Source organism: Rhizobium sp. WCS2018Hpa-16, assembly GCF_031843705.1.
Lineage (GTDB): Bacteria > Pseudomonadota > Alphaproteobacteria > Rhizobiales > Rhizobiaceae > Agrobacterium > Agrobacterium tumefaciens_C.
Window position 1 is genome coordinate 1 of sequence record NZ_JAVTIX010000015.1, and the last position, 57,671, is coordinate 57,671.

Sequence of the window (57,671 nt, forward strand, 5' to 3'; positions counted from 1 at the left end):
CATCGTCGCTAGCAGCGCCGCCGCCCTCGTCAGTGAGCGGACTTATAGAGGACACCTCCCAAACAAGTCAACAGCAGGTCGGAGAGAAAATACAGAAAAACAGTAAGTCACTGGTTCTGTTGGGGTATTTTCGGTTTTCGGAAACGTGTATGCTTTTGCGGTTAGAATGCCCGGCTTTCATTCAGTTGTTGGTTAAGGTCTCGGGTTTCTAAAGTGGCTTTAGGCGGCCTGTTTTTGCATAACCATTTTCATTGAGGACTCACCTGTGCCGATGTAGTGCCATTCTACCTTGGTATCTTTGGACTATATGTGAATGGCATATTCGGGCCGTTGTCTGAGACGGTCCTGTTCGGCTTCCCTGTCTGGCAATGCGACGATCCAGTTCGCGAGACAGCCGCAGCACACTACAGCGATGATCCGTCGGTAAAGACACCGCGGATGAAGATCAGACTGGGGCGCTCGCCCGGACACGACGCAAGAGCCAGCGTAGGCCTTCGCCCACGCCCCTCTTTCGGCTGCCACCCATGCCGACAGGCAGATAACCTTGCAATAGAAACTTCGAGGCGTCTTCAGGTTCATGAGTAGCCCCTGCCGGTAGTGCATTCCGTGGATACGGCGATAGCCGAAGCGGCGGCGCTCGGATCCAACCCGCTTCATCGCCCCGCGGGTTGAAGCATAGCCAGCCAGTAAGCCACCACATCGACCTGACGTCAGCAAATTTACAAGTATTTTGATTGTTGGGGCATAAGCACAATGAGACTTGCAAATTTGGCGATCTTGAAGGGAATAGAACCGCCTGCACGCATTACGGCCTCGCTTCACCTTTTGTAACTAACGTCATTCTCGAACAAGCGTTTCGCCCAACTTAATGGCTTTTACGGAAAATGTAAGCTCCCAGCCAATAGCACTCTCCCCTTATAAATTTGTCGAGCTTGCAAGATGATCATCGACCACAAGCTTCCACTGGCGAACTGTTGCTACCTTTGCATCCTAAGCAATGAAAATATAATTTCCTGCTAGTCTAAAAGACAACCTTATACCTAAGGGGCGCATGGGAAGTCGGACCGGAAGACGTAGATGCTCTGGCGTCTCGTCGCGATGACGTTGTTACGATACGCGAGCTCCCGTTCGAGCTTGGAGCCGTCATCATCCTTAGTGGTCGAAGCGTTAGAAGCAAGTCAGCGCTCTTGAGCGTCATCGACTAATGCTGTGGATCGCAAATCTTCGACGGCCCGCTGGTTTTAGCTCCAGCGCCGTGTCTTAGTTCACCGTAAAGCTGACCATTTGGACAGAATTGTGTTCGTCGCCAGGCGCGGCCTGAAAACCGGAAAGGCAGCCAGCATACACCTCTACTAGGTATATCTAGCGGGAGTTGAGGCCAGCCTTCCGCGAGATGGACTACAACGTCAAGCGAGAGGAAGTGATTAACCGTATCGGGGGTCGGCTCGGGGTTGGCGAGACCTTACTGCTATGCAGCCGATGGTATGCGGAAATCAATGACAGCGTTCGGTGAATTCTAGCCCTACATCGCTACCGACAATACCAGCCCGATCAATTACTGGCGAGTACTGCCGTCCGGCGAGCGGATTTCGTAGAGGCCACTGTCAACGTTGTCGTCAGCTAGCCGCCCGCCAAAAAGCAGCGGATGCGATAGAGCAGGACAGGCGCGCATCTACTGTTGCGGACCCTAACGCAAGCACTCGTTGGCTCGTTGCGGGAGACATTCGAGAAATGGTATCCGAGGATGGCGAACGACAATCAGGATCAACTCAGAGAAAATGACCGCGACGTGATTGCCACATTATTCCTCATCCTGCCCAGGGGGGCGCAGTCCCACTGCTTCATTTAATGTCGGAGGATCAAGCTGCAGTTATAAAAAACGGGAAGTAAGATGTGTGCGATAATCGACGACGGAAGTGATTGTCACGCCGTTGTTCGGAACTTCGGATCCCAGGCCGCAGATCATGCGTTTCCGCGCCAGCAGTTTGCAGCCTAGCGTCCGCAGCGAGCTACCCAAATAGTGGCAAATACATGCTAGAATTTTCCACTTCCTCGGCGTGAAAGTTCCAGAAGGCCTCAAAAAGATGATCTAGCAAGGTGGTGGCGGGACGGTTCAAAGGTCTAATCTCCAAAAAACCGGCTAGAATTGACGGGCGAAACGGGCGTATAATCGCGTCTCACACGCTGACTTCGCATGTTGATGTCGGATCGATGATTGCGATCCCTGATACCTCTCGGACTAAGGTCAAAGACGTGTACGAGAGACGAACTTCGATCACTGTCGATCGAGGGATGCCTGCAAGGGCAAGATAGATCCGCATCGAAAACAGTGAGCCAGATTCCAACGCAATCATGCGCTGGCCTATCAGATCATACGGTTCAAGAAATCCTTTGCGATAACAGATGGTCAATGGGTAAAGCCGCGACGGCGTCCGACGGGCAGTTGCGGATAATGAGACCCGACCTATCCAGCGGGCCCTCCGCATAGCCAATATCGGCCTGCCCCGGCATCACTGCTTCCATCACCATCGCCGATGGCACGCTTTGCAGAGAGGCCTGTACATCTACCCTATCACTTATAAAGCACTGCGATGCTATCCGAAAAGACGGACATGCGACATTTGGTTCATTCTGGAGATGTTGCGCTCAACAGCGTCGTCAACGGGCGCATTCTCCAGGAAGGACATGCACGTTATGCCGGGAGCGGTGATAGCGGCACATCTATCGGCGGCGCAGTCTTTGTCTACAAGCAGGTTCTGAAGCAGCCAGGCAAGATACACCACGCCGATCCTTTCATTGCTGATGCCTATTCCAATCAAGAGATCGAAGAACTGCTGAAAACGGGCAAAGATTGGCTATGCCACAGTTCCGATGTTTGCGCCGAGGCTGCCAGAGCCCTCCATAAGGAAGATGTTATCGGCTTGTTCCAGGGCAAAATGGCGTTAGGCCCTCTTCCCCTCGGCGGCAGAAGTATCCTCGTCGACCCGACCAAAGCCGGAGTGAAGGATAAGATCAACGCAGAGGTGAAGCACCGGTAGGCATTCCAACCCTTCGCCTCGTCGCTGCTGGAGGAGTACACCACAGACTACTTAGACTCGACTGTGGCAGTTCCGTTCATGCTGACCGTTTTCCCGGTCATTGAAACAGCACGAAGAGTTATCCCTGCTGTTGTACAGGGCGACAACACGGCGCGACTCCACACGGTAAGGAAAAGAGTAATCCCCTCTATCACCGTTTGATCAATGAGTTCTCCAAATCGTCAGGCCATCCGGTCGTGCTCAACACCAGCTTCAACGTGATGGATGGACCGAGAGTGGCAAGCCCCTAAGATGCCATAAGGTGTTTCTATTCGACACGCATTGACACATTGTTCATCGGGGATTTAGTTGTCGAGAAAGCTCCTTTGAAAGAGCGAGCGACCACCAACATCAGCCAACTGGCGAGTAGAGAGTAGCGAGCATTTCGTCTGATATTTCAGGGTTACGGTTGAACCACCGTCGACCGAACCAATCCTCAAATTTATTTCAGCCGCTGCTGAGGCTTCTCTATCTTTAACGTTGCCTCTGGGAGAGAAATTCGCTTGTTTGATTCGATTTGAGCCGGCCACTGCGGTTGCGGTTGCGGTTGCGGTTGCGCGGATGATACGTTTTCTCGTGGCTTGGAAACCCCAATCTACGCCCATCCGGACAATTCACGGAATGTCCATGACTTGGCGCAACAAGGCTACGTAAGCTCACCCATGGAGATCGAAGGCCGATATAAACTAAGGCTGACGCAGAGCATCGCGGAAGCTGTGAAGCTCTTGGGAAGCATATCCTGCGTTAGCAAAACGATCACGCGCCAAGAACTCGAAGAGCGCGTCCTCAACTGCCTTCCGGTCGCATTCTATTCCAACGATATCTTCGACCGGATTTCGCAAAAGATGATCGCTCATGAGGTGACCAAGCTGAAGAGCGTCCCCTCCCGCAAAGATCAGATTGCTACAGAGCTTGCCTATTTTTAAAAATACTTGCAGGTTCTGGTTCCACCCCAGCCGCTCTTGATGAGTTGCCTTTCGCTCTTGCAAAAAGGTACGAGGTCAAGTCAACCATGTTTGCGCAAAACGTTACCACATCTGCGTTGGGAAATGCTTATCGTGCAGGCCAACTCCATGCAGGTGAATTGATCCCTTCAGCCACCGTTTCGCCGAGTACCTTGGAGAGCCGCACCATCAAAGCCTTTCCCTCAGCGTCAAGTTGCGAAACCAGCTCCTCCGCATGGGACACGACGAGCAGTTGAGACCGGTCACACGCCCGGATGATCAAACGAGACAGGGGCGCAAGGAGGCTGGGATGCAGACTGGTTTCAGGCTCGTTGAGCACCATCAGGGATGGAGGGCGCGGCGTGGTGAGAGCTGCCACCAAAAGCAGATAACGCAAAGTGCCATCGGAGAGTTCTGGCGTCGAAAGCGGCCGCAGCAAACCCTTCTGGCGCATCAGCAGTTCGAAGCGCCCTCGCTCCGTCTTGATCTCGATTGTGCTGCCGGGAAAAGCATCTTCGATAGCGGCATCAAAGCCCGCCGCATCGCCAATCTCCCGGATCGTCGCGATAGCTGCAGCCAGATCGGCGCCGTCGGATGACAGGGCCAATGTTCGGGTTCCAATCTGCATCTGTCGCACAGGCGAAGAGGGATCAGTTCGAAAGTGATCGTAAAAACGCCACCCACTCATTTGAGCACGCAAATACAGAAGTTCAGGTAAATTCTTGGGGTCCGCGGACTGCGTCATCATGCTTTCGAATGATGCGAGATCGTGCAGCAACACCTGACGTTGACCGCTTTCGGAAAGAGCGGTCACAACTGGCCCTGCACGTTCTGCGAACACATTTCGGCGGCTCAACGCTTCACCTGCCCACACCGCTTCTGCCTTGATGACGGGATCAAGCGCAAAATAGCTCGGCTGGGGTGGAGCCACAGGCAATCCCAGATCGATCGCGTAGCCGTAGTCATCCGATGCGAACCCAAGCTTGAGTGCGACCGGATGTTTCCGCACCGTCCCCTGCACCGGCACTGTGCCGTCTTTCATGCTGCGCGAAAAAGCCTCCGGTCCAGCCCATATCGTTGATTGCAGGCCACCCTCTGCCGCCAATGATGCAATAGCCCGTCCCTGCGCGACATCTGCGAGAAGTCGTAGCGCGCGATAGAAACTCGATTTTCCTGCCCCGTTCCCACCGGTGACGACGGTAAGGTGTTCAAGCGGCAGGACGAGGTTACGAAGGGACCGATAACCCGAAATGGCGACCGTCAGGATCATGCGCTATCCTTGTTTCTCTCTTCTCTCACCAGATCAACGAACGCTCTGAGGGGTGCCGACATGAGCCTGCTCGAGAAGTATAGCCGGGGGCCATCGAACGTGCTCCACCATTGTGGCAAGACTGGCTTGAGATCGCTGGTCTTCAAGGCTGGATCAAGCCAATTCTCAAAAGTACAGATGATGCCATGTCCACCGCGCGCCAGCTCAATTGCAGCAGGTGCCGCATCGACACCGATGATGACACGACTTGGAGGATCGACTATCAAGGACTGGTCCCCGCACTCCAACTCCCAGGCCGTGAGTGCGCCGCTCGAGAACCGTAGCCGGATGCAGTCGTGAGCGAAAAGATCGCTTGGATGCGAAGGCGCCCCCCGCGCATCAAGGTAGCCAGGTGATGCTGCGAGAGCCAAACGCTGAAACTTCGGGCCGATGGGAACAGCGATCATGTCCCGCGCCAGATGCTCACCGTAGCGGATACCAGCGTCGCATCCCGCCGCCGTGATGTCGACAAGTCTGTCTTCAACGACGATCTCAATTCGTACATCTGGAAAACGGATCAGGAAACGATCAATGAGCGGAGGCAGTATATCGACCATGACGGCCCCGGTGACATTCAGCTTGAGTTGACCCCTCACCTCGTCCTGAGAGCTCATGGCATCCTGAAGTGCCGCTCGCGTTTCGCGCATAAGCGGCGACAGACGTTCCGCAAGCGTCCGCCCTACCTCCGTCAGGCTTACACTCCGCGTGGTTCTTATGAGGAGAGGAGCCCCCAAACGGGTCTCCAGCAAAGCAACCTTCTCGCTGACCGTTGATGGCGATAACCCAAGGCGCTTAGCGGTTTTACGAAAACCACCGGTCTCGCACACCGAAAGAAAGATGGACAGATCGTCCATAGGAAGTTGATCGCTGTTCGCCATGGCGATCAGACTAGCCGGTTTCGGGTATCTTATCAAACAATCGATCAATGCTAGATTTGACTGCATCGGCTTCAGGCCGATTGTTGAAAGTCAAAACCTTCAACCACATTCAAACCAGGAGAATGACATGACGGCTAAGTCTGTATTGATTACGGGCGCTAACAAGAGCATCGGCTACGAGACGGCCCGGCAGCTTGGCCGGCTCGGTTATCGCGTATGGCTAGGTAGCCGAGACGCAGCGCGGGGTGCAAGTGCGGCCCAAAAGCTTTCCTCAGAGGGTCTTAACGTGCGAGTGATTGCTATCGATGTAGCGGATGACGATAGCGTCAAGAACGCAGCGGCAACCGTGTCCGCTACCGATGGGAAGCTCGACGTGTTAATCAACAATGCTGGTATTCCAGGCAGTTATATCGCTCCGGGGGCACAGGAAATCAGTGAAATCGAAACTGTGTACCAGACCAACGTTTTCGGCCCGATCCGAACGATGCAGGCGTTTTTGCCTGTGCTTCGTATGTCTGGCCAAGCCAATGTCATCATGGTCAGCAGTGGTCTTGGATCGCTGACATGGCTTTCTGATCCCACACACCCCTACCACGCCGTGAACATTCTGGCGTATAACAGCTCCAAGACGGCGCTGAATGCGATCACCCTGTCTTTGGCCAAGGACCTTGCGAAGGACGGGATCAAGGTCAATGCCGCCGACCCTGGCTACACGAAGACGGATTTCAACAACCACACCGGATATCGGACAGTCGAGCAGGCCGCAGATACAATTGTCTGGCTGGCGTGCCAAGATGCCTCCGGGCCAACGGGCGGGTTCTTCTTCGAAAGAAGCCAAGCGCCATGGTAATGGTGCGGTCGCTCACTCGCACCAACTGTGCGCGGGTTAGCTCTAAACATTGACGCAGAGAGTAGCCAGTTTTGTACTGAGCCTGTGCGCCATGGTTGCGGTGACCAATTCTGAGATCGCGAGCAGACATCCATAACCGGTTGATCATTTTAAGCGCAAGATGGACCGTAAATGCCAACCTCAAGCTGATCGACAATTAAAAGAAATCCACGGACCGAACAAAGTCTCAGCCCGTGGCGTCTTTTCAAAGCGGAATGGTCTGGACTACGACTGATCGCTTCCTGCCATTGTATTATGAATGTCGAAAAGCTCGTCATAGGCGGTTGGGTTGCAGGCGAGGACAGGGCTGCCGAGCGTCAGATTTTCACTGTCGCAAGGAAACGGCATGTATCTTCCACCGGCTTGTTTGACGAGGCAGAACCCCGCCATACAATCCCAGGCCCGCATGTGCGGTTCGTAATAACCGACCAGGCGCCCAGCCGCCACGTAGGCCAGCATCAGTGCGCCGGAGCCGTTTCGGATGAAGTTTCCGCCGATGGACAGCAGGGATGAGATGATGCCGCCGACCCGATCTGGTGTGACGTAATTGTTGCTGCCGATGCCCGTCAGCGCATTTTGGATCGTGCGAGCGGGATCGAGCCGGAGCACCTTGCCGTTGAGCGTCGCGCCTAAACCCTCGGCCGATGCATAAAGTTCGTCCTCACAGGGTACTTTGATGACGCCGACAACCGGAATGCCGTCATAAACCACAGCGATGGAAACGCACCATGTCGGCATGCCGTTGACGAAGGGGGCAGTACCGTCAATCGGATCCACGACCCAAGTGAAGCCGGATTTACCCTCGGTGTAACCGAATTCCTCACCCAGAAATCCGTCTTCCGGCAACGCTTCGGCAACGTGTTCGCGCAGAAGAGTTTCGACGTTGCGGTCTGCGATGGAAACCACATCGTGAAGATCGCGTTTGGTCTCGATCACCAGTGTTTCACGCCTGTTGAAATAATCCAGGGCCAGAGCGCCAGCTTTTTCGGCCATTGTCTTGGCCAGCGAAAAGCGCAGTTCGATAGCGCTTTCATGTGTCATCATTGTCATGTCCTTTGATTGCAGTTCCAACGTTTCAGCCGTTGATCAGCGCAATACCACGGCTTTTAAACCCGAGCGTGACATCGCTTGTAGTCGGCATGCTTGCCTCCATGGCGTGGTCTATGATGAAGAGCGTGCCGACATCCGTCTCGACTTCATATTCGATGTGGCCGCCAAGATAGGCGCTATGGAGCACGCGCCCTGCCAGCCCATTGCCACCCCCCGCACCGATGATGATAGAGCCGGGTCTGACGGCGAGCTTAGCGGAGCCCGGCTTCGCGCCACGGCCTTTCACGGAATAATCGACACCTGCCAAGCGGATGACCGCCTGCTCGCCTTCGACGCGGATAACCTCGCAGGGAATCACATTCGCTTCGCCCATGAAGTCAGCTATGAAGGGGGATGCGGGGGCCTCGTAAAGCTCACGCGGCGCACCTGATTGGGCAATCTCGCCATCCTTCATCACGATGATGCGGTCCGAGACAGCCAGAGCTTCGTCCTGATCATGGGTTACGTAGACGGCTGTAAAGCCGAGACGCTGCTGCAACTCCCTGATTTCGGTGCGCACGCGGCGCCGCAGGCGCGCATCGAGGTTGGACAGGGGTTCGTCCAGCAACAGAACCTGCGGCTCGAGAACCAGCGCGCGGGCGACCGCCACACGCTGCTGCTGCCCACCGGAAAGTTCTGCTGGAAGACGTTGGCCCATGCCCGCGAGACCGACGAGTTTCAGGCCTTCCTCAGCCTTTTCCCGCGCGTCGTTTTTGCGAAGGCCGGAGGATTGCAAACCGTAGGCAACATTGTCGAGGGCCGTCATATGCGGGAAAAGTGCATAGGATTGAAATACCATCGAGACGTCACGCTCGTTTGCTGGCAGCATCGTCACATCCGTATCGCCGATCAGAATGCGGCCGGAAGTTGGATGCTCTAGCCCTGCCAGCATTCGAAGCGTCGTGGTTTTGCCGCAGCCTGAAGGCCCAAGCAATGTTACCAGTGTTCCCGGCTCGATAGTCAGGGAGAGGTCGGGGATGGCTGTGAATGCACCGAAAGTCTTGCGAACATTTTGAAAGGTGACGGAGCCGGGTTTTACCTTGATCATGCGGCTTTCTCCTGAGCGAGAGGAACGGTGGGATCGGTCGTGACACCGGCGACGCGGTTCTCGCGTCTGAGGCGTCGTTCGCCGACAATGAGCTGGAAGCCCGTAATAACGGTGATCATCACGACGATGAGCATGGATGAGTAAGCAATCGCCACGCCATATTCTCCGTTTTCAACGAGGCCGACGATGTAGGAGGTGGCCATGTTGTATTCTGCACTGACGAGAAAAATGACGGCGCTGATCGACGTGATGGCCCTTACGAAGGAATAGACGAGAGCAGCGGTGATCGCTGGACGCAGCAGCGGCAGGATCACCTTGCGAATGGTACGGAAACTGTCCGCCCGTAATGTTAGCGATGCCTCGTCGAGACTTTTGTCCAACTGGCTCATGGCCGCGATACCACCGCGCACGCCGACGGGCATGTTGCGGAAAACGAAACAGGCGATCAGGATGAGAGCAGACCCCGTCATTTCGATGGGCGGAAGATTGAACGCCATGATATAGCTGACACCAATGACCGTTCCGGGAATGGCAAAACTCATCATCAGCGCGAATTCGAATACGTTCTTCCCGGTAAACTTCTGGCGGACGATGATATAGGCCGTCAAAAGCCCGACAGCAGCCGTCAGAGGAGCAGAAATCAGAGCGATTTCCATGGTCGTCCAGAACGAATTCCAGGCGACGCCCGTCCAGGCAATGCTGCCATTTTTGAAGCCGACGGAGAAGGCTCTGATATAATGGTCCAGTGTCAGCGAATTATCGAGACCCCAGGTTTTGACGAAGCCGCCGATCAGGATCATGCCGTAGACGACTATCGTGAACAGCATCCACGGCACGACGACGGCATGCACACCGATGGACAGTCCGCGAGGAAGAGCAATATGTGCTCCGCTATCGCCCTTGCCGGTTACCGTCGCAAAATTCTTGCCCGACAACCAGAAACGCTGTGCCATAAAGGCGGAAAGCGTGAAGCAGAGCAAAACCATGGCAAGTACCGCCGCACGGGATGGGTCGTTCTGCGAGCCGACGACGGCAAAGAAGATTTCCGTCGAGAGCACGCCGTGGCTACCGCCCAGTACGAGCGGGTTGCCGAAGTCAGCCATGCTTTCGATGAAGCCGATCAGGAACGCGTTGGCGAGGCCGGGTTTCATCAAGGGCAGCGAGACACGCCAGAAGGTGCGCCAGCGATCTGCACGCAAGGTCTGCGATGCCTCTTCCATCGAGGGGCTGACACCTTCCACGACGCCGATGAGAACGAGGAAGGAAATGGGCGTGAACGACAGGACTTGCGCAATCCAGATGCCGGTCAGGCCATAAAGCCAGCGTCCCGGCTCAATGCCAAACAGGTTCGAAAGGCCTTCGGTAACAACGCCCGCCCGGCCGAACAGTAAAGTGAGTGCAAGGCCAATGACGAAAGGCGGCGTGATGATCGGCAGGACAGTCAGCAGGCGCAGGCCTTTTTTGAAGGGAAAGCGTGTACGTGTCGCGACCAGCGCGAAACCGAGGCCGAGCAGGGTGGACGCAGAGGCCGTCATCAGCGCAAGTGCAAGGGTGCGCCACGCCACGCCGCAACGCTCTTCGCCGAAAACACAGCCGAGGCTCCAGATGCCCGGGTCCTGCAGGTTGCGAATGAAGCCATCAGGATTGAAGGAGCCATCGAAGTCCTGCACCGACGCCGTAAACATGCTGCCAATGGGGTAAAAGACGAAGATCGCGACCAAAAATATCAGCAGTGATATCGAGGCGACGATGAATGCATCGCCCTTCATGACGCCCCGTTCTGCAAGGCCGAATGCAAAGAGCAGGACGCAAACCACGGCCATTACCACCGCACCCGCGCCCATGGCGGGTTGACCGTTTGCGAGCTGCCCGAACAGCGTTTCACTGATGGTCCAAGTCCAGCCCGTAAAGCCGATGGCAAATCCTTGAAGCGAGAGAAACAGCAGGCCGAGGATGCCTGTGAGGGACAAGAGCCCCCCGCGCTTCATCGGGTCGTTGATCGGTCTGACCAGACACGCCGTCAGAAACATCACGAGGACGCCGATCAGCCAGAGCTTGCCATGGGAGGCGATCTGTAAAAGTGCCGGTGCAGAGGTGTCGGAAGAAAAGAAGTCCGAGATCCAGCCGAAGCCGAAAAAGCCCCGTTCAATTCTGTACCAGGGAAGAAGAAGGAGGGCCGCTGCCCCAAGCGCCAGAACGATGTCCAGCCTGCGATTGCCACGTTTCATGGCCTACCTCGCTCGTTTTACGATAGGAAATGGGAGTGCATCAGCGGCACCGGAGAAGTTGGCCGGGTGTTGTCTACCCGGCCCAGACGCGTTGGATCAGTTGGCGACAGCGCCAACCTCACGGTCCCAGCGCTCTAGCAGAGCCTTGCGCTTGACCGGATCGCCATATGTCTTGAAGTCGTAGTCGATCAGCTTGATGTCTTCAAACTTTGGTGCTTCCTTCGGCACTTCAGCCTTTTTGTTGGATGGCAGTTGGAAGGACTTAGCATCCTTCATTCGCGACTGCACTTCCGGCGTCAACGCCCAGTCATACCAGACTTTGGCATCGTCCAGATTGCGCGCGCCCTTGATGATCGACATGGAGCCGATTTCGTAGCCAGTGCCTTCGCAGGGGGCGATAGATTTTATTGGGAAGCCTTCGGCAGTCTGGGCAACGGCGTCATGCATGAAGACAATGCCCAGCGCCGTCTCACCGCGTGCGGCAGCCTTCACCGGTGCCGAGCCCGATTTGGTGTATTGAGAAATATTGGCGTTCAGTTTCTTGAGATAGTCGATCGCTTGATCTTCACCCATGATCTGCGCGAGGGAGGCCAGTGCGGTATATGCCGTACCGGAGGAGTTGGGGTTGGCAATCTGAATTTCACCCTTTAATTCCGGGGCAAGCAGATCAGCCCAGCACAATGGCTCCTTGTAACCCTTGTCCTTGAAGATCGTCGTGTTGTAGCCCCAGCCGAGTGCGCCCGCGTAGACACCAACCGTGCGGTAGCCTGTGCTTTCGGCCTGCTTCTGGGCCCAGTCCTGTAACTGGTCCAGCATGGGTGATTTGTATTCCATCGTCAGGTTTTCGGATGCCGCTTGCACATGGGGGTCACCAGTGCCTGCCCACCATAGATCGGTTTTTGGATTTCGGGCTTCGGCCCGAATTTTCGCGTAGGTTTCGCCGGATGACAGGCGCACCATATTCACCTTTATGTCGTGGGACTTTTCGAAGTCGCCCTTCATCTGTTCGCAAATCACCACATCTGCAGAACAAATGACGTTGAGTTCACCGGCGGCCTGTGCCGAAACCGCCCCGAGGGATACCCCGGAAAAAAGTAGAATGGAAAGTGCTGAAAGTCGCATGCGATATCCTCCTGTTGCTTGCGATAAAGTATGTCCAAAAGGCGCAGTTTCGCCTTCACGGCATTGACGTCCATGCCGCTTGATCTTGGGTAAGTGTCTGAAAAGTCGGGGTGCGGTTACTGCGTCGCTGTTATTTCCGCATCGAACCGCCTGAGAAGCCGACTTCGTTCGCCGGGTTGGCCGAAGGTCGCGAAGTCGTAGTCCACCATCTTGATCAGCGAGATATCCGGGGCTGCCGGGGGGAGCGCAGCTCTGGCATTCGAAGGTACCTGGTTCTGGCCTGCTGCTGCGCCTGTCGCTTGCCCCTCCGGGCTCAGGGCAAATTCGACAAAGCGTTGCGCTGCCTCGATGTGCGTGGTGCCTTTGACGATGCTGACCGCGCCGATTTCGTAGCCCGTGCCCTCGCAAGGTGCGACGATCACAAGCGGAAAGCCCTCTTCCTTCTGGGTCACAGCATCATGCATGAACGATATGCCGATCAAGGTCTCCCCTCTTGCCGCAGCTTTGACCGGTGCCGAGCCGGATTTTGTATATTCAACAACGTTGCGGTTCAGCGCGCCGATATCCCGAAAGGCCTCGTCTTCCCCGAAAAGCTGAATCAGTGTCGCGAGCATGGTAAAAGCAGTGCCGGATGAATTCGGGTTGCCAGCCTGAATGAGTCCCCTGTAAGCGTCGTTCGCCAGATCTTTCCAGCAGGTCGGGGCCGGAAGACCCTTTTGTGCCAAAACTTGCACGTTATAAGCAAAACCAAGGGCGCCTGCATAAATGCCAGAGGAGTGCTGCCCGGACATTTTGAAGAAATTTTGCGCCCACGGCAAAATGTCGACCTGATGTTTCGGCACGTAGATCTCAAGCAGGTCTTCGGATGCCGCCTGAAGATGGGTGTCGCCGGTGCCGCCCCACCAGACATCGACTGTCGGTGCGGATTTTTCCGACCTGATCTGGTCGAGTATTTCGCCGGTACTCTTCCGGGTTATGGAAATGGATATGCCCGACTGGGCCTCGAAGGATTGCTTCATTTGAGCACACCACGCCTCGTCGGTGCCACACAGCACGTTGAGACTGGTGTCGGCCAAGCCGGGGGCCACAGCGCAAAGCCATGCCGTCAATCCCGTTACTGTAGCCAGTCGTGCTTTCAACAGAGCCTCCCTCTTGGAACCTCCCCGTTCCAATCTCCGCAGTGAGCATGTCAGATTTGCGGGTCGGTGCAATCGAAGAATGATTACCAATTTTGCACCGCAGTGCCGAAGAATATTACATTCATTACATTTATGTCGAAGTGCATCATCAGCTAGTCTTTGAACATCGATGGCCAAAAACGTATGGTGTAATCGGGAGGACTACACATTGCTGAACCAGAAGGTGCGAATTCTGATCGTCGAGGACGATCCTGATATGGCGGAACTGATATCCGATCTCGTGGAGGCCGAGGATTGGATACCGATTTGTGCGGGGTCGGCGGAAGAAGCGACGGCGATATTGGCGCAGGTACAGGTTCATCTGGTTCTGGTCGATCATAATCTGCCCGGCACTTCAGGGCGAACATTCGCCCAGCGACTGCGGCTTCAATCCGATATCGGTATCGTCATGGTCACCGCCGCCGGTAGTGCTGCAGATCGTGTGCTGGGGCTGGAAACCGCAGCCGATGACTATGTGGTAAAACCTTTCGAGCCGATTGAGCTGACGGCGCGCATGAAGGCCGTACTGCGCCGGACGATCCCCGCATTGAAGCACGACAAGGAGATCGAAAAGGATCACACGCGGTCATCACTGCGGCTTGGCGATTGGGCTATCGATTTGGATGGGCGGCAGGCGACATGCCTGACGGACCGCAGCCGCACGCTGACAACGGCGGAGTTTGCGCTGCTCGAGATACTCGCGGGCACCCCCAACCAGCCAGTCAGTAGGGCTCAGATTCTAGATTGCCTTGGCACTGAGAGCGAGCGCTACATCGATCGCAACGTCGATGTGCTGGTTCTGCGCCTGCGCAGAAAGATAGAGCTCAATCCAGACTTGCCCCGCCACATCAAGACACGGCGCGGCAAAGGTTATGTGCTGCACACAGATGAGGCAGAGCTTTTACCGTGATCAGCCGTTCGTTTCTCTCATCGATTGCTTTCCGCCTGCCATTCGCAATCGTATTTATCTGCTGTCTGGTGTTCAGCCTGTCTGCAACGGCAATCTTCGGCTTGCAACGCGCGCGCAACGAGATGGCGGCCTATGGGCTGCAAGCCTTTTCCAGCCTGGCAAAAGCGTCTCTCATTTCGAGACAGGTTTCAGATTTGGTATCAAGCGCACCGTTTCTCATGAACGCCGCATCCCCCTACCGGGTATCCAGCGAAAGCCGCGCTGTCGTTGCGCAGGTCGATGGTTTGCTGAGCATGATCGATCGTGACGGTGAAGACTCCGTTATCCGAGGTTTTGCCAGTGGCCAGATCGTGGAACTGCTTAACCTCATTCACACCCAGACCAGAGAGTTGGCAAGGAATGCTGATGCCGCGCAGGATCATAAAGCGAAGGCCGCAGCGGCGCTGAGTGAAATCGCCACGGGTGACGGTGTCGAAGACGCCGCACTCAGACGCCAGTTGAACGGCATCGTGCAGGCGGCCGCAACGTCCGATAGCCTTTTTCAACTGGGTGAACTTCGCCGCCGCTATGTTGCCGAGACAGAGGCACGTCAGAACAGATCAGCGCCGGATGTCAGAGTTTCAGCCGAGCGGCTTCTACCCTATGAGCGTGTCTTCGAGGCGCAAACCAAGTACCTCCTCGGCATGCTAACCATCCGCGCGTCCGTATCGAAGCTACACGATGTGTCCCGCGATCTGTCGCATGCCACCGAAACCCAGAGCGATGCCGTGGCGCAGGGGCTGAACGACGACCTGCTTTCGACATCCAACGCGCTTTACCGGCTGTTGATCACCGTTGCCCTGGCTTCTTTGCTGGTGCTCGTCGTCGCTATTTTCTCGATCCACTCTGTCATGCGCGTGTCGCGCGGCATCGTTTCTCTGTCGAAGGGAATGAATGCGCTTGCAAAGGGTGACAAGAACGTCGGTCCTCCATCCTATAGCGGTAACGAGACGGAGCTCATCCGGCTTCTCGATGCTTTCAAGGCTTTCAACGACAGCGTAGAGCGCGTTACACGCCTGCGCCGCACCGCCGAGGCCGCCGCGCGCACAATCCGGTCCACATTTCGCAACATGAACGAAGGCATCGCCCTGTTTGACGCGGCAGGTGAACCGATCACGATGAACCGCCGCGTCATCGATCTTATCGGAAAGTCAGCAGCATCGCGCAAATCGCCGCTGCGAAAATTCGCGCAGGCCATTCCAGAAATTGATCCTGATCTTTTGCCGTGCAACGTGCATTCCGGGACATTGCAAGAGCGTGCTGTTGTTCGCCACCGCGCAGACGATCAGCAGGTCATCGAAATCTCGCTGTCGCGCCAGCCTGATAAAGGAATCGTGCTTCTGGCGCGTGACGTGACAGCAATGGACCGGCAGGAAGCAGAAGCGTCCAAGGCCCAGCGTCTCGATGGCATCATGCGCATGACACATCAGGTCAGTCATGAGGTCGGCAACATGATTGGCATCATCACCGGCAGCCTTGGCCTGCTGGATCGAGAAGCTGGCTTCAATGACCGTCAGAAGCGACACTTGGCACGCATTCGCAAGGCCGCAGACCGTGGGCGTGCGCTTGCCAGCAGCATGCTTTCAGTCGGTAGCCAGCATCCCATTCATCCGAGTGCAATGGACGTTTCAATCCTGTTGCGCGCAATGGCGGATATTCTGGAAATTGCTGTCGGGGCGAAATGCCAGGTCAGGCTCGATCTTGAGGAGGGCTTGCCTAAAATTCCTCTTGACCCAGCGCTGTTTGAACAATCGATCCTCAACCTGTGCCTCAACTCGGCAGCCGCGATGCCCGACGGTGGATTGATCGTTATCCGCGCTAGACGAACGGAAAATCTGTTGCTGGTGCAAGTGGATGACAACGGAACGGGCATGAGGCCGGATGCGGTGGACAAGGCTTTCGAACCCTACTTCACCACGCGAAGCGATCAGGGCGGAGCGGGCCTAGGTCTGGCGATGGTCTATGGTTTTGTCCGACAAAGCGGCGGCGAGGCGCAGATATTTTCGCGACAAGGCGAAGGAACAACTGTGCAATTATCTTTTCCGCTGAAAACCGATGCCAAGTGATGTCATCTCCTCCAGTTACAGTGCCAAGCAAAGAGAAACCCGCGCGGATGGCAGGTTTCAGCGACCGACAGACTGGCGAAGAACGCTTTGTATGCCGGCGCGGTTAGTGCCGAGGTCCTAAAGTTCCCGAGAGCTCCTCCAGCCAAGTTCGGAAACGGTCTGACGGTACTTGCGCCTCGAGACACTCTTGTCCGTCAACATTCTCTGGCTAAACACTTGGTAGCGGTTCAACGTCCACCGCCTTGAAGGGATGTGAACCAGCGACCCTGCTAATCAATTCTCCTCTGTTGGGAGATTGGCTTACCAAAGCAATTTCTTGTCACGATTTGAATAAGATCGACCAGTCTATTTGTCCCATGGCGTCACCTAGCATCACTGATTGAAGCGCAGTGCGGAGATTAAGAGCCATAAAATCCGCATAATTGCGGAGATTAAGCTTGCTATTCTCCGCATCTGGATCGTACTCTGAACTATGTTGTATATCTGGCAATCTCCTCAATGGCCGAAGTTCCGATGGAAGTTCGAATACTTAGCATCAAGGCTAGCAGCCGTACGCCTCGATCAGGGGCGCCTCATTGGTCGCGTCGAGAGTCTCGGGTTTCGCACACGCGAGGCAACGTTCCTGCAGGCGCTGACGGACGACGTCGTCAAATCGTCTGCGATCGAAGGGGAGCGCCTGGATGAACAGCAGGTCCGATCATCGTTAGCCCGACGGCTTGGTATCGACATCGATGGCTTCGTGACGCCGAACCGCTCTGTTGAGGGCATTGTCCATATCACTCTCGACGCCACGATCAATTGCTCACACCCACTGACGGCAGAGCGGCTATTTCAATGGCATGCAGCACTGTTTCCGACCGGACGAAACGAATGGGGACACAAGCTGCGTGTCGGAGATTGGCGTGACGACTCGGGCGGTCGTATGCAAATCGTGTCAGGCGCATTCGGATACGAGAAAGTTCACTATGTCGCGCCGCCGGCAGATCGCTTAGAATGTGAGATGTCGACCTTCCTCGAATGGTTCAACGAAACGCATGATCTCGATCCTCTCGTAAAAGCGGCTATCGCCCACCTTTGGTTCGTAGCCATCCATCCTTTCGGGGATGGCAACGGTCGCATTACCCGTGCAATCGCCGACATGACACTTGCACGGAGTGGTGGTGGGGCACAGAGACTTTACTCTATGTCCGCCGCTATCGAGAGGTCGCGCGCTGGCTATTACGAAGCCCTGCAATTAATCACCAGCAATGAATCTCTCGACATAACAAGCTGGGTTGAGTGGTTCTTGGATCGTTTGGGCAACGCTGTTGAAGGCGCGCTGGCAACTCTCGACAACGTCATGCTGAAAAATGACTTTTGGCAAAAGCATGCTGCGCATGATTTTAACCCGCGACAAGCCAAGGTCCTCAACAGGTTGCTAGAGGGCAACTTCGAAGGCAAGCTCACATCGACGAAGTGGGCGAAGCTGACGAACGCATCTCAAGATACGGCGTTCCGCGACATCTCAGACCTGTTGGAGAAAGGCATCCTGAAAAAGGGAGATGCTGGAGGCCGCAGCACAGCCTATGAGCTGATTGTCGAGTTTCCGGTGAACCAATTGTCCAGAGGAGCTTAATCAGGAGTCGTTAGAATTCGCGATGTCGCTTCGTCCGGAAAGCAAAACACACCTCTTCGGCGTAGTCGCATCAACTCAATCAGCGTATTAATGCTTCGTTAACCTCATTCCCTTAGCAAGCCGCCCCCGGGCTGGACTGTAATCTGCAAGGGAAACCTGAATGAGCATAGATCAATCGGCAATTGCCTTTCGGCGCAAAATATCCAGCTTCTGCGAAATGAAGTTAGCACCGCTCACAGACGCAAGACAGTTTCGCGCACTTTCAGAATACATGACCCGTCTCATTGACGACCGGATGCCTCCTCCAATGCTGGGCAGGCACGTCAACTGGGAAGAAATCTCGCTTGCGAGCGGTCTTGGGCAAACATCAGCAGAACTCAGAAGAGTTGCCCAATACGGTTTCGATTCGATCTCACGTTGGCTGACCGAACCGGGTTCCAGACATGGAACTACCTCGGCCACAGGCAAAGCAACAAAGACACGCAGCCGCGCAAAAAGCCTTTCGAATAAAAGCACGCCTGACGCGGCCAAAACCAGTTATCGATCAAAACCCGGTCCGAAGCCCAAGCCCATCGAAGAGTTCCCGGAGCCGCTCTTCGAGACTTACGACGAACCGGTTTCTTTTCAGGCGGCTCTCCAATTCCATATCGACCGCTTCGGTGAGAGCTATTACCATTTGCATCGCGCCATATTCCGCGACGGCGATGCTCTTGAAGCCACGACATTGGTGAGCTGGCTGAAGGGAACGAAAGTGCCACGTAGTGTGGCAAACTTGGAAATCCTCAATCGAATAGAACGTCGATAACGACTGCCACTCGGTTATTTCAAGGAAAAGCTTCCTCACCAGTCTCGTGCCGGGGTCGGATATGATGTCGGTGACGATGTATCTCCTGCAGAGCGTCGACGTCTGGCGTGGCATTTGCCGGATGATTTCAATTCATTGCCGGAGGAAAAGCGTGCGGAAATCCTCGAATGGGTCAGGCGCGTTATCTTAACCGGCGCGACGGACTACCGTCGTTATCAGGCGTTGGCGACGAAGCAACGTTATGCGATCCGCTTCCCTGGTGTGACCTACGGCGGCTCTCACCGACCGATGGCATCGCCCCGCAAAGTGGTCGAAGGATGTAAAGACGAACTGGAAGACCCAGATATGCTTTCCGGGGTAATCGACGCCCCTGCGCACTTGGGGCTTGAAATGGCCAATCTGATGTCGTTCAAGACCGCGACCCTGACTGCAGTCGGCTTCAAACGCAATGGAGTATGGGGCGAGGAGACGGCATCTCAGAAGCTCGAACATCTTGGCTTAATGTTCGGCGCTCTCGCCGCTTCACCTGAAGGCGAAGTCGCTGGGCGAGGCGTGCCACTCAGCGCGTTGACCTTCGGCCTCCTGGTTTTTCCTGGTGTCTGGGATTGGTACCTACAGTGGCGTGAGCGGCGACACGGCTTCTACACGGCCTGGGAAGCTGACATGCTGAGCATCGCATTGTCGCTCACCCGGGAGGAAACAGGGTGGATCAGGCAACATCCCGAACTCATCGATCGCGTAGTACCGGTGGACGGCCTGGTTCCGAAAGAGGAGATTACCTTCGCCCGGCGTGATTGGCATGCCTGTTGCGATGCGTTTCATTCCCACGCACGGAACCGCATCAGGGAAATCCAGCGAGTGATGCGGGTTCACCGAGACCCGTTCGAACCGATTATGCGCGTGCTGGAGGCACCGAGCCCTCTGGCCGAATATCGCAAGATTACGGACGAAATCCTTCTCTGTATGCCTGATAAAGACCGCTACCCAAGAGCTGCTGCAGAATCCGTGCGCTCGTTTCTCATGTTGAGGCTAGGACTTCATCTAGGCTTGCGACAAAAGAACCTGCGACAACTGCTGTTTTGCCCGCGTGGTCACTTCCCAACGTCTGAAAGGCGTCTGGAAGAAATGCGGCGCGGAGAAATTCGATGGAGTGACAGAGAGAATGGCTGGGAGGTGCTGATCCCATCGGTCGCATTTAAAAATGCCAACTCGTCGTTCTTCGGATCGAAGCCATTCAGGCTGATCCTGCCTGACCTGCTGGACCTCTATTACTACATCAATGCCTACATCGAGCGTCATCGAAAGGTTCTGCTCGGCAATGCAGATGATCCGGGTACGTTCTTCGTCAAGACAGTCAAGCTATCGAGCGCTGATGCGGCCTATAATCAGACAACGTTCTATGAAGCTTGGCGTCTCATCATCCAACGCTACGGCATCTATAACCCGTATACGGGTCGCGGAGCTATCAGTGGCTTGCTGCCACATGGTCCGCACAACGTTCGGGACGTGTTAGCCACGCACATCCTGAAACTTTCGGGCTCATATGAACAGGCGAGCTACGCCATTCAGGATACGCCTGAGATGGTTCAGCGGCACTACGGGCGTTTCCTTCCACAAGACAAGGCAGCTCTCGCGGCACAGATATTGAACCAAGTGTGGGAAGCGGCTTGAAGACAAGCATGCTGGCGATGCCACAAAAATCGCCAGCGTTTCAGTGATCAGATCACTGATCCAGCGAGAACTGCTTTGCCGCTGATTGCACTGCGAGCTATGGATTCGAAACAGGCATGCTCAAGGCTAGGTCTTGAAGGTATTCGAACCGTATACCCGGCTATTTTTCTCAGCCTAGTTCGCCCCTTGCTTTCAATATTACGTCCGCTGACGCTTCCAGAGAACCGTAAACAGTGTCTCCCGTGCACATTGACCAAACTCGATTGGGCATCCGTCATTGTTCCCGACAGAGATCCCTACACACCGCGATCGCCTTGTTGAAAATCGCGCTTGAGGTGCCAGAGGTTGCACTTTTTGCGAACGGATGCTTTTAACAGCGCGGAGCGAACTCATTGGTTCGTGTCGGTCAGCAACCTAGTCACCGTGAGAAGGAAGATTATATGAAAACAAAAGTTATCGGAATTGGCGCGGCTTTGATGCTCAGCGCTTGTGCATCGACATCATCGATTTCATACACGGGGAACTCTGTAGCTGACGGCACCCTGAAGGGCGATATCACAAAGTACGTCAGCTTGTTTTTTCTAAATGGAGTAGGCGCAGGCTGTAACCGTGTAGATGCTATCTCTATGAAAGCTCAAACAAAAGTGATGGCAGCGAACGGCCAGTTGGCGAATGCGCACGAAATTTGGACCGTGCATGGTTGCGGGAAGTCAGGTTCGTATAACATCAAAATGAATGCCGATGGTTCTGGTGGAACTCACTTCCGCGTCTCTGCTGTGTGATAACGATCAGCGTTGCCGTCTCCGAAGGACGGCCATGCAGCGCAGATATGCGAGAATGACACCCGGCTGACGAAGGTCATGTTAGCAAGACGTGCAGCGATAAGGGTGTTTGTGACTTTAATGAAGAGGCTGGTGCGGAGCCTCTTCTGGGATACGTCCAGCTGTTACGCGTTTCCTAACATAGTTGCTGCATAGCGCATCTAAAGACGAACTCTCGTCGGATAAGCGCCATAAGAAAAAAGCTCCTGCACCCTGTAGCACCCCGAGTGCAAACATCAGCTTCAGGGATAAATTTGAGGTGCAATTAGTGGCCGCACTATGACTCAAACGTTTAGTCTTCGCCTTGATGAGATTCGCACTTGCGATCAGTATGTAATAAATTCGGCGAAGTGGTTGTTTAGAAAGAATCTCCCGCCCAATCTTCATGGCCGTGCCGTATGCGGATGACGAATACGCTCCCGTCTTCAATGATGCGATACACGACAAGGTGAGCTTTGAAAGGATGGATCCTGACAGGAGGAGAAATCTCATGGCGTTCGCGTGCCATTCTTGGGTTGGTGGCGATGAGCTCGAGCAAGGCAAAAAGCTCATCGTGATATCGTTTGGCGACTAGTGCTCCGAAGATGCTGATGCCTTCTTCTGCAATGGAAATAATATCCTCTTCCGCTTGGACCGATAGGCTGAATGGCATTAATCGCGTCCGCGGCTGATGGCGGCTCGAGAGGTGGCTAAAGCAAACAACTCTTCCGTTGAACGGCCCCCAACTCCGCTTCTGATCCCGTCGTCGACAAATCGCTGCATCTCGGCAATCTTATCCGTACGGGCTTGGTCTCTGCGGATCAGGTCCCGGACATAATCGCTCGCATTCGAGTATCGACCTGTCTTCGCCTGTGCTTCAACCCAATCTTTCATGGGGTCTGGCAGAGATACGTTCATCGTCGCCATTCGAGTCTCCTTATGCCTCAACATACTTGACGATGGCAAAGTTTGTCAAACTACTGATGAGGTCGCAGTTACAGCTCTTGAAAGGCATCGGACTCGAGATCAGCGCTACAAAACGACCAAAGGGATTGCGAGTGCTATGCCTTGTTATGCGAACGGCTTACTGTAGCGCGACGTAACCGCTCGATATGTGAGGATAAAAAAATGGCCGAAGACGCAGGCGTGATAGCTGTGGACCATACGGGATTCTCGGTCGCCTCGTTGGAGGAGGCGATCCAGTTCTGGACTGAGGCGATGGGTTTCGACCTTGTTCGCCGAGGCGAGATGGGTGGAGAGTTCCTACGGGAGGCCACGGGTGTGGACGATCCGCGCTGCCGAATGGCGCTGGTGACTGCTCCAAATGGCTACCCTATCGAGCTTCTCGAGTGTTCGACAGGCCTTAGGTTGGGCCAGACACCTCTTAGCGCGGGTGCGATCGGCGCTGCTCATATTGCCTTCACGGTTACAGATATCCGCACCGCGATCGCGCGGGTTGAGAGGGCGGGGTGGGCAGTGAAGGACTCGCCGCAGCCGATACCAGCCGGCCCCCGATGCGGAACAATGGTCGCGTATATCTCTGGCCCGGATGGTATAACCATAGAGCTGATGCAGCCGCCTGTTCAACAATCTCTCGTCGTGTAAACGCCTCTTCGGTACGGGAAAGCTGGACCTTGTGTAGGTTTTTACGTTCCGTTGCTACTACCCCCTACGCCTACTGGGTCTTTTCCCGGAAAGATCAATCCTGGCGAAGGATACCATCAATACCGTCCTTGCGTTCAAAGCGACTATTACGGTTCGTCGGCATCTGGCTGGCGAACTTTTTTTCTCAGTGTTTCCTCATTCGCGATCAGAGTAACGATCTCGGAAGAAGGATTATACCGCCTTGAAGAGATTCAGAACCTCTGACCTGTTTGATATTCAGACCAACGCTTAACCTATTGGTTCTATCAAAAGGCGCCCGTTTTGGGCTCATGGAAACATTAGTCTCTCCCAGGCGCGGTATATTCGCAGCTCATGCCGTAGCCCTAGCTTTAGTGCCGGCTCTCAACAGCACGCTTAACACTACGCCAACCATATCGGCAATATGAGAGGCGACGTAAAGGATCTTATAAAAAACACCCTGTAGGCTTTGACGTAAGGCAGGCAGAGCAATGCAGATCGATTTACAAACCCTTTGGTACTTAACCGTCGGAACGCTACTGGTGTCAGCGTCGCTTCTCCTTTGGGAAAGGCAGGCTCATCCAGGTCGCGCACGCGTGCTCGGTGTTCTGGCCGCGGCACTCTTCGCGTTCGTTCTCGGTTGCATACTTGCAATGAACCGCAGCCACTTTCCGGTCGCGCTCGGCATGGGGGCGATCAACATCCTAATGATGTTGGGCTACATTCTGGTCCTTAACGCCGTCGCCGGTCTCGACGGTCACCGGTATCTCTGGTCGTCCGTCGCAGCGCTAAGCTTCCTAGCCATCGCCTGGGCGATCGCTGGCACGCACTTCCCGGCCGCCTTCTGGAACCATGTCTCGTCTATACCCATCGCGCTAACCTGCGGCCTGACAGCATGGTTACTTCTACGCAGTCGCACGGTTCTACGATTGCGCTCACGTCCGATCGCAGTATCGGTCTCGGCCTTCCATGCCGTGTTCTACTTTGGCCGAGCGTTCATTGCCCCTGTTCTCCTTGAACGGTACGGGCAAGATGTTATCTCCATCGTCGGGAAGGCGACGATGTACGAGGCCGTCTTGTACTCGGTAGCGATGCCGATGTCCTTTCTGATGATTATTCGAGAGGAGGAAAAGCTCCACCTGCTCCGGATGTCACAAACCGATCAGTTGACCGGGCTTGCAAACCGTCACGCCTTTTTTGAGCAGGCATCTCGGATTCTCCGGGAGCGGCATGGTGACCCCGTCTCACTGCTCGCCTTCGACCTCGACCACTTCAAGGCGATCAACGACCGTCATGGACATCCAACAGGAGATAAGGTTTTGCAGCTGTTCGCCGAAACCGCCCGCGAAGAAGCGGGCCCCGACGCGCTTATTGTCCGGCTAGGCGGTGAGGAATTCGCTGCGCTTCTGCCACGGTGCGACCATTCCCAAGCTCTCAGTCGCGGCTCGGCGATCGCAAGCCGGTTCGCCAAAGCAGCCGCGCGGGCAGAGGGCCTGAAAACCCAGGCCACCGTCAGTATCGGCCTTGCGGCACCAGACTGCCACGATGTCGCCGGGATGCTTGCAAGCGCCGATGGCGCGCTGTACCGCGCGAAAGCCCTTGGGCGGAATCGCGTTGAAACCGCAGGGCCAACGAATTGCTGCAGCCCCCCCCAGCCGATCCCTTGCATCATCAGTTGCGGGTAGTGGCGAGGGGCGCGCCCTGATCCGATGTAGCGCTTTTGAACGCGAGCGCCTTGAACGGAGTCGTAACAAAGGTCCTCGACACCATACCACTTAACTTGTTGAATCTTAACGGCGGCGTTACGCACAGTGATCCCTTCGGTCTTGGTCCATCCCGGCTTTGCGACGCTAGCCGTCATGCGGTTCGCTGATCGCGTTCACTAACCTGATCGGCCGATGGCTTCGGGAGCTCACTATGCACAAGCCGCGAGATGAAAAAGATCTAAAATGGGCAACTCTCGAAGATCAGGCCAAGTTTCCCGCATCCGATCAGTTGCCACCGTGGCTTAAATTTTGAATGTAACAGACGGCCTCCAGCCTGAAATCTCCCAGAACCCCCCTATGCGAAAAGATAAAAATAACTTTCGCATGGATGGATAAGATGAGTGTACGACCTTCTTTCAACGGGACCCTAAAAATCTGCGTAGCTGGCCCTGGGGCGATCGGGACCACTCTCGCCGCTTTGCTGGGTGCGGGAGGCCAACAGGTAACCGTGATTGCACGGGGGGATAGTTTGAAGGCGATTTCATCGTCTGGTGTAAGCTTGCGCCAGCCGCAAGGGGAGTCACGGGCGGATGTTATTGCCAGCGACGGAAACGACATCGATGTTCACGACGTCTTGCTTCTTTGTTCGAAGGCCCAGGATCTCGAGTCACTCGCGATCACTTCGAGGAAAGCCATAGGTCCCGACACTCTGATCCTCCCTGTCGTAAACGGCATCCCTTGGTGGTACTTCCACGGCATATCGGGACGGTTCGCAGGAAGAACCGTCCGATCAGTCGATCCCGACGGCGCTCTGGCAAGCCTCACGCCGCCAGAACAAAAGGTTGGAGTGATTGCCTCCTTTACCGTCGAGCGCGTGGGGCTGGGTAAGGCTGTGGCACTCAATCCGATCAGAATGGTGCTGGGCGAAATCGACGACCTCGAACGTGGCCGAACCCATTCGTTGGTAGAGATCTTTAACCACTGTGGTATCGCGACACGTCTGAGCTCAAGGATCCGGGACCCTCTGTGGACGAAGGTCACCGCCAATTTGATGTCCAATCCCCTTTCGGTGGTGGCAGGGGCACCTTTGAAGCATGTGTGCGGTCGGGACGATCTGTCTATGATTTCTCGCAAGCTGATTGATGAAGCAATGCTCGTCGCCGCGTCTTTTGCTGCGCGCTTGGAGGTAGACCCGGACGGCCTGTTAAAATTCGGAGCCGGAATGGGAGATGCCAAGACCTCGATGTTGCAGGACTACGAGAGCGGCAGGCAACTGGAACTCGCGGCGATCTGTGAAGCGGTACTCGAACTCGCGTCGATGCAAAATATCGACATGCCCTTGACCAGGTATATTTCCAGCCTTGCACGCTACAGGAGCGATGCTGCCCGCTCCATAGCTTCATGATTAGACCGACGACTATGGTTTTCTAACGGGACCCTAGCCCATCGACTTGGTTCGTACCTCAAGCGCGAAACGTAATTCGTACGCGCGTCGTTCCCCACTTTGATCGCTCGGCAGGATTTCGTTTTTGCTCGCTGGATGGCAGAAACCTTTTGTTTGCTTCCTCCTTAATTGGGAGCCTAGCCATAGGTGACTGGGTCATTAGTCGACGACCCGTTTCTTGCGCAAAAACAAATTGTTCGTCGCGCCGCGTTGGAGGTTATGAGCCCAGCCGGCTGGTCAGCCGTGCTCTTTATTAAAGTGGCCTACTTGCAGAAGCGCGATGATGTCGTCCCTAGCTATTGGGCGCGACATCAAAAACCCTTGGATGTTATCGCAGCCCAACGACTTCAGTGCATCTCTCTGCTCCTGGGTTTCGACCCCTTCAGCCGTTGTCTGTAGCCCTTGCGCCCGAGCCAGGTTGATGATCGCTGCGACAATCGCGCTTTTCTGGCCTTCTCCCATCCCCGCGATAAACGACTTGTCGATCTTGAGCCTATCGACAGTGACATTCTGAACCCTTGAGAAAGAAGAGTATCCGGTGCCAAAGTCGTCGATTGCAAACCTTACGCCGGCCGCTCTCAGCATGGTGACGTTTCGCTCAGTCTCCTCACCGCTGATGGCCAAGCTCTCTGTAATCTCGATTTCCAATCGTGCTGGTTCAATCCCCCATTTGGCCAGCGTGGTAAGAACCCGTAGCGGGTAGCCAGCGGAAGCGAGTTCGGACGCTGAAGCATTCACGGCGACACTTATGGAAGGCAACCCGGCGATCAGGCTGCACGCGTCTTCCAGAACATGCGCTCCAATCCTGTTAATGACGCCGATCTCTTCCGCGAGCGGGATGAACATATCTGGACCAATAGAGCCTAGCTCCGGGTGCTTCCACCGCGCCAAAGCCTCGAGCGAGCACGGGACCGCGCTGTCAGCAAAGTAGACCGGCTGGTAGACAACCTCGATCTGCGTCCCCGTTGCCAAGGCCTCGCGCAGGTCATGCTCTAGTTTCCGGCGGGTGCGGAGGAGTTCGTCCATGTGATTGCCAAACACCGCATATGCATTCCGTCCCGCAGCTTTTGCGTGATATAGGGCGATATCCGCCTGCCTCGTCAGTTCGACAGCATCTGCATTCGCACCTGATGCAATCGCCACACCGATGCTCGCACCAATAGCGCCATATGCCCCGTCAATCTCAAAAGGCTCGCGCAGGCCCAGGACGATTTTTTCTGCAATGGCGACGACGTCGTCCGGGTTCATCCTTTCAACCAAGACCGTAAACTCATCACCCCCGATACGCCCAATGAGAGCGTCCGGAAGAATGTCCCGCATCCGCGCAGCAACTAAGGCGATGAGTTTGTCCCCTGTTGGATGTCCATAGGTATCGTTGACACCCTTGAACCGGTCGAGGTCAATTAAAAGTACACTGAATAGATCCTCAGGCAATGCCTCCCTGAGCCGTGCCGCGAGCTCACTGTTAAAATGAGCCCTGTTAGCCAGACCCGTCAGACTGTCGCGCAGTGCCAGATGTTGAAGCTCCTGGCGATTGGAATTGAGCTTGACGGAGCGTTGCCAGATCGCATGCCCGGCCAAGCTTGCGGCGATGAATATGCCAATGATGGACAGTCCGACGACGGGGATTGTTGCGTGCAACACGCTCGTTCCCGGTTCGAACGGATGCCAATTTAGGTAACCAATTGTCTGTCCGGACTTCGAGGTAAGAGCGATATGGGAGTGGCGCTGGTCGCGAGGCATCTCAGTCGTGAACTGCATCTCGGCGAATTGGTATTCACTACCTATTTCGGCCGGAAAATCTTGATCTAGAAACCGTACCGCCACATGCTGATTTTCTTCTCCCGCCTGCTGCTCAATCTCGCCCGTGTCAGACATAATCGGTTTGACACTGACCACAGCAGGTCGTTTCCCTACATAGGTCAGATCACTCTCACCGATTGAGAGGACCTTGTCCGAGATGCCTTCCTGGTCTCCAGCGACAAGCCGTTCACGCAGACGTTTCGCAAGCGGACTATATGCCAGACGAAGGTCCTGAGGTGACACCCCGCTAGATGATTTTGCTAGAAACTGGTAAATCGGCAGTCCATCTGGCGATAAAACGACAGCGGCATCATGGCCGAAGTAGGTGTTCATCCAGCGGCCGAGGTTCACGTCAAGCCAATCGTGATCATCGTCCTTGGTTTTGGTGACCGCGTCATCCCACACGGTGGCGCTCTCTTGATCATGAGCAACGGATGATTGAATTTTGGCTACGATCAGGGTGGCGAGACCCTTCTGCCGCTCCGCGGCAACCTCGTCGGCTTTGGCTGCAGCCCAGTAAAGAGTACTGAGTAGCATCGCTCCAACCAGAGCCGCCACGCTTGCCGGAATGAGCCATTTCAAGAACCACTGTGACTGCCTAATCATGCGACATCTGCCTTTTCATCAGAGGGAACCTAGATCATCTGGGTTAAGCCTCAAGGAATGGAGACGGTTAAGTTTTGGTTGTTATCCTCATCAACTAACCCAAGCGTCTTGACCTGCAACCAACGTCGAGTCTGCGACGCGTCGAGAATTGGGCTTGAGGTTTGGAGAGAATCCGCGCCATCGATCACGGCCCTGGTATGATCTTTATCGGATGGCCAGCTCCAGATGTTGAAAAGTGTTCAATCAGATCCGTTACGAAGCCAACGGCTTGACGAATTAACTGAAGCACAGTTCCAGGAAATTGGTCTCTTGCACGACAGCCTGATAATCGGCTCTATAAGTTTCCAGTTTGAATGCCGTGCAGCTTAAAATCTGCCATGATAGAGCCTTGGTCCGAGCCCCCGCTCAGGCAGCAATCATTTTGGGAGATATAGAATGCCGGACCTCATCTCAAAGGAAGATGCACGCCTTTGCGCCAGCATTGTCACGGAGGTCGCACGTGCCCAGGGCTTCCTCCGGGAACCCGCCGCAATTGGGCGTCTAACAGTCTCAGTTGCCAAACTCTACAACAAAGGCCTGCGTGATCGCGACCAGCTTCTTGCGGCAGTAATGCAATTGTCGAAGTGATGTCGACTTCAACGCTCGCAGTCACAATTGCCCATTGCGCGCCATGGAGCATAGTAACAAGGGATCACGCTGGTCAGATCCTTTGTCAAGGTTAAGCCGCACAGCAAAATCTGGGCAAGCTGCACTGAACCGCTAACCTTCATTTCGAAAGATGTGTTGAAGTTTGCCTATCTCACGCCTGTAATTTTCGTTTTGCTTGCAGCGATGGCGGCCAACAGCAACCAGCGATTGTAAGACGTTAATCTTTTATAGAAGAATGATACCAATCGATAAGGGTGTTTCCGCCCTTATCTGCTACAATATTCGCGCAACACAAAGCCCCAATCGGCAAGCCAATCTGCATTCGATGCGACCAAGCCTTGAGCAAGGTCCATTGGCTATTATTATTGCACTACAGGAGCCGACCAATGTTACCCAATATAGAAAAAGCTCGATTGTTTGCCAGTCTTGCGAATGAGTTTCGGCTAGATATTCTCTCGATCATCATTGAACGGGAGGCTTCGGTAAATGAGTTGTCTGCTATCCTGGGAAAGAGCCAGTCATCCGTATCTCAACATCTGGGGAAACTCAGGCAAGAAAATCTTGTGACGACACGTCGTGATGCGCAGACCGTTTATTACTCCTGCCAGGATCCGCGTGTTTTCCGAACCTTGGCAGTGTTGGATAACATGCGAGGGAATGACCTTGTCAACGGGATGGCAGTGTCAGAGCTCTTGCGCTCGGCTTGAATTCGAATGCATACAAGCTGCGCGCGACCGGAAACGGCTTATTTTTTCCGATTTTCCAGCGTGAACTAGCTATCTTTTGTCTTTGCTTGAGAGGCAACGCCCGATAGTGTCGTATGAGCTGACGTAGTGCATCGGAAGATGCAGATCGACCGCTCAGCGGGTCAATATGCTTCCTCCGCTAAACATTTTCCCAGCAATAGCAAAAATCGTACGTTAGACTGTCACTAGAGTGACCGTTTGCTTGAGTTGTCCAACGCGGAGAATTCATCCCTCATATGTACCCGTTGACAGAGGATTAAAGTCGTTCAATGACCGAACTGTCGGCAATCTGTCGAGCACACATGGGGGGAAGTAGTGAGAAGACGACTTCTAGCCGTTGCCGCAACTGCGCTGCTTCCAGCTCTCGTACTTCTGGCTTACAATGAAGTTGTGAACCGGCAGCAACGAAGTGCTGAAGTCCATTTGCAGGTTTCTCAAATGGCACGTCTGATTTCTTCGGAAACACAACGCATTCTGGAAGGAGCGCGTAGTCTCCTTGTCGCCGTGTCTGCATTACCAGCTGTCGCCGATCTCGATGCCGAGGATTGCAGAGCCACCCTCAAGCGGCTGACGGGTAGCCTGACCATGACGGGTGCGATCCTTGTGATAGACATCAATGGAAGGCTTGTTTGTGACAGCGACGGAAACGCAGCTGGCATCGATTTTTCTGATCGTGGCTATATCAAAGAGGGACTCGCGGCCAAAGACATGGTGGTTGGGGAGTATACAATCAGCAAGCTCACAAACCGGCCGGTGCTGCCCGTCTCGATGCCGCTGGTGCGGGATGGCCGAACCATTGGTGTCGTTGCGACCGGCATACGGCTTGATTGGCTGCAGGCGCGCGTCACAGATCATGGTGTGGCGCATGGTAGCGCCGTCACAATCGCGGATCGGAAGGGCACCATACTCGCACGCCAACCTTTCTCGGAACGTTTTGTCGGCACCCCTATACCCGACCAATTCCGTTATCTTCTAACCTCACCGAGGCCGGGCGCTCTGGTTGTCCATAGCCAGGATGGAACGGAGAGAGTTATGGGCTATCAACCCATCACGCCAGACACCCCCCTTTATGTGAGTGCGGGGTACTCAAAGACCGAAGCTTTCGCAGCCGTCAATCGCACGACATTGACAGGCTTGGCGACGTTGGTCTTCAGCACAGTACTCGCGTTCGCGGCATCGTCCTACGTGGGAAGGCGGTTCGTTCTCCGACCAATAGACCGGATTACAACCGTGCTCGATGAATGGAAGCGCGGCAACACAGCCAGTCGCACGCATATGACAGAAGACAGCAATGATCTAAGCCGTGTCGGAAGCTCGCTGGATAAGCTGCTAGATGAACTTGACAGGCGTCGTCTTGCTGTAGAAATAGCAGAAGAACGGCGCAACCTTCTGTCTCGCGAACTGACCCATCGGGTGAAAAATACCCTGTCTATCGTCAGTGCGCTCGCCCGACAGACATTTAAAGGGCCAGACCCTCGTGTTGCCTCCTTCACCGCTCGTCTTACGGCGCTAGGACGTGCCTACGATTTGCTTCTCGCGGAGGACAGTCAGGGCGCAAACATTGGCGATATCATCCGAAATACGTTGGCTTCCCATGATGTGGACAATGCACGGCGCTTTCGTATTGAGGGCCCGTTCCACGCAGTCGATCCAGAGCTTGGGTTAGGATTGTCTCTTGTCATCCATGAACTCGGGACAAACGCTACTAAATATGGAGCACTCAGCAACGAATGCGGCTATATCAGCATCAACTGGCGTCTGCACGAGGGGCGCCTTGAGCTATCGTGGGAGGAATACGACGGACCACCGGTTAATGCTCCAGACAAAGAGGGCTTTGGATCGAAACTGATCCGCCGTGCCTTCCCTGCGAAGTATCAGCCGCAGGTGTCCATTCTCTATCCTCCAGATGGCCTAAGGTTTTGCTTGTCATTCACAAGATCCGCAATTTCTCCTGAAAGTTAGAGGGTTTTTCGATTCATCTGGATAATATCTGCAGGAACTGAAATGGTTTTGGCATTCGAGGTGCTAGAAGATGTCGACGGTGAAGCGCCACAGCTAAACCTTTAGCCGCCACTTGATGGTAATGGCGAAGCCAATGAAATCGCCCAGGTCCGGTGTGCTGTCGCGTTAGATCATTTCCCGTATGGTCTGGATGATTTTTGATGGATCATAAGGCTTGTTGAAAAACCGCCCGACCACCGGAAGGGTGTCGTCACTCATCGCACGATGTCCGGATGTCACGATGATTTTAACCGGCGGCCACCTGTCACGAACTGCAGCTGCTAGCTTTAAGCCGTCCATACTGCCGGGCATATCAATATCGGTGAACATCAGACAAACTTCGGGATGCTCGCTAAGGATGACGATGGCTTCATCGGCATTTGACGCTTCCAGTACATAGAAGGCGTCATCCTCCAGCCACTGAACGATATCCATGCGGACGAGAACGTCGTCCTCTACGACAAGAACCGTTACGCCGCTGTCGCCCATCCCCAAAACTCCATCATGGCTATACGAGCTGGGTTTGTGTTTCGGTCTACTCCTTTGCCCTGTCGGCAAGCATACCGACCATCACATCCGACTGAGAAATGATCCCGGCAAGTTTCTTGTCGCCGCTTACAACCGGCAGATAGTGTAAGCCCTGTTCTGCCAGAATGATGATCGCATCTTCGACTGGCGTCTCTGGGGACACAGTTTTAACCGGATATGTCATGATGTCTTTAACCGTGCCGTTGGGAGCGCTTCGTCCTGAGAATATCAGCTGAATTCGTTGAACAAGGCCGATGGTCGGGCGGCCGCTTGCCCAGCTTGCTTTGTCGAGCAAGTCTGTCTGCGTCACGATGCCAACGACCACCGCGTTATCATCTGTCACGGGTAAAGCCTTAAAATGGTGGTTGCGCATCAATTCATGAGCGGTTTTCAAAAGATCATCCGGCGCGACGCCTACAACGTTGCGGGACATGATACTCGCGCAAGCCAGATGTGTGGCTCGACGGCGGTAGGAGCGCAGTTCAGTGCGGCGCAGTATCGTTTCAAGATCGTCGCGATCGATGTCCAACACCTGATCGAAGTCCTTCAGGACATCATCCAGATCGGCCGACGAGAAACCAATGCGCTGGACTGGCGCCGGGTCTTTCGTGCCGTGGTTGGTTGGCTGAATGCGCATCGCGTGCGGATAACGACGGCCAGTCAAATTGTTGAAGATGAACGCCACGGTGAGAAGCGCTATGGAATTGCCCGTCACCGGCCAGAGCACGAAGCCATAGCCAAGATCGTGAATGGCCGATCCGCCAAGAACTGCCGTTAAAGCCACCGCACCGCTTGGTGGATGCAGGCAGCGTAGAGCCATCATGGCCGCGATGGCGATGCTTATGGCGAGCCCCGCGGCCACGAAGGGATCCATCACCAGCTTTGCAATTACAACACCGAGAACGGCGGAGACGATATTGCCGCAGAGAATGCACCATGGCTGTGCGAGCGGGCTGGAGGGAACCGCAAACAGCAGGACGGCGGACGCCCCCATTGGGGCGATCAAAGCAGGCAGAGCCGCGGTGTCGCTGATCGCCAGATGTCCCAGAAAACCGGTCAGGAGAATACCAATCAATGCACCCATCGCGGAACGAAGCCGCTCCTTATAGCTGACCGGCATCGCCTCTGGCAGGATCACGTGCAACAGATGTCTCATTCTGCAAGTTCTCGTTTCTCATCAGGAATTCGCGTTCTAGCAGAAAACTATCCGCTGTCTGCATGTCACGTGAACCTGCCTTGGTGGCTGACCGACCGAGTGTTGAAATTCGGCGTTCTGTGATCCACTCAAGCTTGCAGTGATGTCTCCGATGAGGCGCATACACCGTGAATGCGGAGCAAACGATTGTTCTCGTCCGCAATCGCAAAAGGCAACGGTGCCCGCCTTGATGTTGGAGTGGACGGCCCCTGAACGGCATCGAATGTGCCAGAATGAGCTGTTTAGATCTCAATCGAAGGGGCCGCCCATGGACAAGATTATTCGTAATGGCATGGATACGTAAAAGCATGTCTTTCAATTGCATGGCGTGAATGCCGGAGAGAAGCCGGTCTTGCGCAAGAAAATGCGACGTAGGGAGATGATCGACTTCTTCACGATCTGCCCGCCAAACTTTAGTCGCGATCGGCCTGTGGTGGTTCGCATCATTGGGCACGGCTGCTCGCCTCATTCGGACATGAGGTGAAAATGATCGCGCCACAACTCGCCAAGCCATACGTCAAGCGGAACAGGAATGACGCGGCCGACGCCGAAGGGCTGTGCGAAGCGATGAGCCGCCCAACAATGCGGTTTGTTCCGGTTAAGACAGTTGATGAGCAAGCAGCACTCATGCTGATCAGCGTCCGTACCCGTCTGATAGCTAACCGCACTCAACTCGCCAATGCTATACGGGGTTACGCCAATGAATTCGGCATTTCCGCAGCTAAGGGGCTAGCACATATTCCGATGCTGCTCGAAAGGGTAAAAGTTGAGAAAACTGTGCCAGAGCTCGCGCAGGAATTGTTCATAAGCCAGGCGGAGGAATACGCTGAACTGGAGAAGAAGATCGCGATGTGGAGGCGAAGGTAAAGGCATGGCAGCGTAACGACGAACGCAGCCTACGTCTCAACACCATTCCCGGCATTGGACCAATCGGCTCGGCTCTTTTGACAATGAAGACTCCCGCTCCAGAGCTCTTCAAATCTGGTCGCCAGTTCGCAGCTTGGATAGGGCTGACGCCAAAAGATCACTCGACCGGGGGCAAGATGCGGCTCGGTGGTATCACGCGAGCCGCCGATGAAGCTCTGCGAGCCATCCTGGTGAATGGAGCAACCGCTGTCATTCATCACGCGCGGCGATCTGGCAAGGCTTCTCGATGGTTGGCGGAACTGCTCAAGCGCAAGCCGCCTAAACTGGCAGCTGTCGCACTCGCCAACAAGATGGCGCGCATAGCTTGGAAGCTCATGGTCTCTGGAGAGACGTACAGCTCGCAATCAGGGCCGAGTTTGAAGGGATGCGCCACATGAAGATTGGGGAGCAAGAACCCAAGACATCCTGATTGTCACCACGTGTTGGTGATACAACAACTTGCAAGATGATAGCAGATGGTGTGATCGATCGATCCGGGACACAGGATACACCGGGAATCCCATTGGCCCATCGAGGCCGCCTTGATGTTTGGGACCTGTGTTGCGGAAACCATCTTGGCCAGCGTTCATGTGCGAACGCAAAAACAGGCCGGACATATGGACGCAAGCGATCAGATCAAATTATCTCAAAATATACTGCGGGTCGGGGGCCGTCCACATATGGGAATCGAACCTCGGGCTGGCTACCGATTACGAGACGAACAACGGTTTTAAAAAAACCTCATATGTTTCGACCACGACTGCGCAATGGGACATTTCAAGACTAAGCGGCGGTCATCCAAGGTGGCTTTGCGATCAGCGAGAGGAGGTCAGCTGAGCTTAGCGGGCGACCGTATAGGTATCCCTGCGCGACCTCACATCCCATCGTTTTCAAAAGGTCAGCTTCGCGCTCCGTTTCTACGCCCTCTGCAACGACAGCAAGTCCCAGTCCTCCTGCAAGAGCTTTGACCGCCTGAACGATTGCAAGGCTTTGAGCATCGTGGGACATTTTTCGTACGAATGACTGATCGATCTTCAGTTTATCCAGTGGAAAGCCCGCGAGATAGCTGAGCGAGGAGTAGCCGGTACCAAAATCATCAAGGGCAATCGTGATACCTATGCTCCTCAATTCTCCGATCATCTGGAGGATCGGCGCGCTATGCTCCACGAGCGCGGACTCGGTAATCTCCAGATGCAGGCGCGAAGCTGACAGTCCTGAGACTTCCAGTGCATCTTTCACCTCGGCAACGAGATTGCCCCGGGTCAGCTGGATTGCCGCGACATTGACGGCCACGCTTATATTTCCGGGCCAACTGACGGCTTGCCGACATGCTTCTAGAAGCGCCCATTTGCCAAGCTCACAGATGAACCCGTTTGCTTCTGCTATGGGAATGAACGTGGCCGGTGATACCATTCCATAATCTGAATGCTCCCAGCGAAGAAGCGCCTCCGCTCCGACGACGGTACCTGATGCAAAATCTATCTGAGGCTGATAGAGAAGAAAGAAGTCGCCTTTTTCGAGGCTTTCACGCATTGCATGCTCAAGCTTTCTCGCGCTAAATTGGCGCAATGCCGACGCGGGGTCATAAGCCCTCCAGCCACTTCCAGGTATAGTCTTGGCTTCCTCGAGAGCCTGCTCGGCTTTCTCGATCAACCCCTTATGATCATCACTGACCGTGTCCGCGCTGGAACAGCCGACCCTGACGCTGACCTTGATTAAAGTGCTCGCTATCTCAAGAGGAGATTCGAAGATGTCCAGAATTGTCTGCGCACAACGCTCAATATCCATTATCGGCGACGCCGCGATGGCGACAGCGAAAACGTCGCCCTCCAGGCGACCGACAGAAAGAAAATCCTCGTTCGTCAGCAGGCGAGCTGAAACGCCTCTCAACAGCTCGTCCCCAAACTTTCTCCCCATTGTCGTATTGACCACGCTGAAACGGTTAATTCCTACCGCGAAGACAAGAGGAGAAGCTTCTACCTTCTCGATGTAATCGTTGAATTTTCTACGGTTCAGGACCCCCGTGAGGTCGTCGTGCTCAGATAGATACTGCAATCGATCCTCATAGGTCCGCCTTGCTGTCACGTCGCGGATGACAAGGCTGCCGATAAATAGCTCGGAAGGCTCTTTCCCTGCCTCAAACCGCGTTGCCCCCGGAGATATTGTAGCCACAACTTCGAAATGTGCGCTCATGTCACCGAGCGCTAAAGAGAAACTCCCCGATGAACGTTGGACAAGCTGACCGTCAAAACGGTGCGCGACAACGAGATTGTCGACGAGATCGAAAATATCCGGTGGAAGAACTTCATAAAGTTTCTTGCCTTTGATGTCACCTTCGGTGTTCAGCATCGCTTGGACCGAACGGCTTTCTTCGAATACCTTCAGGTTGTGATCGAAGGCCAGAATTCCGTCGGTGCTGTCGACGACGATCTTGCCAAGAAGGCGGCGCATGTTCCTTTTCTCGGCATTGGCAATCTCTGCAATCAAGCGACTGAGGTCGACCTTTTCGGCCATGAGGAGTGCGAGGCTAATAATAGTAATTGTCCAGCCGTTCGCGGTGTAAAGAATTACGCTGGTCTGTCTCTGTAAGAAGAACGATACAACTTCGCCTACTAGCAAAGGGAGGAGTAGTAGCGGAATGCTGATCAGTGTGCGGCGTCGTTTCAGCCCAAACACATTCATCACGACGAGGGCAGCATATGCGAGGAACACGCCACGCTGATCGAATTCGGTGAGGACGCGATCCTGTAGCAGCGTTTCGGCGGCAAGAATATGGATCATTGGCCCCGGCAACTGCCCATAGACGGGTACGGCGAAAATGTCTTTTAGTTCTGTCGCATAGGAACCGATAACGATTGAGCGGCCAGTGAGCCGGTTCATGTCGAAGATCGGATGGAGCAAATCTCCAAGGGAAATGGTCGGGACGGTAGAAGGCAGAATAGAGAAGTCGATGCGCGGTTTGCCCGCCGTCATAGTAGACTTGCTTAATAGGGCTGGTACGGCCTGAACCAGCTCCTTGTTATACATATCGGCTAAAGTAAAACGTGTTAGTAGGCCATCGCTATCGGGAAACACGTTGGCTGAACCAAGCCACGAATTTTCTGCCAAAGAAGGAATTGGCTTTGTGGCGTCTATGCCGTTGTCATTCGCCGCTGCTTGCTGTTTGAAGATCGGCAGGATAACGCTACCGCCGGCGTTCTGAAGGGCCAAGCGCAGACGCTCATCCTCCTGTCGCGTGGATGGCGTGCTAAAATCGATATCAATAAAAATGTCGTTGACTTCTGCCTGCGTCAGCTTTTCGAGGATTGTCGCATAAATGCTGCGAGGCCAGGGCCACGTACCGACGCTATCGAGAGTTTTTTTGTCAATTGCCAGATAGACGATGCTTTGGGAGGCGGTTCGAGGGGCGGCCGAAAACCGATAAGAGATTAGCTTCTCATCGAAATATCGAGTGAAGGAAAGACTTTGTCCGAGTAGGGCGGTTGCGATCATTGCCACTATGAACAACACATGGATCAGCCGTGACAACGTCAGTCCCAAAAGTATTGACTGGCATCTCTCCATAGATCATCTACCATTGCCATTGCCATTGCCATTGCCATTGCCATTGCCATTATTCCCGTTGCCGGAATTACCGTTGCTGTTGCCGCCCTTTCCATTGGCTTGGCTGTTACTACCTTGTCCATTGCCCTGCCCCCCGCTACTAGAATTCCCGTTTCCGGAGTTGCCGGAATGGCCATTGCTGTTGCCGCTACTTTGATTGCCGTTGGAACCGCCATTGCCGGTGCCCTGGCCGCTATTGCCCTTACCATTGCTTTGCCCCCCGCTACCAGAATTTCCGTTTCCGGAGTTGCCGGAATGGCCATTGCTTTGGTTGCGGTTGGAACCGCCGTTCCCCTTACTATTGCTGCCGTTCCCAGAATGGCCGTTACCATTTCCGCTCTTTTCTCCACCAGACGCCTTGTTGCCCTTAGAGGCAGAACCATGTCTCTGGGAAGACGAGTTCGGCGATGCAATGGAGGATGCATCTGGTTTCGAGCTTACTGCCTTGGTTGAACCGATCGCGGGCACTCTGCCGACCGAAGGAGCTACTGATGATATTGAGGGGGCAGCGCCTTCACTGGAAACAGTCATGCCACGGGAAGAATCAACGGCCGCGCGCTGTCCGGGACCAAGATCCGTCCTTTGGCCTGACCCGAATGATGTCACCTGTACAAGGCCTCGATTGACGGAGACATCGGCACTCTGCTTCGTCACCTCCACCCTAAAATTAGTACCCTTTACAACTGCGGCCAGAAATGGCGTCTGCACCGTGGTGTGTGGCGTGTTCCGTTTTTCGATCTCTAGATCGATCGTGCCGACCTGTTGATATATTTCCGTCCTTCGCTCGAAAATCCCGGACTTGGTGAAAAGACCCGCTAATGTGTTGGGCTGGAACGTTATGCTTTCAATGCCGCGCACAAGCTGTGCGCGCCCTCGAGGGCCGGTCGATATCCATGCTTTATTTGGGATAGGATCGCCCACCTTCGCAGGTTTCCATGTGACTTTGTCTATAGTATAATTTACCTGCTGGCTGGCCTTGGCCACCAGCCAGTCAGCATCGCTGGCTCTCGCTGCAAAAGCCATCATAAGAACCAAGATTGTTGCTGATAATACGCGATACATTTAATGCCCCTAACCTTGCAGGACTATCCCAGCCTCAGTTTAATAAACAGCTAAAGTAGTGATTCAAAATAGTTGCCTTGTTAGTCTTAAAGACGGCGTTATGCACAATGATCCCTTTGACCTTTCTGCGGTCTCGGCCTGATCCCGGCTTTGCGAAGCCAGTTTCGGAACCGCCGCCTAAAACGGTTAGTCGCCCTGAGATCGTTCTTGGCCCAATGACGATCCGTCTTGAGGAAGGGGCATCAGCCGCCCGGATCGCCGCCATCGCGCGTACTCGCAACGGCTCAGTGCCGCTTGCCGAGGATGGCGTCAAGCGGATCGGTGAGCAGTATCGGATCGAGACCGAATTGCGCGGTTTTGATCCGGAGGTTCGCATGACCGGACGGAAAGAGCGATCAGCGCCGCTCGTCGCCGACATGCAGTCCTGGCTTGTCCATCAACGCGCCACTCGTCGCAACCAAGTCGCCGCTCGGCGAGGCATTGGCTTACATCGCCAAATACTGGGATGATCTGAAGCTCTTCCTGACCGACGGCCGCGTCGAGATCGACAACAACACCGTCGAGCGGACCATCCGGCCGATTGCTCTCACTCGGAAGAACGCGCTCTTTGCAGGCCATGACGCGGGAGCAAAGAACTGGGCGACAATCACCTCGCTGATCGAAATCTGCAAATCCAACGCCGTCGATCCGCTGGCCTATTTGACTGCGACGCTCACCGCCATCGTCAACGGCCACAGGCAGAGTTGCATTGATGGGCTCTTGCCGTGGAATTATTCGGGACGAACAAACGGCTGAAGCCTGCTTTCGGCCTGAAGCGGACAAGCCGAAGCAGGTTCACGCGTCCACCTTCCGGTGTTGGCGCACCGTTCAAAAAGCTCAGTCTGCTGGAGGGAGCAGATGAGGATTCCAAACCACATCCCACAAATGTCCGTCGGGATCACGGAAGTAGCCAGCGTAGCCGCCGTAGAAGGTGGACACGGGGCGTTTCACGATCTCGGCTCCGGCCCGCTCAGCGGCGGCCATCACCTCCTCGACCTCTTCCATCGTTGACACATTGTGGCCAATGGTGAAGGACGTGGAGCTAGGCGGCTGTAAGGGCAACCCTGTGTCGTGAGCAACGTCGCTCTGCGACCAAAGCGCCAGCTTTAGACCTCCACCCATATCAAAGAACGCGACCGTGCCATGTTCGAACTCTTGTCCGATGATCCCTTCAGTCGGCAGCCCGAGACCATCGCGGTAGAATGAAACCGATTTTTCCAGGTCGGAAACGCCCAGCGTCATCACTGATAGTCTAGCTTTCATACCCATACTCCTACTCTCGGCACGCGCACCGTGCTCATGCCGTGGTAGTCTTGGGCCGCTAGATAGAAGCGGAAGGACCCACATTGTGGGGGGCGGGCCAACCTTCCCGAGCCTAACCTGTTTTAGACAGAACCAAGCTAGCTTCCTGTGGCTCCATCGTCAAGCACCACCGCTTGTGGCGCATTCTTGCCATCAATGTCGTAGCGGCATTTTTCGGAAAGCCCAATCAAGCTTGGTCAATGTGTGAGGAAAACACCGCTTACGGTACATTTCGAGCCTTGCCCGGTACAGTAGCGATGCTGCGACACTTATCTGAGCACTGACCTTCACACGCGATGAAATCCAGTTTCTGCGGAATTTACCACTCTTCCGTCACCCCTCAGGGGTAAGTGGCCTCGCCAATTGAAACGGTCAGCGGAAAAAGGGCCTACGCGAGCGCAGCCCTCAGAATTGTGAGGTCGATGCCTCTAGGAGAAAGCGATGAGTATATATGTTCTAGGACTGCGTACCCATTTTGATGCGAATGTTGAACAGGGGCAAGTTCCCCTTCTCTAAGCTAAGAGGGTCATTCCGCTCTCTCAGCGGCTACAAGCCGATCCAACAAGAGCTTAAAATCTTCTTCTGTACTGATCGGCTTGAAAGAGAGAAGCCGGCTTGCGGCAAAGCGCACCATATGGCTTGAAGTCAGATGTTCCCGGTCTCTCGCCTCAGTCTTTAGTTGGCGAGTCAAGTGATGTTCCGACAGTCGGGAGATGTTATCTATCTCCCGGACGGGACGAGACAGAGCATCTTGATCCTGACTATCTGCTACCCGTGTTTCATCTTGTCTGCGGCCGCTACCAGTTTCCGACATTGTCTATCCTCCAAGTCCTCAATAGAACAAACTCGGCAGAACCTGCTCTGTTCCGATAATACGGGATTTCAAAGGGCGTCATTTAGACGCCGTTACGTTTGACGCGGGCCGCATATCCGTAGTGGCCGATGCTCTGTCGTTCGGCGCTTCTCGTTGTGGGAACCCGGAGCCGAAGAACGGGTAATCTTGCAACGCACGCTATGTCCCTGCATTTAAGGAACGACACCAGCGTCGTCGCGTCCGATAACGGGGATGCAGTGGCGATTTCTGACAGACCCGGAATAGGAGATTGTTGGCAGGCGTGGTCTGGTGTTAGTTTTATACGCATGGATGAGTCGCCTCGTAAATCTAACCTGCTCATGAGGTTTCAACGTCATTTGGCTGAAATGACCGTGGTCATTGCCGGCCCGTGCATAATGACGTTTACTGCCAGCCAAATCTGGCAGGGTTACGCGTTTGGCGAAAGCGCTAACACTTCCCGCACCCAGGACATTGTTACCTTCCATTTGCTTCATGCAGTCATGATTGGAGTGGCGTTGTGTGCGCTGACAGTGAGCGTTGTGATAGCTCGACACCTTTTGCTACGATACAAGCAATCCGCAAAAACTGTAGGAAGATGATGGCCCTTCTCTTCCGCACGCCCTCGTTCTACAGGCACACCTCAGCGGCGATTGATTCGTCCCGCCCCACGCTGTAAAATGAAAAAGGGCAGCGGCTGCTAGGTACCGAGGAACGATAATGGCAACAGGTACAGTTAAGTTTTTCAATGACGAGAAAGGGTATGGCTTCATCACGTCTGAGAAAAGCGGTCACGATGTCTTCGTTCACATTTCGTCTTTGCAACAACGCAGCACGTTACGAGAAGGAGAGAAAGTGAGCTTTGAGATTGGCCAGGATCGCGATACCGGTAAATTGCAGGCCGAAAAAGTCAGTGTGCTTTAGTTATGCGAAGCCAGTGTCGCTGACATCGTCAATGATTTGAAAAACCTGAAGCTATCTCCGAGACAATGTATTAGCAGTCATTGAGTGCGCTCGCACGCCACTCGCGGCGTCGAAAATGGCCGTCGCTTCTTTGGTTACTATAGTCAGTATATTAATCATTTAAGATTATCGTGGTGGCAGCAAATTCCATCAAACCAGGCGCGCGCTATGATCGACTTTTTTGCTTCCAACTCCAATCAGGTCCTCTCCGCACTTGATCTCTCCTTTGCCATCATCGAATTCGAAACGGACGGCACTATCCTCAGAGCGAACAAGAACTTTTGCGATTTGATGGGGTACACCGAGAAAGAGATCGTCGGACAGCATCACCGTATCTTCATCGATAAAGAATATGCCGGCTCCTCCGAATATACCGCTTTCTGGCGAAAACTTCAGGGCGGCACTTTCGAGTGCAGTGAGTTCAAGCGCATCGCGAAAAACGGTGACGAGATTTGGATCCGGGGCAATTATAACCCGGTCAAGAGCAGCAGTGGCAAAGTCCTCAAGATCATCAAATTTGCAAACGACATTACTCAGACCAAGATGGGTGGACTTGATAGCAGCGCAAAGCTCGCAGCGGTTTCTCGCGCACAGGCGACAATCGAATTTACGCCTGAAGGCAAGATTCTGACCGCAAACGAAAACTTTTTAAAGGCGATGGGATACTCGCTGAACGAGATCGTCGGTCAGCATCACCGCATGTTTGTGGAGCCTACCGAGGCAAGCTCCCAAAGATATATGGAGTTCTGGACCCGGCTACGCATGGGCGAATACGTCGCGGATGAATTCCTGCGCATCGGCAAGGGTGGGCGTCATGTTCATATCCAGGCGTCCTACAATCCGGTTTTCGATCCAAGCGGAAAGATCATCAAAATCGTCAAGTTTGCGACTGATGTCACCGGGCGCGTGGAAAATGTCGAGCAGCTTGCGCTAGGGTTGACGCGCTTTGCCGATGGCGATTTATCTCAGCAAATCGATCGTCCTTTTATTCCATCGCTGGAGAGACTTAGAACGGACTTCAACTCTGCATCTCAAAAGCTAAAGCTCGCCATGGCCGCAGTTGCCGAAAATGCACAGGCGATCACCTCTGGCTCCAACGAAATTCGCATATCTGCAGACGATCTGGCAAAGCGTACAGAACAACAAGCGGCCTCTGTCGAAGAGACGGCTGCCGCCTTGGAACAAATTACGACGACCGTGAAAGACTCCAGCCAGCGCGCTGAAGAGGCTGGCCGCCTCGTTGCTCGCACCAAAGATCATGCCAACCACTCAGGCGATGTCGTGCGTGAAGCCATCAGCGCTATGGATCAAATCGACGCATCTTCCAAGGCAATTTCAAACATCATCGGCGTGATCGACGAAATTGCATTTCAAACGAATTTGCTGGCACTCAACGCAGGTGTCGAAGCGGCACGCGCGGGGGAGGCTGGAAAAGGATTTGCTGTGGTTGCCCAAGAGGTGCGCGAACTTGCGCAGCGTTCAGCGACCGCGGCAAAAGAGATCAAAGTCCTCATCACCGCATCTGGTTCATATGTCAGCAACGGCGTAACGCTGGTGACGAAAGCCGGGACAGCTCTGCAGGAGATTGCGTCCCACGTCGAGAACATTAATGGCGATATCACAGCCATCGTAGAAGCTTCCCGTGAGCAGTCGACTGCGCTGAGCGAAATCAACAGGGCCATTAATTCGGTTGACCAGGGCACACAGCAGAACGCCGCCATGGTGGAAGAACAGACAGCCGCCAGCCATGAACTGGCCAAGGAGGCCGCTGCGTTGTTCGAATTACTTGATCAGTTCCGTTTCGAAGTTGTGAAACGCTCGCAATCGACAAACCCTGTTGAGACCAAACGGCAGGCGACGACTAAAATTGCACCATCACTTGTTGCGAACGCCCCAGTCCGACGTTCGTCCTACGTTACGGCCCCTCGCCGGACGCCAAACGCCTCGGCTGCTGCAGCGGTTCAGGAAAGCTGGGAAGAGTTTTAGAGCCCGTCGATTCAACGCGGACTCGCATCGGTCGTGAGGGTCGACACATCAACCTACCCTTACAAATCCCGCCGCACCAGACAGGCCCATCTCGAAAGACTGATCAAGGAGATTGTCGAAACGAGAGTGCAGTAAGGCTATGCCAGCAACGTCACCCCGGACTTCTGACGGCCTGGCAAGGCGACCGATACGGCTTCATCGAAGCGTTCAAAAGCAAGATCAGATTGGAATGCCTAAACGCCCATTGGTTCCTGACCCTTGCGGTTCCGCCCTAAAAGTGGGAAACTTGGCGTCGATAGTACAATGAGGAACGTCCTCGGCGATCGGATATAACGACCCAATTCTGGAGGATCATCAGGGTCTCAGGTCAGATGGCATCGGCTGGCTGTTGATCCATTTAGGCTTGCGCAATGTTGACTCCGAGGAGACCTGTATGGACTTGCTACGCGACGAAACTGGGAAGGTCCAGAACACACCACTGATAGGTTTTCAGGTGGTCAATATTCTTGGCGTCTTGGCTGTCGTGAAGCTCGACTTTCAGCAGGAAGACGGGATCCCGGTCTCAGTCCAGGTCTCGGTTACGGCGCAACAATGCCGGGAACTTGCCCGACAGCTGCTACATCAAGCCGAGGTGTTGGAGCTGGAGCGACCGACGCTGCCGCAATGATAGATTGTCAACGAAAAGGCAGGATACGATGTCACATTCGAAGCACGTTGAGATTTGCGTCGGCCTGACCAAGATATGGCTAACGAACTGTAAGCTGTGGTTTTGATGCTTGGGAAGATGAACTACGTTGACCGGGTCAGCAAGGTGTGCGGTGATCACTCCAGGGTAGCCGAAGAGGAAGCCCTGCAACAGGTCTGGTGCCTTGAAGGCTAGCCGTGCGTGTTGTTGTTCGGTCCCGATGCCATCGACAACCACAGTCATTCCAAGGCTTTTCTCCAATGCCAAGGCGCACTCTATAATGACCTCCACCACCGGATCTTCTCCAATTGCCGCGACAAAACTGGGGTCTATCTTATCTTGTCAAACGGATAGCGCCTGAGGTTAGACATCGAAGAGTAACCGGTGCCATAGTCGTCCATAGCCATAGGTGACTGGGTCATTAGTCGACGACCCGTTTCTTGCGCAAAAACAAATTGTTCGTCGCGCCGCGTTGGAGGTTATGAGCCCAGCCGGCTGGTCAGCCGTGCTCTTTATTAAAGTGGCCTACTTGCAGAAGCGCGATGATGTCGTCCCTAGCTATTGGGCGCGACATCAAAAACCCTTGGATGTTATCGCAGCCCAACGACTTCAGTGCATCTCTCTGCTCCTGGGTTTCGACCCCTTCAGCCGTTGTCTGTAGCCCTTGCGCCCGAGCCAGGTTGATGATCGCTGCGACAATCGCGCTTTTCTGGCCTTCTCCCATCCCCGCGATAAACGACTTGTCGATCTTGAGCCTATCGACAGTGACATTCTGAACCCTTGAGAAAGAAGAGTATCCGGTGCCAAAGTCGTCGATTGCAAACCTTACGCCGGCCGCTCTCAGCATGGTGACGTTTCGCTCAGTCTCCTCACCGCTGATGGCCAAGCTCTCTGTAATCTCGATTTCCAATCGTGCTGGTTCAATCCCCCATTTGGCCAGCGTGGTAAGAACCCGTAGCGGGTAGCCAGCGGAAGCGAGTTCGGACGCTGAAGCATTCACGGCGACACTTATGGAAGGCAACCCGGCGATCAGGCTGCACGCGTCTTCCAGAACATGCGCTCCAATCCTGTTAATGACGCCGATCTCTTCCGCGAGCGGGATGAACATATCTGGACCAATAGAGCCTAGCTCCGGGTGCTTCCACCGCGCCAAAGCCTCGAGCGAGCACGGGACCGCGCTGTCAGCAAAGTAGACCGGCTGGTAGACAACCTCGATCTGCGTCCCCGTTGCCAAGGCCTCGCGCAGGTCATGCTCTAGTTTCCGGCGGGTGCGGAGGAGTTCGTCCATGTGATTGCCAAACACCGCATATGCATTCCGTCCCGCAGCTTTTGCGTGATATAGGGCGATATCCGCCTGCCTCGTCAGTTCGACAGCATCTGCATTCGCACCTGATGCAATCGCCACACCGATGCTCGCACCAATAGCGCCATATGCCCCGTCAATCTCAAAAGGCTCGCGCAGGCCCAGGACGATTTTTTCTGCAATGGCGACGACGTCGTCCGGGTTCATCCTTTCAACCAAGACCGTAAACTCATCACCCCCGATACGCCCAATGAGAGCGTCCGGAAGAATGTCCCGCATCCGCGCAGCAACTAAGGCGATGAGTTTGTCCCCTGTTGGATGTCCATAGGTATCGTTGACACCCTTGAACCGGTCGAGGTCAATTAAAAGTACACTGAATAGATCCTCAGGCAATGCCTCCCTGAGCCGTGCCGCGAGCTCACTGTTAAAATGAGCCCTGTTAGCCAGACCCGTCAGACTGTCGCGCAGTGCCAGATGTTGAAGCTCCTGGCGATTGGAATTGAGCTTGACGGAGCGTTGCCAGATCGCATGCCCGGCCAAGCTTGCGGCGATGAATATGCCAATGATGGACAGTCCGACGACGGGGATTGTTGCGTGCAACACGCTCGTTCCCGGTTCGAACGGATGCCAATTTAGGTAACCAATTGTCTGTCCGGACTTCGAGGTAAGAGCGATATGGGAGTGGCGCTGGTCGCGAGGCATCTCAGTCGTGAACTGCATCTCGGCGAATTGGTATTCACTACCTATTTCGGCCGGAAAATCTTGATCTAGAAACCGTACCGCCACATGCTGATTTTCTTCTCCCGCCTGCTGCTCAATCTCGCCCGTGTCAGACATAATCGGTTTGACACTGACCACAGCAGGTCGTTTCCCTACATAGGTCAGATCACTCTCACCGATTGAGAGGACCTTGTCCGAGATGCCTTCCTGGTCTCCAGCGACAAGCCGTTCACGCAGACGTTTCGCAAGCGGACTATATGCCAGACGAAGGTCCTGAGGTGACACCCCGCTAGATGATTTTGCTAGAAACTGGTAAATCGGCAGTCCATCTGGCGATAAAACGACAGCGGCATCATGGCCGAAGTAGGTGTTCATCCAGCGGCCGAGGTTCACGTCAAGCCAATCGTGATCATCGTCCTTGGTTTTGGTGACCGCGTCATCCCACACGGTGGCGCTCTCTTGATCATGAGCAACGGATGATTGAATTTTGGCTACGATCAGGGTGGCGAGACCCTTCTGCCGCTCCGCGGCAACCTCGTCGGCTTTGGCTGCAGCCCAGTAAAGAGTACTGAGTAGCATCGCTCCAACCAGAGCCGCCACGCTTGCCGGAATGAGCCATTTCAAGAACCACTGTGACTGCCTAATCATGCGACATCTGCCTTTTCATCAGAGGGAACCTAGATCATCTGGGTTAAGCCTCAAGGAATGGAGACGGTTAAGTTTTGGTTGTTATCCTCATCAACTAACCCAAGCGTCTTGACCTGCAATCAGCGTCGATACCTCGGCTCGTCCGCGGAAGACGATCTTAAAAGGCGAGAGGTTGTTGCCGTTTGTTGTTTACATCATAATCCGCCGATCAAGAGCGAACCGTTGGCCGGCGGCACCACTTAAAACTGTGAAACACGGGTCTTGGTGGCTTCTGGGCTGCCTTAAATGACTGAAATGAAGGCGCAAAGCTACAGTGGCAATACACGCCTTCGCCTTGAATGGAATCGAACCGCAAACACCTTGATCCGAAAACTATCAGACTAGGCTAACTGGTTGAAAAGGCTTCAGGCCATTCCTGAGCCCCGTGCAAGACACGCAGTACTCGAACCGTAGCTTCTGTGATTGTGTACGCTGCGACGTAAGGCGTTCCGCTGATTACAAGCTCACGTGTCCCAGCGATTCTCCCGACTCTGCCACTTGCCGGAAAATCAATCAGGCGACGGACTGCAACGACGATGCGTTCGTCGACCAAAATGGCGGCGGCCGGGTTCTCCAACTCGATAAAAGTAAAAATTGCATCGCGATCCGATAAGGCAAACGCAGACCAGGTTAGTCTCAAGACGTTATACCCGCCGCGTTATTGCGCGCAGTCTGCCGACGCTTTTCGAAATGAGCCTCGACTTCATCGTCGGAAATATCCGGCCTTGTATCATTCAGCGCCTCAAGCACCTTGGCACGAAACCACGTATCGTGAGTCTCGCTGCCTGAAAAAAGTTCAAGCGGCAATACGCCCTCGTTGGCGGTTCTCGTCAGCAATATGCGAACCGCGTCTGACACCGTAAGTCCCATACCTTCAAGAACTAGGGACGCCCGGTCACGAACGTCAGCATCGATACGAGTTTGGACGAGCGCATTTGCAGCCATAGCTATCTCCAGATTGATATCTAATAGTAATGCAATTGAATTACAAAATCTAGCGTTCGTCTTTGGCCAATCTACTTTTTAAGTGCGATACCAAACTGCGATGATAGCTGCTCAGAAATATAAGCGACAGCAACCGCCTTCGCGATCTCGAAGGTGCCTCCTCCCGCCTTTTTCAAAATAGCGTTGGTATGGTCCCAAACGTCTTTGCGTCGGACACTGTCTAGGAACTCGTGGCCGCTCCAACTCAGTCCACGAAAGGTTACTGAAATCGAAGGCTGCTTTTTGATCCTCAACGGCATAAGGAAACCGGCATCATCCAGCAGGTGTAGATGATAATGGATAACGTCATCACGGTACCCCTCAACGGCAACCTCAGGACTACTCCCCGTTAATAATAGACCTCCGGGGCCATCAATTTCTGTGGTTTCTAACCTAAGCAAAAGCTCTCGGACCAGCGCCATATCGCGCGTCATGATTTCTTATCTCCTGCCCACAATGTTGAAGCTAGCACATCCGAAAATCTACTTAAACGGAAGTGCCTTCGATCAAAATTGCGCCCCCCATATATTCTGTGGAGCAATCTTAGGCTGTTGAGATCTCATTAACCTCATTCCCTTAGCAAGCCGCCCCTGGGCTGGACTGTAATCTGCAAGGGAAACCTGAATGAGCATAGATCAATCGGCAATCGTCTTTCGGCGCAAGATATCCAGCTTCTGCGACATGAAGTTGGCACCGCTCACAGACGCAAGACAATTTCGCGCACTTTCAGAATACATGACCCGTCTCATTGACGACCGGATGCCTCCTCCAATGCTCGGCAGGCACGTCAATTGGGAAGAGATCTCGTTCGCGTGCGGTTGTGGGCAAGCATCGGCAGAACTTAGGAGAATTGCCCAGTACGGCTTCGATGCCATTTCTCGTTGGCTCGCTGAAACGGGGCCAGGCCGTGGAAAGCCCTCGATCAACTCCAAAGGAGCAAAAACACGCAGCCGCGCAAAAAGTCTTTCAACCAAGCGCACTTCCGAGGCGGGCAAAACCTGTCATCGATCAAAACCTGGCCCGAAGCCCAAACCCATTGAAGAATTCCCAGAGCCGTTCTTCGATACTTATGAGGAACCGGTGTCTTTTCAGGCAGCTCTCCAATTCCATATCGACCGCTTCGGGGAGAGCTATTACCATTTGCATCGCGCCATATTCCGGGACGGCGATGCTCTTGAAGCCACGACATTGCTGAGCTGGCTGAAGGGAACGAAAGTGCCACGTAGTGTGGCAAACTTGGAAATCCTCAATCGAATAGAAAGCCGTTACCGATTGCCACTCGGTTATTTCAAGGAAAAGCTTCCGTATCAGTCTCGCGCCGGGGTCGGATATGACGTTGGTGACGATGTCTCGCCCGCAGAGCGTCGACGTCTGGCGTGGCATTTGCCGGATGATTTCAACTCCTTGCCGGAAGAAAAACGTGCGGAAATCCTCGAATGGGTAAGGCGCGTGATCATAACCGGTGCGACGGACTACCGTCGTTATCAGGCGTTGGCGACGAAGCAACGTTATGCGATCCGCTTCCCCGGCGTAACCTATGGCGGCTCTCACCGGCCTATGGCATCGCCCCGCAAAGTGGTCGAAGAATGTAAACACGAACTGGAAGACCCAGATATGCTTTCCGGGGTAATCGACGCCCCTACCCACTTGGCGCTTGAAATGGCCAATCTGATGTCGTTCAAGACCGCGACCCTGACTGAGGTCGGATACAAGCGGAATGGAGTGTGGGGTGAAGAGACGGCATCGCAGAAGCTCGAACATCTTGGCTTGATGTTCGGTGCCCTCGCCGCTTCACCTCAAGGCGAAGTCGCTGGCAGAGGCGTGCCCCTGAGCGCGTTGACCTTCGGCCTCCTGGTTTTTCCAGGTGTATGGGATTGGTATCTACAATGGCGTGAGCGGCGACGCGGCTTCTACACGGCCTGGGAAGCGGACATGCTGAGCATCTCACTGTCGCTGACCCGTGAGGAAACAGGTTGGATCAGGCAACATCCCGAACTCATCGAGCGCGTAGTACCGGTGAATGGCTTGGTTACGAAAGAGGAGATTACCTTCGCCCGGCGCGATTGGCATGCCTGTTGCGATGCGTTTCATTCCCACGCACGGAACCGCATCAGGGAAATCCAGCGAGTGATGCGGGTTCACCGAGACCCGTTCGAGCCGATCATGTGCGTGCTGGAGGCACCGAGCCCTCTGGCAGAATATCGCAAGATTACGGACGAAATCCTTCTCCGTATGCCTGATAGAGACCGATACCCAAGAGCTGCTGCAGAATCCGTACGCTCGTTTCTGATGTTGAGGCTAGGACTTCATCTAGGCTTGCGACAAAAGAATCTGCGACAACTGCTGTTTTGCCCACGCGGCCATTTCCCCACGTCCGAAAGGCGTCTGGAAGAAATGCGGCGCGGAGAAATTCGATGGAGTGAGAGAGAGAATGGCTGGGAGGTGCTGATCCCATCGGTCGCATTTAAAAATGCCAACTCGTCGTTCTTCGGATCGAAGCCATTCAGGCTGATCCTGCCTGACCTGCTGGATCTCTATTACTACATCAATGCCTACATCGAGCGTCATCGAAAGGTTCTGCTCGGCAATGCAGATGATCCGGGTACGTTCTTCGTCAAGACAGTCAAGCTATCGAGCGCTGACGCGGCCTATAATCAGACAACGTTCTATGAAGCTTGGCGTCTCATCATCCAACGCTACGGCATCTATAACCCGTATACGGGTCGCGGAGCGATCAGTGGCTTGCTGCCGCACGGACCTCATAATGTTCGGGACGTATTGGCAACGCACATTCTGAAACTCACCGGCTCATATGAGCAGGCGAGCTACGCCATTCAGGATACGCCGGAGATGGTTCAGCAGCATTACGGACGTTTCCTTCCACAGGACAAGGCAGCACTTGCAGCCAAAATACTGAACCAAGTATGGGAAGCGGCTTGAAGACAAGTAGGCTGACGATGCTGCAAACATCGCCAGCGTTCCAGTGATTAGATCCAATGATCCAGCGAAAACTGTTTTGCCGTTGATTGCACTGCGAGCTGTGGATTCGAAAGAGGCATGTGCGGGGGTCAGCTTTTGAGGGGAATCGAACCCGAGCTATAAAATGGCTAAAGGGATTACAAGTGCTGTGACTTGTTTGGCGAATGGCTTACTGTAGCGGGACGCAACTGTTCGATATGAGAGGATTAAAAAATGGCCGAAGATGCGGGCGTGATAGCTGTGGACCATACGGGGTTCTCGGTCGCCTCGTTGGAGGAGGCGATCCAGTTCTGGACTGAGGCGATGGGTTTCGACCTTACTCGGCGAGGAGAGATGGGTGGGGAGTTCCTACGGGAGGCCACGGGGGTTGACGATCCGCGTTGCCGAATGGCGCTGGTGACGGCTCCAAATGGCTACCCTATCGAGCTTCTCGAGTATTCGACAGGCCGTACGTTGGGCCAGACACCTCGTAGCGCGGGTGCGATCGGCGCCGCGCACATCGCCTTCACGGTTACGGATATCCGCACGGCCATCGCGCGGGTTGAGACGGCGGGGTGGGCAGTGAAGGGTTCGCCGCAGCCGATACCAGCCGGCCCCCGATGCGGAACAATGGTCGCGTACATCTCCGGCCCGGATGGTATCACCATAGAGCTGATGCAGCCGCCTGTTGAACATTCCCGCGTCGTGTAACGCGACTTCGGTCAGGGAAAGCTGAACCTTGTGAGGGTTTTCCGTTCCATTGCTAGGAGCCCTCTACGCCTACTGGGTTTTTCGCAGCAAGATCGATCCTGACGAAGGATATCACGAATGGTGCCCTTGCGTTCAAAGCGACTATTACGGTTCGTCAGCATCTGGCTGGCGAACTTGTTTTTTCTCATTCGCGATCAGAGTAACGATCTCGGAAGAAGGCGTTATACAAACGCCTTGAGAGGATTCGAACCATCGGGCCGCGCTTCTTTCTTACCATGCACGCGCTCTGTGGGTGGCGGTGTGGAGGTCGACTTCATGATAGCCAGCGCTGGTGGTTTTCCCGAATAAATACGTCCGCTGATTTCGGTGCCTGTCTCGTTAGCACAAACACACAGTCGGTGACGCGGTCTTCATTCCCGTCCTCTATCCACTTATCCATTGAAGCGAGCGTCTGCGCATAATCCTTATCCAGACCACCCGCGTGATATCGCTCGGCAAGTTGATCGACGTCGAGATTCACATGTCGGATGTTACGGCCAAGAATGCTGCTCAGCTTGGACGCAACATCCGCGTAGGACAACGTTTCGTGGCCCGTCAGAATGAAATACCTGTTCCAGGATTTGTCTTCAAGCAGAGTGCTGACAGCCGCTCTGGCGATATCGGTTGCGTCAATGAAGCCAACCCGGCCCGATCCAGTTGCCGAGTAAATGGCATTCTCTTGCCGGATGGTGATCTGGTGCTGTTGGTGAGAAAAGTTCTGTAGGAACCAGGTGGGGCGCAAAACTGTCCACTCTGGAACGTTGTCGGTAAGATAAGCGTGGATCTGCCCCATCATCGGCCCACCGGCTTCCAACGATGACGCGCTGAGCAGGACAAAGCGCCGGACACCGCAGGAGCGCGCAATATCGAGGACGGGCGGGACGACTGCACCATGGTCGCTCGTATTTGTCGGAGCGACAATGTAGACCGCATCTGCCCTATCAAAAGCTCTCCGCGCAGTTTCCGGCTGCTGCCAGTCAAATAGAACCTCGCTTTCGCGATACGGATTGCGCGTGCCTATCTCTGGAATAATCCTCCGCTCTCTCAAGCCTTCCACAACCAATCGTCCGGTGATTCCGGTTCCGCCTGTCACGAGAATCTTTGTTGACTTATCGTCTCCATTATTGAGCCTCCGTCGTGACAGTTGAAGGTTTCGTTGCCGAGAGAAGGATAAGCGGGTTCCAATAATCGCGGTAGCGCGTGATGAGCCCGCCCTTCAAATCGAACACCGAGACATAGATTTGATCGTAGCGTGCGCCAGTTTCGTTGGAATATCCCTTGCAGCTAAATTCGATCGTGGCTGCCTCAGAACCGGCGGCAATGATAACCCGTTTTAGGCTCATCGTTTCAATTGTCAGCAAATCGGCAACAGTTGGAAGATAGGCCTCGAGCGCTGCTTTGCCGACAAGTCGATCAGTCAATCCCTCCGGTGCGTAAGGAAATTCGAAGACGATGTTGTCATCACACATAGCGAGAAACGATGTCGCTTCAGACGAAACTAGATCGCCCAGAGCCTGCCTCAAAAGAGACGACAGACTTGGGAATTGGTGAGCTTTGTTGGTCACAGTGCTTTACTACTAATGAATGGAACGCGATCGTTCCATCCGGCATATGGAGCACCTTCGATGGAACGCAAGAGTATCGATGAAGAAATTCGACGTAAGCCCAGCGGTGCCGTCATGCGCACTGATCTGACACAAGCCTTGGTTCGGGCCTTCTTTGAAGATTGGGCCCTCTAAGGCTATGGCGGAATAAGCCTTGAGCGGCTCGCTACGCGGGCAGGTGCCGGCAAAGCCGCAACCTACCGTCGCTGGCCATCGAAGCTTGCAATGACCTCAGAAGCGATAGAGGAGCTTGGTCTGAAGCTAACTGATGTTTCTACTAGAGGCAGTCTCATCGAAGAGCTTGAAGCAACACCTGATGATGATGAGACGCGCGCTTCGTCATCGGCTCGTGCGCAGGATTTTGCCTGACATTTATGCGGAATCCGCTCGCAAAAGCGAACTCGTTGTCGCATTGACGAGGCTTGCGCAGGCTCGTCGAGCTGCGGGAACTGCCTTGATCGAGCGCGCTCTTGCACGCGGCGAGCTCAACGCAAACATCGACGTCAAAATAGCGCTGGATATGATCCCATCAGCCCTCTATTGGCGCATCATTGTGACGAATCGCTCGATGAGCAAGGCTCAAATCGAGTGACAAGCGAAAGCGCTTAGCGCTGCGATGAAATGTCTTTGACGTTGCACGAGGTGAGAGGGCCATAAAGTTGTCTGACATTGATTTTCGCAGCACTCACAATTCGAGTTGCAAACCCTCCTCCCCTTGTGCAGGAACCGAACAGCAAATCAGCGCCTCGCCATCTGCGACCGCATAACCAGGCTCGGAGAGATAACTGACGTCACCCTTGACGATCTTCGTCCGGCAATCCCCGCAATTGCCAGCTCGGCAGCCATAAGGTGGGTTGAGGCTACTTTGCTCTGCAAGTTCCAGCAAGGAGCCGCTGTCCGGCCTCCACTGCGCCTGTTTTGACGATTGCGTGAAGACGACTGGCGTCGGAACCGAAGCGGCAGGCTTGCGCGGCTTCGCCGATACGTCAACGGCGTAGTCGCGCTTCAGGCCGGAGGGGCCGAACGCCTCCGCATGGATGCGACCGTCTGCGTTGTTCAGCCCGCGGAGCCCGTCATACATCGACTGCATGAAGGACGACGGTCCGCAGATGTAGAAGTCATAGTCGCCGAACGGCAAGTGTGCCTTCAACAGCGTCATGTCGATGCGGCCGACTGCATCAAAAAGGCCGTCGCTCTCGACATCGGGCGCACCGAGCACCTTGATGTCCCGAACGGTTCCTTCGCTGCGCGCAACCAATTCGCCGATTTCGCGGTCGAATGCTCTTTCGGCAGAGGTTCGCGACGACCTGAACAACCATACCTGACGGCGATAACGCGTTCTGTCACCTGTATGGACGACATGACGCAGCATCGACAGCAAGGGCGTAATGCCGATGCCAGCTGCAAGGAGCACCGCCGGACGTGTGCGTCCCATCGCATCGATGGTGAACGCTCCGGCTGGGGATAGCGCTTCGATCTCGTCGCCTTCCCGCATTTTATGCAGGAGTGTGGATGCCCGGCCTTCGCGCTTTACACTCAGCCTGTAGAAGCCGTCCGAAGGAGCACTGGATATTGTATAGCTGCGGCGGATTGTTTCCGTCCCATCCGTGATGCTGATCGGAAGATGCTGGCCTGCCAGATGCGGGATGACAGCCTCGTCATCGGCCGGCGCAAGGTGCAGCGAACGGATCGTCGAGCTTTCCTCGATGGTTCGCTCAACGCGAAAGCGCCTCCAGGTTTTTGCCAGGGCTGCGACCTTCAACCGGCTTGCGGCCTCGCGCCAGTCTCCCGTCATCAAGCCGCTTGGCGACATGCCATCTTGGAGAAAGCTCCAGCGCAGCGGCAGTGCATCTTTGCGCAGCACCACCTTTTCCGGCATGACGCGCCAAAGACGCTCGGCGCCCTCGAAGGCAGCGATCTCGGGCGAATTCAGTATGATCTCGACGCTGCCAGCGATCTGCAACATGTCACCCGTCTCATGATCGACAAATAGTAGTCCGGCACGCGGGTTGACGGCGAAATTGCCAAGTGTGTTGAAGAACAGATTGCCGTTGAAATCCGGCACAGTCAGGCCACCATCGGCATCGACACGAACGAAACCGCGCCGACCGCCACGATGGGAGACATCCACCTGCCGTCCTTCACCCTCTAGGTCCACATAGGACGCCACGAAGAAAGTGTCGGCGGCTTCGATAAGGCCACACTGATGTGCGTCGAGCCGATCTGAAACAATCACTTCGGAAGACTGTTGCGTTGCTGGATCGCGCACGAAGCTGAACTGACGATGCTGGATGTAGCGCGGACAGTTGCCGAAGCTCTGTCCGACGGCGACGGAAAAACGGTCGCTGCTGCTGCGAATGACCGTACCGTTCATCCTGTTCCGTCGACGCGTGATGAGATCGACACCGACCAGACCGATCGGGTCGCCGTCGTTCATCCCGGCTTCGGCGGGATCATCGGGATCGCTGGAGGCATCAATACGGAGTGTCTGGGCATCGGGCGCCTGCAGAAAGCCCGGCCGTCCGCTGCGGATCGTCGCCCATGGAGTGCCCTCGCCATCGACAGTTCCGATGACGATGAACGGCAGCATCGAACAGGCATTCGAACCTCCTATGGGAACGACGGCCGGGCCAGCACCGGGCCGCAAAGCGATGTCAGGCTGCGACGCCGATGGCCGTTTTCGGAAGAGCGACGAAACCGGGCAAAGCTTCGATCCGCGCCAGCCAGTGACGAACCTCTGGATACGGCGCCAGATCGACATTGCCCTCCGGCGCGCCAGCGATGTAACTGTAGAGCGCGACATCCGCGACGGTCGGTGTATTGCCGATGATGAAACGGTGATTTTCGAGTTCGGCATTGATGAGGCCGAGAACCCGGTGAGCGCGGGCAATCACTTCCTCGGCGCGGAAGTCTGCTCGAAATACCGTGATCAGGCGGGCCGCGCACGGGCCGTATGAAATTTCTCCGGCAGCGACGGAAAGCCACTTCTGTATCTTTGCGACAGAGGCGAGATCGTCGGGCATCCAGTCCTTGCGGCCAAGCTTTGTGGCAACATAGGCCAGGATAGCATTGGAATCGTTGACGATGACATCACCATCTACCAGCACAGGCACTTGGCCGAACGAGTTGAGCTTCAGGAATTCCGGCGTCTTGTGCTCGCCGTTCGCCAGATCGAGGTCGATGATCTCAGCTTTGACGTTCAGCAAAGAAAGAAAAAGACGAGCGCGATGCGCATGGCCCGAAAGCGGGAAGTGATAGAGTTTCATGGTTTTCTCCCTTGAGGTCCGGACACCTTCATCCGGTAACGTGAGAAACCTAG

Annotated in this window: 42 protein-coding genes and 7 pseudogenes; 26 read left to right on the forward strand and 23 right to left on the reverse strand. The window is 54.7% G+C overall.

Annotated elements, in window-relative coordinates; translation table 11 throughout:
* Positions 1 to 1,472 precede the first annotated feature (1,472 nt).
* The 3 genes and pseudogenes from RQI55_RS23730 to RQI55_RS23740 all read left to right on the forward strand — a co-directional run.
* Positions 1,473 to 1,765, forward strand: a pseudogene (locus tag RQI55_RS23730) (ISKra4 family transposase); the annotation flags it as partial.
* 847 nt (positions 1,766 to 2,612) lie between these two features.
* Positions 2,613 to 3,328 (forward strand): annotated as a pseudogene (locus RQI55_RS24310) (carbamoyltransferase C-terminal domain-containing protein).
* Positions 3,329 to 3,709: 381 nt separating this feature from the next.
* Positions 3,710 to 4,003, forward strand: coding sequence for a hypothetical protein (locus RQI55_RS23740; protein ID WP_155398690.1), 294 nt, complete (start codon positions 3,710 to 3,712; stop codon positions 4,001 to 4,003).
* 127 nt (positions 4,004 to 4,130) lie between these two features.
* On the opposite strand, the gene RQI55_RS23745 is transcribed toward RQI55_RS23740, so the two are convergent.
* Both RQI55_RS23745 and RQI55_RS23750 read right to left on the reverse strand, forming a co-directional pair.
* Entirely contained in the window at positions 4,131 to 5,291 is a 1,161-nt protein-coding gene (locus tag RQI55_RS23745) for an AAA family ATPase (RefSeq protein ID WP_042615713.1), read from the reverse strand.
* On the reverse strand, positions 5,288 to 6,208 hold the full coding sequence (locus RQI55_RS23750; RefSeq protein ID WP_042615873.1) for a LysR family transcriptional regulator: 921 nt from the start codon (positions 6,206 to 6,208) through the stop codon (positions 5,288 to 5,290). The genes RQI55_RS23745 and RQI55_RS23750 overlap by 4 nt, the downstream gene beginning before the upstream one ends.
* Before the next feature lie 127 nt (positions 6,209 to 6,335).
* On the opposite strand from RQI55_RS23750, the gene RQI55_RS23755 reads away from it, so the two are divergent.
* On the forward strand, positions 6,336 to 7,058 hold the full coding sequence (locus RQI55_RS23755; RefSeq protein ID WP_042615714.1) for an SDR family oxidoreductase: 723 nt from the start codon (positions 6,336 to 6,338) through the stop codon (positions 7,056 to 7,058).
* Between the two features lie 264 nt (positions 7,059 to 7,322).
* Here RQI55_RS23755 and RQI55_RS23760 read toward each other — a convergent pair whose 3' ends face one another.
* The 5 genes from RQI55_RS23760 to RQI55_RS23780 form a co-directional block, all read right to left on the reverse strand.
* On the reverse strand, positions 7,323 to 8,141 hold the full coding sequence (locus tag RQI55_RS23760) for an inositol monophosphatase family protein (protein ID WP_042615874.1): 819 nt from the start codon (positions 8,139 to 8,141) through the stop codon (positions 7,323 to 7,325).
* Positions 8,142 to 8,172: 31 nt separating this feature from the next.
* Positions 8,173 to 9,234: an ABC transporter ATP-binding protein gene (locus RQI55_RS23765; protein ID WP_042615715.1), complete on the reverse strand. Its 1,062-nt coding sequence runs from the start codon at positions 9,232 to 9,234 to the stop codon at positions 8,173 to 8,175.
* Positions 9,231 to 11,462, reverse strand: coding sequence for an iron ABC transporter permease (locus RQI55_RS23770; protein WP_042615716.1), 2,232 nt, complete (start codon positions 11,460 to 11,462; stop codon positions 9,231 to 9,233). Before RQI55_RS23770 ends, RQI55_RS23765 begins: the two co-directional genes overlap by 4 nt.
* A 96-nt stretch (positions 11,463 to 11,558) precedes the next feature.
* Entirely contained in the window at positions 11,559 to 12,584 is a 1,026-nt protein-coding gene (locus RQI55_RS23775; RefSeq protein ID WP_042615717.1) for an ABC transporter substrate-binding protein, read from the reverse strand.
* Between the two features lie 116 nt (positions 12,585 to 12,700).
* Positions 12,701 to 13,693 (reverse strand): ABC transporter substrate-binding protein, encoded by a 993-nt coding sequence (locus RQI55_RS23780; RefSeq protein WP_155398700.1) that lies wholly within the window; start codon positions 13,691 to 13,693, stop codon positions 12,701 to 12,703.
* A 238-nt stretch (positions 13,694 to 13,931) separates the two neighbouring features.
* Here RQI55_RS23780 and RQI55_RS23785 point away from each other — a divergent pair, with 238 nt between their 5' ends.
* From RQI55_RS23785 to RQI55_RS23810, 6 genes and pseudogenes are all read left to right on the forward strand, one after another.
* Complete coding sequence (locus RQI55_RS23785) at positions 13,932 to 14,672, forward strand: response regulator transcription factor (protein WP_042615719.1); 741 nt, start codon at positions 13,932 to 13,934, stop codon at positions 14,670 to 14,672.
* Positions 14,669 to 16,777, forward strand: coding sequence for an ATP-binding protein (locus RQI55_RS23790; protein ID WP_311273719.1), 2,109 nt, complete (start codon positions 14,669 to 14,671; stop codon positions 16,775 to 16,777). The genes RQI55_RS23785 and RQI55_RS23790 overlap by 4 nt, the downstream gene beginning before the upstream one ends.
* A gap of 472 nt (positions 16,778 to 17,249) precedes the next feature.
* Positions 17,250 to 17,489 (forward strand): annotated as a pseudogene (locus tag RQI55_RS23795) (DUF4172 domain-containing protein); the annotation flags it as partial.
* Positions 17,490 to 17,516: 27 nt separating this feature from the next.
* Positions 17,517 to 18,392 (forward strand): Fic family protein, encoded by an 876-nt coding sequence (locus RQI55_RS23800; protein WP_311273720.1) that lies wholly within the window; start codon positions 17,517 to 17,519, stop codon positions 18,390 to 18,392.
* A 160-nt stretch (positions 18,393 to 18,552) separates the two neighbouring features.
* A pseudogene (locus RQI55_RS23805) lies at positions 18,553 to 20,868 on the forward strand (hypothetical protein).
* Between the two features lie 440 nt (positions 20,869 to 21,308).
* A complete protein-coding gene (locus RQI55_RS23810; RefSeq protein ID WP_042619847.1) occupies positions 21,309 to 21,650 on the forward strand; it encodes a hypothetical protein in 342 nt (113 codons plus the stop codon).
* A gap of 397 nt (positions 21,651 to 22,047) precedes the next feature.
* On the opposite strand, the gene RQI55_RS23815 is transcribed toward RQI55_RS23810, so the two are convergent.
* Both RQI55_RS23815 and RQI55_RS23820 read right to left on the reverse strand, forming a co-directional pair.
* A complete protein-coding gene (locus RQI55_RS23815) occupies positions 22,048 to 22,341 on the reverse strand; it encodes a type II toxin-antitoxin system RelE/ParE family toxin (RefSeq protein WP_042619848.1) in 294 nt (97 codons plus the stop codon).
* Positions 22,341 to 22,595 (reverse strand): type II toxin-antitoxin system ParD family antitoxin, encoded by a 255-nt coding sequence (locus RQI55_RS23820; protein WP_042619849.1) that lies wholly within the window; start codon positions 22,593 to 22,595, stop codon positions 22,341 to 22,343. Before RQI55_RS23820 ends, RQI55_RS23815 begins: the two co-directional genes overlap by 1 nt.
* 201 nt (positions 22,596 to 22,796) lie before the next feature.
* On the opposite strand from RQI55_RS23820, the gene RQI55_RS23825 reads away from it, so the two are divergent.
* The 3 genes from RQI55_RS23825 to RQI55_RS23835 all read left to right on the forward strand — a co-directional run bounded on the left by RQI55_RS23825 (position 22,797) and on the right by RQI55_RS23835 (position 26,402).
* Positions 22,797 to 23,273, forward strand: a complete 477-nt coding sequence (locus RQI55_RS23825) for a VOC family protein (RefSeq protein ID WP_042619850.1) — start codon at positions 22,797 to 22,799, stop codon at positions 23,271 to 23,273.
* Positions 23,274 to 23,782: 509 nt separating this feature from the next.
* Positions 23,783 to 24,976: a GGDEF domain-containing protein gene (locus RQI55_RS23830; protein ID WP_042619851.1), complete on the forward strand. Its 1,194-nt coding sequence runs from the start codon at positions 23,783 to 23,785 to the stop codon at positions 24,974 to 24,976.
* Positions 24,977 to 25,394: 418 nt separating this feature from the next.
* A complete protein-coding gene (locus RQI55_RS23835) occupies positions 25,395 to 26,402 on the forward strand; it encodes a ketopantoate reductase family protein (RefSeq protein ID WP_042619876.1) in 1,008 nt (335 codons plus the stop codon).
* A gap of 276 nt (positions 26,403 to 26,678) precedes the next feature.
* Here RQI55_RS23835 and RQI55_RS23840 read toward each other — a convergent pair whose 3' ends face one another.
* Positions 26,679 to 28,850 (reverse strand): EAL domain-containing protein, encoded by a 2,172-nt coding sequence (locus RQI55_RS23840; protein ID WP_042617046.1) that lies wholly within the window; start codon positions 28,848 to 28,850, stop codon positions 26,679 to 26,681.
* Between the two features lie 435 nt (positions 28,851 to 29,285).
* On the opposite strand from RQI55_RS23840, the gene RQI55_RS23845 reads away from it, so the two are divergent.
* From RQI55_RS23845 to RQI55_RS23855, 3 genes are all read left to right on the forward strand, one after another.
* A complete protein-coding gene (locus RQI55_RS23845) occupies positions 29,286 to 29,477 on the forward strand; it encodes a hypothetical protein (protein ID WP_042619852.1) in 192 nt (63 codons plus the stop codon).
* Between the two features lie 407 nt (positions 29,478 to 29,884).
* On the forward strand, positions 29,885 to 30,205 hold the full coding sequence (locus tag RQI55_RS23850; RefSeq protein ID WP_042619853.1) for a helix-turn-helix transcriptional regulator: 321 nt from the start codon (positions 29,885 to 29,887) through the stop codon (positions 30,203 to 30,205).
* Positions 30,206 to 30,634: 429 nt separating this feature from the next.
* Positions 30,635 to 32,206 (forward strand): sensor histidine kinase, encoded by a 1,572-nt coding sequence (locus RQI55_RS23855; RefSeq protein WP_269082253.1) that lies wholly within the window; start codon positions 30,635 to 30,637, stop codon positions 32,204 to 32,206.
* A 165-nt stretch (positions 32,207 to 32,371) separates the two neighbouring features.
* Here RQI55_RS23855 and RQI55_RS23860 read toward each other — a convergent pair whose 3' ends face one another.
* Together RQI55_RS23860 and RQI55_RS23865 are read right to left on the reverse strand one after the other, a co-directional pair.
* Complete coding sequence (locus RQI55_RS23860; RefSeq protein ID WP_042619855.1) at positions 32,372 to 32,734, reverse strand: response regulator; 363 nt, start codon at positions 32,732 to 32,734, stop codon at positions 32,372 to 32,374.
* Positions 32,735 to 32,780: 46 nt separating this feature from the next.
* Complete coding sequence (locus RQI55_RS23865; protein ID WP_042619856.1) at positions 32,781 to 33,929, reverse strand: HPP family protein; 1,149 nt, start codon at positions 33,927 to 33,929, stop codon at positions 32,781 to 32,783.
* Between the two features lie 358 nt (positions 33,930 to 34,287).
* On the opposite strand from RQI55_RS23865, the pseudogene RQI55_RS23870 reads away from it, so the two are divergent.
* Positions 34,288 to 35,272, forward strand: a pseudogene (locus tag RQI55_RS23870) (IS110 family transposase).
* Positions 35,273 to 35,657: 385 nt separating this feature from the next.
* Here RQI55_RS23870 and RQI55_RS23875 read toward each other — a convergent pair.
* Positions 35,658 to 38,402: an EAL domain-containing protein gene (locus tag RQI55_RS23875; protein ID WP_311273718.1), complete on the reverse strand. Its 2,745-nt coding sequence runs from the start codon at positions 38,400 to 38,402 to the stop codon at positions 35,658 to 35,660.
* 39 nt (positions 38,403 to 38,441) lie between these two features.
* A complete protein-coding gene (locus RQI55_RS23880; RefSeq protein ID WP_311273717.1) occupies positions 38,442 to 39,539 on the reverse strand; it encodes a FecR domain-containing protein in 1,098 nt (365 codons plus the stop codon).
* Positions 39,540 to 39,745: 206 nt separating this feature from the next.
* Between RQI55_RS23880 and RQI55_RS23885 the strand changes: the two are divergent.
* Positions 39,746 to 40,334, forward strand: a pseudogene (locus RQI55_RS23885) (transposase); the annotation flags it as partial.
* Positions 40,335 to 40,415: 81 nt separating this feature from the next.
* On the opposite strand, the gene RQI55_RS23890 reads toward RQI55_RS23885, so the two are convergent.
* On the reverse strand, positions 40,416 to 40,841 hold the full coding sequence (locus RQI55_RS23890) for a VOC family protein (RefSeq protein ID WP_042619878.1): 426 nt from the start codon (positions 40,839 to 40,841) through the stop codon (positions 40,416 to 40,418).
* Positions 40,842 to 42,432: 1,591 nt separating this feature from the next.
* On the opposite strand from RQI55_RS23890, the gene RQI55_RS23895 reads away from it, so the two are divergent.
* From RQI55_RS23895 to RQI55_RS23910, 4 genes and pseudogenes are all read left to right on the forward strand, one after another.
* Positions 42,433 to 42,636 (forward strand): cold-shock protein, encoded by a 204-nt coding sequence (locus RQI55_RS23895; RefSeq protein WP_042619860.1) that lies wholly within the window; start codon positions 42,433 to 42,435, stop codon positions 42,634 to 42,636.
* Between the two features lie 207 nt (positions 42,637 to 42,843).
* The gene (locus tag RQI55_RS23900) at positions 42,844 to 44,661 is read left to right on the forward strand and encodes a PAS domain-containing methyl-accepting chemotaxis protein (RefSeq protein ID WP_042619861.1); all 1,818 of its coding nucleotides are present in this window, start codon (positions 42,844 to 42,846) and stop codon (positions 44,659 to 44,661) included.
* 138 nt (positions 44,662 to 44,799) lie between these two features.
* Positions 44,800 to 44,933 (forward strand): annotated as a pseudogene (locus RQI55_RS23905) (integrase core domain-containing protein); the annotation flags it as partial.
* Positions 44,934 to 45,094: 161 nt separating this feature from the next.
* Positions 45,095 to 45,328, forward strand: a complete 234-nt coding sequence (locus tag RQI55_RS23910; protein WP_042618629.1) for a hypothetical protein — start codon at positions 45,095 to 45,097, stop codon at positions 45,326 to 45,328.
* Between the two features lie 517 nt (positions 45,329 to 45,845).
* On the opposite strand, the gene RQI55_RS23915 is transcribed toward RQI55_RS23910, so the two are convergent.
* The 4 genes from RQI55_RS23915 to RQI55_RS23930 form a co-directional block, all read right to left on the reverse strand.
* Positions 45,846 to 48,017 (reverse strand): EAL domain-containing protein, encoded by a 2,172-nt coding sequence (locus tag RQI55_RS23915; RefSeq protein ID WP_042617046.1) that lies wholly within the window; start codon positions 48,015 to 48,017, stop codon positions 45,846 to 45,848.
* Positions 48,018 to 48,402: 385 nt separating this feature from the next.
* A complete protein-coding gene (locus tag RQI55_RS23920; protein ID WP_042618630.1) occupies positions 48,403 to 48,696 on the reverse strand; it encodes a type II toxin-antitoxin system mRNA interferase toxin, RelE/StbE family in 294 nt (97 codons plus the stop codon).
* On the reverse strand, positions 48,693 to 49,001 hold the full coding sequence (locus RQI55_RS23925; RefSeq protein WP_042618631.1) for a type II toxin-antitoxin system RelB/DinJ family antitoxin: 309 nt from the start codon (positions 48,999 to 49,001) through the stop codon (positions 48,693 to 48,695). Before RQI55_RS23925 ends, RQI55_RS23920 begins: the two co-directional genes overlap by 4 nt.
* A gap of 71 nt (positions 49,002 to 49,072) precedes the next feature.
* Positions 49,073 to 49,474, reverse strand: a complete 402-nt coding sequence (locus RQI55_RS23930; RefSeq protein ID WP_042618632.1) for a DUF2513 domain-containing protein — start codon at positions 49,472 to 49,474, stop codon at positions 49,073 to 49,075.
* Positions 49,475 to 49,775: 301 nt separating this feature from the next.
* Here RQI55_RS23930 and RQI55_RS23935 point away from each other — a divergent pair, with 301 nt between their 5' ends.
* Together RQI55_RS23935 and RQI55_RS23940 are read left to right on the forward strand one after the other, a co-directional pair.
* Positions 49,776 to 51,980, forward strand: a complete 2,205-nt coding sequence (locus RQI55_RS23935; RefSeq protein ID WP_311273715.1) for a hypothetical protein — start codon at positions 49,776 to 49,778, stop codon at positions 51,978 to 51,980.
* A gap of 270 nt (positions 51,981 to 52,250) precedes the next feature.
* Positions 52,251 to 52,709 carry a VOC family protein gene (locus RQI55_RS23940; RefSeq protein WP_236727967.1) on the forward strand — a complete coding sequence of 153 codons (459 nt, stop codon included), beginning with the start codon at positions 52,251 to 52,253 and terminating at the stop codon, positions 52,707 to 52,709.
* Between the two features lie 313 nt (positions 52,710 to 53,022).
* Here the strand turns inward: RQI55_RS23940 and RQI55_RS23945 are convergent, their stop codons facing one another.
* On the reverse strand, positions 53,023 to 53,841 hold the full coding sequence (locus RQI55_RS23945) for an NAD(P)H-binding protein (protein WP_311273714.1): 819 nt from the start codon (positions 53,839 to 53,841) through the stop codon (positions 53,023 to 53,025).
* Between the two features lie 28 nt (positions 53,842 to 53,869).
* Positions 53,870 to 54,313, reverse strand: a complete 444-nt coding sequence (locus tag RQI55_RS23950; RefSeq protein WP_042618636.1) for a nuclear transport factor 2 family protein — start codon at positions 54,311 to 54,313, stop codon at positions 53,870 to 53,872.
* 264 nt (positions 54,314 to 54,577) lie between these two features.
* On the opposite strand from RQI55_RS23950, the gene RQI55_RS23955 reads away from it, so the two are divergent.
* The gene (locus tag RQI55_RS23955) at positions 54,578 to 54,721 is read left to right on the forward strand and encodes a hypothetical protein (RefSeq protein ID WP_311273721.1); all 144 of its coding nucleotides are present in this window, start codon (positions 54,578 to 54,580) and stop codon (positions 54,719 to 54,721) included.
* The gene (locus tag RQI55_RS23960) at positions 54,675 to 54,944 is read left to right on the forward strand and encodes a TetR-like C-terminal domain-containing protein (RefSeq protein ID WP_311276934.1); all 270 of its coding nucleotides are present in this window, start codon (positions 54,675 to 54,677) and stop codon (positions 54,942 to 54,944) included. Before RQI55_RS23955 ends, RQI55_RS23960 begins: the two co-directional genes overlap by 47 nt.
* 93 nt (positions 54,945 to 55,037) lie before the next feature.
* On the opposite strand, the gene RQI55_RS23965 is transcribed toward RQI55_RS23960, so the two are convergent.
* Together RQI55_RS23965 and RQI55_RS23970 are read right to left on the reverse strand one after the other, a co-directional pair.
* Positions 55,038 to 56,942 (reverse strand): pyridoxamine 5'-phosphate oxidase family protein, encoded by a 1,905-nt coding sequence (locus RQI55_RS23965; RefSeq protein ID WP_311273713.1) that lies wholly within the window; start codon positions 56,940 to 56,942, stop codon positions 55,038 to 55,040.
* Positions 56,943 to 57,006: 64 nt separating this feature from the next.
* Positions 57,007 to 57,618 (reverse strand): glutathione S-transferase, encoded by a 612-nt coding sequence (locus tag RQI55_RS23970; protein WP_311273712.1) that lies wholly within the window; start codon positions 57,616 to 57,618, stop codon positions 57,007 to 57,009.
* Between the last annotated feature and the right edge of the window lie 53 nt (positions 57,619 to 57,671).

Bases quoted from the DNA above. Each gene is read 5' to 3' on its own strand.
- RQI55_RS23745 (WP_042615713.1), bottom strand. From the start codon at position 5,291: ATGATCCTGACGGTCGCCATTTCGGGTTATCGGTCCCTTCGTAACCTC.
- RQI55_RS23750 (WP_042615873.1), bottom strand. From the start codon at position 6,208: ATGGCGAACAGCGATCAACTTCCTATGGACGATCTGTCCATCTTTCTT.
- RQI55_RS23755 (WP_042615714.1), top strand. From the start codon at position 6,336: ATGACGGCTAAGTCTGTATTGATTACGGGCGCTAACAAGAGCATCGGC.
- RQI55_RS23760 (WP_042615874.1), bottom strand. From the start codon at position 8,141: ATGATGACACATGAAAGCGCTATCGAACTGCGCTTTTCGCTGGCCAAG.
- RQI55_RS23765 (WP_042615715.1), bottom strand. From the start codon at position 9,234: ATGATCAAGGTAAAACCCGGCTCCGTCACCTTTCAAAATGTTCGCAAG.
- RQI55_RS23770 (WP_042615716.1), bottom strand. From the start codon at position 11,462: ATGAAACGTGGCAATCGCAGGCTGGACATCGTTCTGGCGCTTGGGGCA.
- RQI55_RS23775 (WP_042615717.1), bottom strand. From the start codon at position 12,584: ATGCGACTTTCAGCACTTTCCATTCTACTTTTTTCCGGGGTATCCCTC.
- RQI55_RS23810 (WP_042619847.1), top strand. From the start codon at position 21,309: ATGAAAACAAAAGTTATCGGAATTGGCGCGGCTTTGATGCTCAGCGCT.
- RQI55_RS23815 (WP_042619848.1), bottom strand. From the start codon at position 22,341: ATGCCATTCAGCCTATCGGTCCAAGCGGAAGAGGATATTATTTCCATT.
- RQI55_RS23820 (WP_042619849.1), bottom strand. From the start codon at position 22,595: ATGGCGACGATGAACGTATCTCTGCCAGACCCCATGAAAGATTGGGTT.
- RQI55_RS23825 (WP_042619850.1), top strand. From the start codon at position 22,797: ATGGCCGAAGACGCAGGCGTGATAGCTGTGGACCATACGGGATTCTCG.
- RQI55_RS23830 (WP_042619851.1), top strand. From the start codon at position 23,783: ATGCAGATCGATTTACAAACCCTTTGGTACTTAACCGTCGGAACGCTA.
- RQI55_RS23835 (WP_042619876.1), top strand. From the start codon at position 25,395: ATGAGTGTACGACCTTCTTTCAACGGGACCCTAAAAATCTGCGTAGCT.
- RQI55_RS23840 (WP_042617046.1), bottom strand. From the start codon at position 28,850: ATGATTAGGCAGTCACAGTGGTTCTTGAAATGGCTCATTCCGGCAAGC.
- RQI55_RS23845 (WP_042619852.1), top strand. From the start codon at position 29,286: ATGCCGGACCTCATCTCAAAGGAAGATGCACGCCTTTGCGCCAGCATT.
- RQI55_RS23850 (WP_042619853.1), top strand. From the start codon at position 29,885: ATGTTACCCAATATAGAAAAAGCTCGATTGTTTGCCAGTCTTGCGAAT.
- RQI55_RS23860 (WP_042619855.1), bottom strand. From the start codon at position 32,734: ATGGGCGACAGCGGCGTAACGGTTCTTGTCGTAGAGGACGACGTTCTC.
- RQI55_RS23865 (WP_042619856.1), bottom strand. From the start codon at position 33,929: ATGAGACATCTGTTGCACGTGATCCTGCCAGAGGCGATGCCGGTCAGC.
- RQI55_RS23880 (WP_311273717.1), bottom strand. From the start codon at position 39,539: ATGTATCGCGTATTATCAGCAACAATCTTGGTTCTTATGATGGCTTTT.
- RQI55_RS23890 (WP_042619878.1), bottom strand. From the start codon at position 40,841: ATGAAAGCTAGACTATCAGTGATGACGCTGGGCGTTTCCGACCTGGAA.
- RQI55_RS23895 (WP_042619860.1), top strand. From the start codon at position 42,433: ATGGCAACAGGTACAGTTAAGTTTTTCAATGACGAGAAAGGGTATGGC.
- RQI55_RS23900 (WP_042619861.1), top strand. From the start codon at position 42,844: ATGATCGACTTTTTTGCTTCCAACTCCAATCAGGTCCTCTCCGCACTT.
- RQI55_RS23910 (WP_042618629.1), top strand. From the start codon at position 45,095: ATGGACTTGCTACGCGACGAAACTGGGAAGGTCCAGAACACACCACTG.
- RQI55_RS23915 (WP_042617046.1), bottom strand. From the start codon at position 48,017: ATGATTAGGCAGTCACAGTGGTTCTTGAAATGGCTCATTCCGGCAAGC.
- RQI55_RS23925 (WP_042618631.1), bottom strand. From the start codon at position 49,001: ATGGCTGCAAATGCGCTCGTCCAAACTCGTATCGATGCTGACGTTCGT.
- RQI55_RS23930 (WP_042618632.1), bottom strand. From the start codon at position 49,474: ATGACGCGCGATATGGCGCTGGTCCGAGAGCTTTTGCTTAGGTTAGAA.
- RQI55_RS23935 (WP_311273715.1), top strand. From the start codon at position 49,776: ATGACCCGTCTCATTGACGACCGGATGCCTCCTCCAATGCTCGGCAGG.
- RQI55_RS23955 (WP_311273721.1), top strand. From the start codon at position 54,578: ATGACCTCAGAAGCGATAGAGGAGCTTGGTCTGAAGCTAACTGATGTT.
- RQI55_RS23960 (WP_311276934.1), top strand. From the start codon at position 54,675: ATGAGACGCGCGCTTCGTCATCGGCTCGTGCGCAGGATTTTGCCTGAC.
- RQI55_RS23965 (WP_311273713.1), bottom strand. From the start codon at position 56,942: ATGCTGCCGTTCATCGTCATCGGAACTGTCGATGGCGAGGGCACTCCA.
- RQI55_RS23970 (WP_311273712.1), bottom strand. From the start codon at position 57,618: ATGAAACTCTATCACTTCCCGCTTTCGGGCCATGCGCATCGCGCTCGT.